At 41.9% G+C, this 40,885-nt stretch carries 37 protein-coding genes (1 of these 37 running past the window's edge); 15 read left to right on the top strand and 22 right to left on the bottom strand.

The features are described from left to right. A protein-coding gene (locus AC4IFO_RS14700; RefSeq protein ID WP_490735432.1) for an MFS transporter crosses the window boundary here: on the top strand, nt 1-1,141 show its 3' portion. 269 nt of this gene lie to the left of the window's left edge; the window shows 1,141 of its 1,410 coding nt (coding positions 270-1,410); the start codon falls outside the window, past its left edge; the stop codon is at nt 1,139-1,141. Between the two features lie 27 nt (nt 1,142-1,168). On the opposite strand, the gene AC4IFO_RS14705 is transcribed toward AC4IFO_RS14700, so the two are convergent. Beyond that, nucleotides 1,169-2,668 (bottom strand): MFS transporter, encoded by a 1,500-nt coding sequence (locus tag AC4IFO_RS14705; RefSeq protein ID WP_490735434.1) that lies wholly within the window; start codon nt 2,666-2,668, stop codon nt 1,169-1,171. A 94-nt stretch (nt 2,669-2,762) separates the two neighbouring features. Between AC4IFO_RS14705 and AC4IFO_RS14710 the strand changes: the two genes are divergently transcribed. The 6 genes from AC4IFO_RS14710 (at nt 2,763) to AC4IFO_RS14735 (ending at nt 9,510) form a co-directional block, all read left to right on the top strand. Then, a complete protein-coding gene (locus tag AC4IFO_RS14710; protein ID WP_490735436.1) occupies nt 2,763-3,305 on the top strand; it encodes a TetR/AcrR family transcriptional regulator in 543 nt (180 codons plus the stop codon). Between the two features lie 75 nt (nt 3,306-3,380). After that, entirely contained in the window at nt 3,381-4,283 is a 903-nt protein-coding gene (locus AC4IFO_RS14715; protein WP_490735438.1) for a hypothetical protein, read from the top strand. 129 nt (nt 4,284-4,412) lie between these two features. Further along, nucleotides 4,413-5,255 carry a helix-turn-helix domain-containing protein gene (locus AC4IFO_RS14720; RefSeq protein WP_490735440.1) on the top strand — a complete coding sequence of 281 codons (843 nt, stop codon included), beginning with the start codon at nt 4,413-4,415 and terminating at the stop codon, nt 5,253-5,255. Nucleotides 5,256-5,390: 135 nt separating this feature from the next. Beyond that, nucleotides 5,391-7,535 (top strand): TonB-dependent siderophore receptor, encoded by a 2,145-nt coding sequence (locus AC4IFO_RS14725; protein WP_490735442.1) that lies wholly within the window; start codon nt 5,391-5,393, stop codon nt 7,533-7,535. A gap of 5 nt (nt 7,536-7,540) precedes the next feature. Next, on the top strand, nt 7,541-8,410 hold the full coding sequence (locus AC4IFO_RS14730; protein WP_490735444.1) for a PepSY domain-containing protein: 870 nt from the start codon (nt 7,541-7,543) through the stop codon (nt 8,408-8,410). Next, the gene (locus AC4IFO_RS14735) at nt 8,407-9,510 is read left to right on the top strand and encodes an ABC transporter substrate-binding protein (RefSeq protein ID WP_490735446.1); all 1,104 of its coding nucleotides are present in this window, start codon (nt 8,407-8,409) and stop codon (nt 9,508-9,510) included. Before AC4IFO_RS14730 ends, AC4IFO_RS14735 begins: the two co-directional genes overlap by 4 nt. 64 nt (nt 9,511-9,574) lie before the next feature. Here AC4IFO_RS14735 and AC4IFO_RS14740 read toward each other — a convergent pair whose 3' ends face one another. Continuing rightward, nucleotides 9,575-10,741, bottom strand: coding sequence for a hypothetical protein (locus tag AC4IFO_RS14740; protein ID WP_490735448.1), 1,167 nt, complete (start codon nt 10,739-10,741; stop codon nt 9,575-9,577). Nucleotides 10,742-10,904: 163 nt separating this feature from the next. Beyond that, nucleotides 10,905-12,203, bottom strand: a complete 1,299-nt coding sequence (locus tag AC4IFO_RS14745; protein ID WP_490735450.1) for an SLC13 family permease — start codon at nt 12,201-12,203, stop codon at nt 10,905-10,907. 199 nt (nt 12,204-12,402) lie between these two features. Here AC4IFO_RS14745 and AC4IFO_RS14750 point away from each other — a divergent pair, with 199 nt between their 5' ends. Beyond that, nucleotides 12,403-13,083, top strand: coding sequence for a hypothetical protein (locus AC4IFO_RS14750; protein WP_490735452.1), 681 nt, complete (start codon nt 12,403-12,405; stop codon nt 13,081-13,083). A gap of 89 nt (nt 13,084-13,172) precedes the next feature. On the opposite strand, the gene glmS is transcribed toward AC4IFO_RS14750, so the two are convergent. From glmS to asnC, 15 genes are all read right to left on the bottom strand, one after another. Next, nucleotides 13,173-15,005 (bottom strand): glutamine--fructose-6-phosphate transaminase (isomerizing), encoded by a 1,833-nt coding sequence (gene glmS, locus AC4IFO_RS14755; protein WP_490735454.1) that lies wholly within the window; start codon nt 15,003-15,005, stop codon nt 13,173-13,175. 195 nt (nt 15,006-15,200) lie between these two features. Continuing rightward, the gene (gene glmU / locus AC4IFO_RS14760) at nt 15,201-16,571 is read right to left on the bottom strand and encodes a bifunctional UDP-N-acetylglucosamine diphosphorylase/glucosamine-1-phosphate N-acetyltransferase GlmU (RefSeq protein ID WP_219245197.1); all 1,371 of its coding nucleotides are present in this window, start codon (nt 16,569-16,571) and stop codon (nt 15,201-15,203) included. Between the two features lie 126 nt (nt 16,572-16,697). Further along, a complete protein-coding gene (locus AC4IFO_RS14765) occupies nt 16,698-17,123 on the bottom strand; it encodes a F0F1 ATP synthase subunit epsilon (RefSeq protein ID WP_042846797.1) in 426 nt (141 codons plus the stop codon). A 21-nt stretch (nt 17,124-17,144) separates the two neighbouring features. Continuing rightward, nucleotides 17,145-18,527, bottom strand: a complete 1,383-nt coding sequence (atpD, locus tag AC4IFO_RS14770; protein ID WP_273804117.1) for a F0F1 ATP synthase subunit beta — start codon at nt 18,525-18,527, stop codon at nt 17,145-17,147. Nucleotides 18,528-18,561: 34 nt separating this feature from the next. After that, complete coding sequence (gene atpG, locus AC4IFO_RS14775) at nt 18,562-19,425, bottom strand: F0F1 ATP synthase subunit gamma (RefSeq protein ID WP_273804118.1); 864 nt, start codon at nt 19,423-19,425, stop codon at nt 18,562-18,564. 52 nt (nt 19,426-19,477) lie between these two features. Further along, entirely contained in the window at nt 19,478-21,019 is a 1,542-nt protein-coding gene (gene atpA / locus AC4IFO_RS14780; protein ID WP_206085531.1) for a F0F1 ATP synthase subunit alpha, read from the bottom strand. A 14-nt stretch (nt 21,020-21,033) separates the two neighbouring features. After that, entirely contained in the window at nt 21,034-21,567 is a 534-nt protein-coding gene (gene atpH, locus AC4IFO_RS14785) for a F0F1 ATP synthase subunit delta (RefSeq protein WP_206085529.1), read from the bottom strand. A 12-nt stretch (nt 21,568-21,579) separates the two neighbouring features. Further along, a complete protein-coding gene (gene atpF / locus AC4IFO_RS14790) occupies nt 21,580-22,050 on the bottom strand; it encodes a F0F1 ATP synthase subunit B (protein WP_004906301.1) in 471 nt (156 codons plus the stop codon). A gap of 58 nt (nt 22,051-22,108) precedes the next feature. Next, entirely contained in the window at nt 22,109-22,348 is a 240-nt protein-coding gene (gene atpE, locus AC4IFO_RS14795; RefSeq protein ID WP_004093904.1) for a F0F1 ATP synthase subunit C, read from the bottom strand. Between the two features lie 47 nt (nt 22,349-22,395). Further along, nucleotides 22,396-23,214 (bottom strand): F0F1 ATP synthase subunit A, encoded by an 819-nt coding sequence (gene atpB, locus AC4IFO_RS14800; RefSeq protein WP_042846803.1) that lies wholly within the window; start codon nt 23,212-23,214, stop codon nt 22,396-22,398. 33 nt (nt 23,215-23,247) lie between these two features. Further along, entirely contained in the window at nt 23,248-23,625 is a 378-nt protein-coding gene (gene atpI / locus AC4IFO_RS14805) for a F0F1 ATP synthase subunit I (RefSeq protein ID WP_490735457.1), read from the bottom strand. Between the two features lie 601 nt (nt 23,626-24,226). Continuing rightward, nucleotides 24,227-24,847, bottom strand: coding sequence for a 16S rRNA (guanine(527)-N(7))-methyltransferase RsmG (gene rsmG / locus AC4IFO_RS14810; RefSeq protein ID WP_490735459.1), 621 nt, complete (start codon nt 24,845-24,847; stop codon nt 24,227-24,229). 1 nt (nt 24,848) lies between these two features. After that, on the bottom strand, nt 24,849-26,738 hold the full coding sequence (mnmG, locus tag AC4IFO_RS14815) for a tRNA uridine-5-carboxymethylaminomethyl(34) synthesis enzyme MnmG (protein ID WP_490735461.1): 1,890 nt from the start codon (nt 26,736-26,738) through the stop codon (nt 24,849-24,851). 376 nt (nt 26,739-27,114) lie between these two features. Further along, on the bottom strand, nt 27,115-27,555 hold the full coding sequence (mioC, locus tag AC4IFO_RS14820; RefSeq protein WP_490735463.1) for an FMN-binding protein MioC: 441 nt from the start codon (nt 27,553-27,555) through the stop codon (nt 27,115-27,117). A gap of 92 nt (nt 27,556-27,647) precedes the next feature. Continuing rightward, nucleotides 27,648-28,109 (bottom strand): transcriptional regulator AsnC, encoded by a 462-nt coding sequence (asnC, locus tag AC4IFO_RS14825; protein WP_219245205.1) that lies wholly within the window; start codon nt 28,107-28,109, stop codon nt 27,648-27,650. Between the two features lie 162 nt (nt 28,110-28,271). On the opposite strand from asnC, the gene asnA reads away from it, so the two are divergent. Next, nucleotides 28,272-29,264, top strand: coding sequence for an aspartate--ammonia ligase (gene asnA / locus AC4IFO_RS14830; protein WP_490735466.1), 993 nt, complete (start codon nt 28,272-28,274; stop codon nt 29,262-29,264). Here the strand turns inward: asnA and viaA are convergent, their stop codons facing one another. Further along, entirely contained in the window at nt 29,265-30,722 is a 1,458-nt protein-coding gene (gene viaA, locus AC4IFO_RS14835; protein ID WP_490735468.1) for an ATPase RavA stimulator ViaA, read from the bottom strand. It abuts the gene before it with no gap. Nucleotides 30,723-30,724: 2 nt separating this feature from the next. Then, a complete protein-coding gene (ravA, locus tag AC4IFO_RS14840; protein ID WP_490735470.1) occupies nt 30,725-32,242 on the bottom strand; it encodes an ATPase RavA in 1,518 nt (505 codons plus the stop codon). Nucleotides 32,243-32,523: 281 nt separating this feature from the next. Between ravA and rbsD the strand changes: the two genes are divergently transcribed. The 6 genes from rbsD (at nt 32,524) to rbsR (ending at nt 38,355) form a co-directional block, all read left to right on the top strand. Next, complete coding sequence (gene rbsD / locus AC4IFO_RS14845) at nt 32,524-32,943, top strand: D-ribose pyranase (protein WP_490735472.1); 420 nt, start codon at nt 32,524-32,526, stop codon at nt 32,941-32,943. Nucleotides 32,944-32,950: 7 nt separating this feature from the next. Further along, complete coding sequence (gene rbsA / locus AC4IFO_RS14850; protein ID WP_490735474.1) at nt 32,951-34,465, top strand: ribose ABC transporter ATP-binding protein RbsA; 1,515 nt, start codon at nt 32,951-32,953, stop codon at nt 34,463-34,465. Then, nucleotides 34,462-35,424, top strand: a complete 963-nt coding sequence (rbsC, locus tag AC4IFO_RS14855; RefSeq protein WP_047756542.1) for a ribose ABC transporter permease — start codon at nt 34,462-34,464, stop codon at nt 35,422-35,424. The genes rbsA and rbsC overlap by 4 nt, the downstream gene beginning before the upstream one ends. A gap of 18 nt (nt 35,425-35,442) precedes the next feature. Continuing rightward, nucleotides 35,443-36,333, top strand: a complete 891-nt coding sequence (rbsB, locus tag AC4IFO_RS14860) for a ribose ABC transporter substrate-binding protein RbsB (RefSeq protein WP_490735476.1) — start codon at nt 35,443-35,445, stop codon at nt 36,331-36,333. Nucleotides 36,334-36,414: 81 nt separating this feature from the next. Further along, complete coding sequence (gene rbsK, locus AC4IFO_RS14865; protein ID WP_490735478.1) at nt 36,415-37,338, top strand: ribokinase; 924 nt, start codon at nt 36,415-36,417, stop codon at nt 37,336-37,338. Nucleotides 37,339-37,347: 9 nt separating this feature from the next. Then, on the top strand, nt 37,348-38,355 hold the full coding sequence (gene rbsR / locus AC4IFO_RS14870) for a ribose operon transcriptional repressor RbsR (RefSeq protein ID WP_490735480.1): 1,008 nt from the start codon (nt 37,348-37,350) through the stop codon (nt 38,353-38,355). Here rbsR and mdtD read toward each other — a convergent pair. Then, nucleotides 38,336-39,748, bottom strand: coding sequence for a multidrug transporter subunit MdtD (mdtD, locus tag AC4IFO_RS14875; RefSeq protein WP_490735482.1), 1,413 nt, complete (start codon nt 39,746-39,748; stop codon nt 38,336-38,338). The genes rbsR and mdtD overlap by 20 nt on opposite strands. Before the next feature lie 51 nt (nt 39,749-39,799). Further along, nucleotides 39,800-40,492, bottom strand: coding sequence for a FadR/GntR family transcriptional regulator (locus AC4IFO_RS14880; RefSeq protein ID WP_490735484.1), 693 nt, complete (start codon nt 40,490-40,492; stop codon nt 39,800-39,802). Between the last annotated feature and the right edge of the window lie 393 nt (nt 40,493-40,885).

The raw sequence follows: 40,885 nt of genomic DNA on the forward strand, positions 1-40,885 counted from the left end.
TTTAATCGCCCTCACCCTCTTTTCACTAGGCTCCATTTGGTGTGCAACCTCCCCCTCAATGTTGGTGTTATTGGGAGGACGTGCATTGCAAGGGCTCGGCGGGGGGATTTTATTTGCGCTCAGTTATGCCTTAATCCGTATCGTCTTTACCGAAAATTTATGGTCTCGAGCCATGGGCGTTGTGTCTGGAATGTGGGGAATAGCCACATTATGCGGCCCAGCCATTGGGGGAATTTTCGCACAAGGCGGTCACTGGCGCTGGGCATTTTGGGCGTTACTTCCTGTTGCGGTATTTCTTTCCGTTATTGTGATTAACCAATTACCTAAAAAACAATCTCAAACACCACAAAATAACAAGATACCGTTCTTGGCAATTTCATTATTGGTCATTTCAGTGCTCGCCATTTCCATTGGTAGCCTGTCCGATAAGCTGTTGATAAATATTATCGGTTTAATTATTGGTATTGCCTTGCTAGTTACGATGGCACGTTTAGATGGTAAAAATGGAAAACGGCTTTTACCCACAGGCAGTTATTCGCTGAAAAGTCCACTTGGCGTCATTTTCTTAACCATGTGTTTGCTTGTTGGCGGCATGACAACTGAAATCTATGTGCCTTATTTCTTACAAACAATCCATCACTTCTCACCACTGTCTGCTGGATATTTAACCGCAATCATGGCGGCAGGCTGGACTATTGGTGCACTATTTAGCGCCAATAAAACAGGGGCAATTGTTCTGAAGATAATCCGAACCGGTCCGGTCATCATATTTGTCTCTCTGATTGTGTTAGCCGTTTTAACCCATAATCAGCAGCTTATCGAGTCATTACCGCTATTTATTGTGTATTTAGTCGCAATGATGGGGGTCGGCCTTGGGATAGGCGTTTGCTGGCCTCACCTTGTTCTACGTGTTTTTAATGCAGCTCCAGAAGGTGAAGAAAACTTAGCCTCTTCATCCATTATTACAATCCAACTGTATGCGACTGCCCTTTCTGCTGCTTTGGTTGGCGTGGTCGTGAACAATAGCGGGTTAATGAATCCAGGAGGAATTGTAGGCGCACAACAAGCCTCAATTTGGCTGTTTGCGTTATTCGCTCTTAGCCCATTATTAGCTATCTTTTTGATCCGTAAAGTGAAGTAAAAAAAGGGAGCTAATTGCTCCCTCTTACTAATAAACTGATGACGTCTTTTTTGACCGCAAGAAAGCAGGCAAAACGATAATGCTGATTAACAAAACAAATATCGTTGCGACCATGACCGCTAAAAATGCATGGTCAAAAGCAATATTTGCCTGATTAACTAATAAATTAGCTTTATCTTGTGGTAATTTTTCCGCGACTAATAATGCCTCATCAATGCTGTCATAGGCTTTATCGCTAACCGTTATACCTTCTGGTAGAGAGAGCTTTAACGTATAAATCGCGCTCATCAACCCACCCATAAAAGTGACGCCAAGTACGCTGCCAATTTCATAGGCAATTTCTTCGATTGAGGCTGCCATCCCCGCTTTTTCATCTGGCGCGTTTAACATCACCGTCGTGGAAGCCGTTGTAAAAATGGCGCCCAAACCAAAACCAATCAAAAAGAGGAATGAAAGTAACAATATTCCTGTCGAGGTTTGATAGACCATCGTTAAACCGGCAACACCAACTAACGTACAAATAAAACCAAAAAGGGTTAGTTTTACCTCACCAAATTTATGCAAATACATACCCGCCAATGGTGCTGCTATCACAGAAGCCAATGGAATAGGGATGATATACAACGCCGCGACAAATGGGCTATAACCTAAAACAAGCTGCAAACGTTGGCTAAGCAATAACTCAACACCAACAATGACCACGATAGATAAAATCGCCATCATAATGCCCGCACTAAATTTCGGTTGTTTTAACAAGGCAAAATCAATCATTGGTGATTCAGACGCTATCTGCCGGCGTTTAAATGCCACCAAAAAGAAAACCCCAATCGCCCCTGAAATCACTACATGCATCCAATCGATATAAGGTTTACCGAGCTCTTTTAATGCGTAAATTGAACCAATTAAGCCAACTAGCACTAAAACTGAACCTAAAATATCGATTTTTTTATGACTTTTCCCACCACATTGTGGGATCAGGAAATACGCAAAAGGGATAACCAATAATACGACAGGGACATTTATCAGAAAAACTGACCCCCACCAAAAGTGGTTAAGTAAAATTCCGCCAACTAAAGGGCCAATTGCCGCGCCGCCTGATGCGACAGCAGACCATATCCCAATTGCCAGCGCCCTTTCTTTTGGGTCTAAAAAAACGTGCCTAACAATGGCAAGTGTCGCAGGCATACTCACCGCCGCACCAACGGCAAGGAAACCTCGTGATAAAATTAAGCTGGTTGCTGTGGGTGAAAATGCCGCACACAAAGAAGCGATACCAAATAATGGCAGCCCCAATAGAAACATCCGCTTATGGCCAACTTTGTCACTCAACATCCCAGCCGCGGGTAATAGGCCAGCCACCACCAGCGGGTACGCATTCATAATCCACAGTTTTTCGGATGATGTCGCCCCTAAATCGTGCGTTAATTTAGGTAATGCGGTATAAAGCACCGTGACATCAATAACGATAAGAAACAACACACTTGAAACTAACAGAAGCACTATCCAGCGCTTATAATCGGTCAACATAACATTCTCTCAATGAGTCTATTTGATCATCATTTATTGGTGATCGTGCTATAATATAAATCCATACGTACGTATTGAAAAGAGGTTTTCCTAAATGGGACGTCAACGAACTATCGACAGAGAAAAGCTGCTTGATGCTGCTGAAGATATTGTTATTCATCAAGGTGCTGCGGCTCTGACGATTGATGCCGTTGCAAAAGCAATGGGTATCTCAAAAGGGGGCGTCCAATACTGTTTTGGCAACAAAGATGCCTTAATTGATGCGATGTTTGAGCGATGGGGCCAGTCCTACGATACGATTTTTAATCAAGCCGTTGAACAAGATAACTCCCCAGAAGGGCAAGTTTTGGCGCATATGCAAGCCACCCACCAGCACGATAAAATCGCCATGGCAAAAGGCGCTTCATTGATGGCTTCGCTATTGCAAACCCCTGAATACCTCGAAAGCACGCGTATTTGGTATCGGGAACGCATCGCAAACCTCGACACATCAACAGAAAGAGGAAAATTAGCCCGCATGGTATTTTTAGCAACTGAAGGGGCTTTTATGTTGCGCTATATGGGGTTAATGGAAATCGATGATAGTGAATGGCAATCTATATTTAGTGATATGGAAAATTTATTGAAAAATCACTAATAATAATGTCCTTTTTTTAAATTAATAATCTCCTAATTCAATATTATTAAGTAACATATTAAAAAGGAGATTATTATGAGACCAATCATTACCCCTGTTACCACAAACCTTCGTTATGATTACCAACCACAAAAGACTAATAAAAATTTTATTTTTGATCATATAAAAAGCATAAATTCAAATAATGATAACGTGAAAATTAAAGATTATAGCTGTAAAAAACAGTATAAATTCAATGTAAATATTCCTTACCTTCCATCAAAAGAAAGTAAAATCACCAAAAAAATTGAAAAACAAAAACCAATTACCTCCATAAATAGAACCAAACTAGAAGATATTAAAACTATCGACTCTTTCGTTAGAAGAATAAAAGAAGAAAATATTCAATATATAACAAAAGATAATAGAGGCTATATCCATCAAGGTTTCCTGAATACGGTAACTAAAGGAAAACCCTCAACGTTATACCTTGATAGCACCAATTGTCTAGGTCATGGTTTTTATGGAACAGCCTATCGAGTTGGAAATTTTGTGATTAAAGTTCCTTTTTATGATATCTATGAAATAAATCCGCAAAGTGATGTAAATCGTTGCTCCTCTTTACTCAATAAATTAAATAAAAATATGAATTTTTCAAGAGCCATAACTTTTGATAATGGAAAAGATGTTTTAATTTCAAAGTATGTTTCTGGAAAAAACATTATTGATGATGATGCTTATAACTTTGTTAAACAAAAAGGTCATATCATTTTTGATTATGGTTCCAATGGCAATGTCAAAGTGGATGATAATGGGAAAAAATATGTGATTGATGCCGACCTTATAACGCAGCCTACTGAGTTAAAACGTTATCCCTCATTAGGGACACTAAACATACGCAAAGTCTATAAAAATATATTTATTGAAAAGCCACTTGGTGCTAACGAAAAAAAACCGCTCTATTATTCTGAAATAGAAGACCTGTTACCGAGTAAATAAGATTGTTTTACAGGTATTCTCGATGAGAATACCTGTGAAATACCACGATAAAATTGAAAATAATGAACAGGTGAAATAATATCCTCAAGTAAAAGCTCTGACACAGTGAAATCAACAAGGTGATAAGGCATGGATAATAACCAGATAACGGCACTATTACCTGATACAGGGTCATTTTTCTTACGGGGAAAAATGACCCCAGAAGCAGGAAAATGGGTCAGAGAGCCTTTATGGAAAGGCGTAAAACTCGTCTTAATGATGAATGGTGAACTTGAATGCCAGCCTGATAATAAAAAAACGGTTTCGTTGTCGGGCGCATCATTATGCGTGATTGCAAACCAACACGAGCAAGAAAGCCAGCAACGCTTTTTACAAGCGGATGACGTGCGTTATGTCTCCGTGTGCTTATCTGAACACTTACTCGATTCCTTTCAAATTAAACAACCTGAGTTGCTACTCGCTGCAAAACATCAAGGGCCCCAATTACTTTCTAAACACGCAGGTAATGTCCTCACTGCATTAGGAAATCAAATACTGAACTGCCCTCTCAGTGGCGCACTTGGAAACATGTATTTAACAGGTAAAGTACTCGAACTTTGTGCTCATTCATTTGAACATATCCAACAAAGCCACCAATCTATTCATCATCCAAAACTTAGCAGCCATGACATTAGTAAACTCAATGAAGCCAAAGCGTTGATTTTAGCTGATTTAGCGCAACCGCCAAGTTTATATCAACTTAGCCGACTATCCGGGCTCAACATTCGTAAACTCAATTTTGGATTTAAACAGCTGTTTGGTTCTTCCATTGCGCCATTTATTCAAGAACAACGCCTCCAGTTAGCTTACCGCCTATTATCAACCGGTGCAGAACAAGTTTCGACAATTGCATGGAAAGTCGGTTATTCACCAGCACACCTTTCAACAGCCTTTCGTAAACGATTTGGCTTTTCACCCAAAACATTGTGTTGATTATTTATCAATCCAATCAATAGGATATTTATATTCACAAATAAATAGTCTGAATACCCAAAGCGACGTGAATACCGAAAAAGTGTAAATGAGATACATTCTCGTTTTATCTTTCTTGCTAGGGTTCGCATCTCAATGAAAAATTATCCGTATTCACCTATTTACCTTACTGTTATTTCATTAATTTTTTCGTCTGCTGCCTATTCAAAAGAAAACAATCAAGCCAAACACGAAAAAATTATTGTCACCGCCTCCCCTATACAATCCCCAACAGGAAAAGTAGAGGGATATGTGGCAACTCGCAGTACTAGCGCAACAAAAACCAATACCGCGTTAATTGAAACGCCACAAGCCATCAGTGTTGTCACACGCGACGAAATGAGCACTCACAATGCACAGTCTGTCGGTGAAGCGCTGCGCTATACCTCTGGTGTGCTACAAACCAACGGGGCGGCATCATCGCGCTTTGATAGCTTAAATATCCGTGGTTTTAATGCATCCAGCACGGGAATGTTAAGAGATGGCTTACGCAGCACCACCGCGCAAGCATGGCCTAAAGTAGAACCTTATGGCTTAGAGCGCGTTGATGTCATTCGTGGTCCTTCTTCCGTTTTATACGGACAAAACTCACCAGGTGGGATCGTTAACCAAATCACTAAGCGGCCTTTGTATCAGCCTCTTCATGAAATTGAAGTACAAGGTGGTAACTTTGACCGCCGCCAACTACAAGGGGACTTTAGTGGCCCAATTGATGGCAGCGAAAAATACTTTTATCGTCTAACGGGGCTAGTACGTAAAAGTGATACGCAAATCAAACACATCAAAGACGATAAAGTCTATATCGCCCCAGCCTTTACTTGGTTACCGAATGACAATACGACATTCACGGTATTAGCTGATTACAGCCATGATAAGTTTGGTGCCCCGCGCCCTTTCTTACCGTTGAATGGCACGCTGCTTCCTAATCCTAATGGCAAGGTGAATCCTAATGTTTTCCTCGATGAGCCCGGGTTAAAAAATGATAGGACACAAGCATCTCTGGGTTATCAATTAGATACTGATTTTAACGAGACCTTTTCGGCTCACTCAGGCGCGCGTTTTAGCCATACCGATTTAAATACGAATATTGCGCAGGGAATGTACCTTTCTCCCGATATGAAAACCTTAAACCGTGTGGCTTACCATTTTCGCATTAAAGGCGATGTGCTGAGTTTAGACAACAACTTACAGGCTAACTGGTGGGTAGATAACGTCGAAATGACCTCACTTGCAGGTGTGGATTATCGTCATACTCGCGAAGACTATATTTTGATGACCGGAAAGGCGAGCTCAATCGATATTTATAACCCGAGCTACGGCGGTGATTACGGCCCTGTCAATAATATGATGTCAAACACGCTACAAACTAGCGACCAAGTGGGCGTTTATGCACAGCAGCAAGCGAAATTTGATAACGGCGTGATCTTGGTTTTAAGCGGGAGAGAAGATTGGTCGAATAGCAAAACACGCAATCGAAAGAGTGAAACATCTACCGAACAGCGGGACAGTAAATTTACCTACCGCACCGCCGCTATGTATGTCACTGACTTTGGATTAGCTCCCTATGTAAGCTATTCCACGTCATTTAACCCGCAACTCGGGGTAAACTTTTATGGCAATAACTATAAGCCGATTACTGCCAAACAAATGGAAGCTGGGCTGAAATATCAACCAGAAGGCAGCAACACCAATCTCACTTTAGCGGTGTTTGAATTGAAGCAACAAAACATGCTCACCGCCGATCCTAAAAATAATTTAAATAGCTTACAAACAGGGGAAGTTCGCTCAAGAGGCGTTGAATTACAAGGTGTTTACTCGCCATTTGATGGCCTAGATTTAACCGCTGCGTATACCTATAACCAATTGGAAAACACCAAAACTAACAATGCCTCAGAAAAAGGTAAACGCCCTACAGGGTTACCTGAGCACACCGCGTCAGCATGGGCAGATTACACCTTGCAAAGCGGGCAATTACAAGGCTTAGGGCTTGGTGCAGGTGTTCGTTATACAGGTTCATCCCCTGTGAATAATGATGACACTATTTCGAACCCATCAAATACCCTGTTTGATGCTGCTGCACATTATGATTTAGGTGGGATCAATGCCAACTTGAATAACTGGCGAGTGGGTGTAAACGTCAACAATATTACCAATAAACAATACTATACCAGTTGTTCAATGGGTGGATGTTCTGTTGGCTTTGATAGAACCGTGATTGCCTCATTACGGTACCGCTGGTGATCGTGATGGCTAAGCATTCTTCACGTCAATATTGGCTAAAAATCCATTTATGGCTCGGTTTAGTGATCGGTTTTTTCATTGCTATTTTAGGCATTTCTGGGTCGCTGCTATTACTGAAGAAACCCATTTTAGAATGGGAAATTGGCCAACAGGTGTTGTATGCCACGCCGCATACACAAGGGACATTGCTGTCGTCAGACATTTGGCGACAGCAAGCGACAAATAGCTATCCACAGCTCAATAAAGTAATGGGAGTTGCACCACCGAACAGTGGCTTTATTCCTGCAACGAATGCGATGGTGTTTGGCTCTGTTACCCCATCGAATAAACTGGGCATCGCCTTTATTGACCCAATCAATGCCGATGCAAAAGGGTTTGTTATTTTTGATGATTTACTCTTTGCCAAAGTGGTTTCATTACATCGTTTGCTGCTATTACCTCCTGACATAGGAAGCTGGTTGGTATTGACTTGTGGCGTGGTGTTGATCGTATCAATAGTGAGTGGTGCCCTATTATGGTGGCCAAGGAAAAATGTGTTTTCCATGTTAGTGCATTGGAAAAAAGGCCTAAAAAATGGGGCAAAATGGCGCCAATGGCACTATTTCTTTGCTATCTATTTTACTCTCCCACTTTTTATTATTGCCTTCAGCGGTGTGCTGCTAGCTCGCCCCAATTTATTCACTTCATTAATTTCAGCCCAAGAAATCAAAGGTTTGGTTTCAACTCTCCATAGCGAAATTGGACTGGGTTTCTTTGGGCTGCTTATTGTGTTTTTTTCCGGCTTTTTATTACCCTTCTTGTACATCAGTGGCGTGGTGATTTGGTGGAAAAAACGGCGCTCTTTTGCGCTATCTGATAACAGGATAAAACAATGAAATTATTACGTTCTTTACTCTCATTCGGTCTCTTTTCATTTTCCATCTACAGCCAAGCAGTTACCGTGACCGATATTACCGGCCGACAAGTGCAAGTCCCTGACCACGTTCAACGCATTTTGCTGGGGGAAGGACGGATGATTTACCCACTTTCCATCTTAGAAAAAGAGGCGCCATTTCAACGCATCGTTGGGTGGCAAGGGGATTTTCGTGATTTAGATGTGCAAGGTTATGCCGCTTACAAGGCGGTGTTTAAACACATTGATGATATTCCAACTGTTGGCGGTGGCTCAGAAGATACATTCAGTATCGAAAAAGCCTTAGCCCTGCAACCTGATCTCGTCATTTTACCCTTAACAGGTGGCCATGGCCCCGGCGCTGGCAGTGAAGCGGCTCTTTTACTCGAATCAGCTGGAATTGCGGTAATTCACGTGGATTTTAGTCAGCACCCAATCAAACACACTCAATTAAGTATGAAGATACTTGGTCAAGCTATTGGTAAAGAGGCTAAAGCCAACGAATTTAATGCCTATTACCAGCAAAAGATGGATGAAATTATTGCGCGTATTCCAACCAATATAGAAACTAAAAATAAGCCAACGATTTTTGTGGATTATCTTCCCGGCTTGCAAGAATGTTGCGGGTCACCGGGGAAAGGCAGCATGACGGATATGATAAACCTTGCTGATGGCATCGCAATTGGTGAAAAAATTATTCCCGGGGCAATTGGCAAGCTTAACCCAGAATTTATTTTGGCAAGTCAGCCCGATGTATATGTGGCTACAGGGGTTTTCCCTGAAGGTAAAGCAGGGGTCACTGTTGGCTATTCCGCCACAGAACAAGCTGCACAATCGAGTTTAAAAGCCATTTCGATGCGCAAGCCGATAGGTCAATTGCGCGCGGTCGAACAAAGGCGAGTGCATGGTTTGTGGCATATTTTCTATGATTCACCTGAAAATATTATCGCCTTTCAATCGTTAGCAAAATGGCTACACCCAGAGTTGTTTAACGATATTGACCCTGAAGCTACCCGCAAAGAAATGTACCAGCGATTTATGCCAATCCCTGCGACAGGGATATTTTCATTGACGTTGAAATAACGTTTTATCTTGGTGGGTCAGTTATGGAAACCAATAGCCGACTCACCATTTCAAAATAAACGATTTACCGCGTCAAGAAAACACCTCTTTCATCCTCAATTATTATTTGTTTTAACGGCTTATGAATTCCGCCATCATCCGTATGCAGAATAAACACAAATAAAACCTGACAAATGACTGATTGAGGATAATCACGAGGCCGATATTTTGAATATATCTGCCATCCATTTGCAGAGTACCTTTCATGCATTCTTTTCATTGCATCAACAACAGAATTCGCGGCTTGCCCCTTATTGATTTTAGTCGATTTTTTTTGGTGATAGATAAAGGCATCCGCAACCGTCTTAGCGATAATATGAAAAACTTGCCCAACAGATAAACTCTCTAATAAATTAGCAATGTTTTTTGTCGTTTTTTCACCAATTTGAAAAGAAGTAAAGCCATATTCAGACATTTCATTATTAAGATAAAAAAAGCACTCAAATAAATTATTCTTTTTACATAATATGATGAGTTCTTCTTTGTTTTCGTTTAAAAACTGCATATTTGATAACTTATCTTCTAACAAATCAATAATAACTGATAAGTTATCTGTTTCTGCAATAACAACCTCCCAGCACATCAAAATTGTATTGAAATTAATATATTCATCATTCATATACAATCGATCTAAATTAGTCACTGAGCTAATAACCAGTACACCTGCTGTATAGAGTTGTTCGATAATAAATCTGTCAAATTCATCACTCGGCGTCAGTTTTTTACACTTCTGACTTTCAAGGTTTTCTAAATACATTAGGTCTTCATCGGCACTATGGCGTATCAGTGCAAGTAAAAAAACACTATTTTCAAAGGAAAGGTCATTGATACTTATAGCGGTTTCTTTTTTATAAAGCCTCATCATATCAATGTATTCTACCTTCTCTAACCGCTCTTTTTCATTTTCAATACGAATACAATCAATACATATATGTTCTAAATTATCTAAATGACTAAAATGACTTCTATCTTTTAATGGTTCTATTTCACCACAGGAAACGCATTTTAGCTTTAAACAATAAGCTTTACAGCTTTGAGCAACGATTGCTTTTATTTCTTTAGTTTTTAACTGTGTTTTTTCTTCTAATTTAAGCATTGAATATGAAAAACGACTATTTTCCTCAACCTGCCAATATAATTGACACAAAGATTCATACTCTTTATTAATTACATCAATAAATATAATTTCCATATTTTATTTCCTTGTTTTTTTCATTTTATATTAAAAAAAACAAAAAATAGAAACTATATTTTTTAGATAATAAAAAAGGCCCATTACGATAAAATAATGAGCCGTTGGTTAACGCAAAATGGTAAGAAAACCGTTGAAAACAAAATCGCCTCTTTTGATGAAACTAAGAGGGGATCACGCCCAGCAATCTAAACCAAAAATAATCCAGAGGAACTAACAAAAGGAAAGTCAGTATAAATAATATAATACATAACCTAACGCCATCCATTAATGGCACTTTGCCCATCCCCATAGCCACAACAATGGGGGATGCCTGATAAGGCAACAATGGCGTTGAATAACCAATAACCTGTATCATCAATACGGCAATCATGGGTAACCCAGTTGCACTGGAGAGCGATTCTGCCAACGGTGTATATAATGCAGGGACACCATTAGCCGTTACGACAAAGTTTAGCCCGCTGGTCAACCCAACTAAGCTACCAAAATCCACAAATGGGCTATTAGGGTCCAATGGCAATAATTTTTGAAGGTAAGTACCTACTACCATTCCGACATTGGAATAACTCACTAATGTTGCTAGGCTTAAGATCCCCGCTACATAAATACAGGTACGGATATTTACCGCTTGAACAAATTCATCATTGGTCACAAACCCCACTTTCGGTAGCAAACATAAACATGCCGCCACTAAACCAACCCATGCAGGGGAAATACCATGGGTGGTATCCGTAATCCAAAAAAGTAAGGTTATCGCCAAAAGAAGACCCAGTTTTTTCTCATTACGGCTCATCGGTGGTAATTTTTTTTGTTCAGCTATCGGCTGTAATTTGGCAGGAAATAGGAAATAAATACACAGAACAACTAAAAGACCTTTGATTAGCCCCAGAATAGGCATATGGAGAAATAGGTAGTTTAGATAAGATAGCTTTATCCCGTAGGTGGTTTCTATTGCACCAGCCATCACTAAATTCGGTACGTTGGCAGGTAATATCGTGGCTGAAAGTTGGAATGTACCAAACCCGACGGCTAACGCTAACCCTATACGCCCTCGGCTGCCACTTTCTAATCCGACTTTATCCGCAATCGCCATCACAATAGGCATCAATAGTGCAATCCGCCCCATGTTCGATGGCATGATAAAAGCCAACCCATAAGCGAGGATCACCACTCCGATAATTAATTTCAACCATGAATTGGTAAATCGCCCTGAGATATGTTGAGCAATACGCTCCGCCAGCCCAACTTTATTAATCGCAAAACCAAGGATAAAGCCGCTTAACACAAGCCAAAAAGCTTCTGAAGTGAATCCTGAAAAAATTACATTAGTCGGCGCTAAATGCAAACATGCTGCCGCGGCTAGAAACAGTAACGCCACCAAATATTCAGGGAGTTTCCCTGTCGCCCAAAAACCGATTGTGATTGCAATGACTATCGCACTAACCCATTCTATCTCTGCCATCTAGCTCGCCTTATATTGGTTTTTATTATTTTCTATTATCGTTTCAAAGCCACATCAAGAAAATTAAGTATACACAAAATTAATACCCTACGAATGCACATATAACCAGCTAAATACCACCGCTTTGTTATAGTTCAAAACGGTGATTTTATATACATTCAACCTTATTTTTAACACTATAATGAATAAGGTAAACAGTATGGTTATAGCGATTACTTACTCAAAATATGTAGGTCACCCGATCACTCAAAATAAAGTCATCAGTGATGAATTAACTAAATCACAATGCCATATATTGTCAGTCAACAATACGCCATCTCAATTACTACAGAATAAGCCAATTGAAATGATTGATAGATTTTCAGCTCAAATTAGACGCGGTAATATTTCAATTAAAAATTTAAGAAAAATTGGAGAGGGTAGCTATGGAATTGCATATCGTTTTGAAAATTACGTTGTAAAAGTTCCCAAAAAACCAGATCAGTCAGTGCCTGAGTATGCAACTTGCAAAAGAACGTCCCGTATATTAAATGAAATCAATGGCGATGATTTTTCCAGAGAATCTAGCTTACCCGATACTGGCCAACGTGTATTAATTACTAAGTTTGTCAATGGAGCGGATGCTTCACCGCTAGAAGCCTTTGATTTTATAAAATCTCACCAGCGTATTCTTCATGATTTCTATGTGCTGGGTAATGTGAAGAAAGATAAGAATGATAAATTATATTTAATCGATGCCGATCAAGTCACTTTATCTTATCAAGACCGACGAAATTCAATAGCAAGTGAGAAATTTTATGAAGATTTTTCGTGCTTTCGTGGCGAGGAGTTGGTGGTGCCTAAAAAAATGAAAACACCTGAAAATTACAGTTTAGATTAAGATTTTTATTGAGAGTAAAGCCGATATAACGCAATGAAATACCTTCATTGACGTTATACCAGCCGCAATTCTAAATTAATGGATACTGATTACTCAACCGTCACGGACTTCGCTAAGTTACGTGGTTGGTCAACGTCCGTTCCTTTGATTAATGCAACATGGTAAGACAACAGTTGCAGGGGAACAGTGTAGAAAATTGGTGCAATCAACTCTTCAACATGTGGCAGAGAAACTATTTTCATGTTTTCGCTTGCAACAAATCCCGCATCTTGATCAGCAAATACATAGAGTAAGCCACCACGTGCGCGCACTTCTTCAATATTGGACTTCAGTTTTTCCAATAATTCATTGTTAGGTGCGATGATGATAACAGGCATATCAGCATCGATTAACGCTAATGGGCCATGTTTTAATTCGCCCGCGGCATAAGCCTCAGCGTGAATGTACGAAATCTCTTTTAATTTCAATGCCCCTTCAACAGCAATAGGGAATTGGTCGCCACGACCTAAGAATAAGGCATGGTGTTTGTCAGAGAAATCTTCGGCTAACGCTTCGATGACTTTATCTTGCGACAGCATGCTTTCAATGCGTGCAGGAAGTGCATGTAACGCATGAGAAATACGTTCTTCTAACTCAGGGTTTGCGCCTTTTAAGCGGCCCATATACGCCACTAACATCAGTAAAACAGTTAATTGGGTCGTAAAGGCTTTGGTAGATGCCACACCAATCTCAGCACCCGCTTTTGTCATCAATGCAAATTCAGATTCACGCACCAATGAGGAGCCTGCAACGTTACAAACCGCTAATGAGGTCAGATAGCCTAACTCTTTTGATAAACGCAGCGCAGCCAGTGTATCCGCCGTTTCCCCTGATTGAGAAAGGGTGATCATCAAGCTATTTTTGCGATGCGCAGGGTTACGGTAACGATACTCAGAGGCAATTTCCACATCGCATGGAATACCCGCTAAAGATTCAAACCAGTAACGTGCAACCATCCCTGCGTTGTAAGAAGTTCCGCAAGCAACGATTTGGATATGCTCAACTTGAGACAAAATTTCGTTCGCTTTCGGGCCTAACTCGCTTAAATCGATACCGTTATCTTTATCAAAACGCCCTTCAAGGGTGTTTTTAATGGCCATCGGCTGTTCATAAATTTCTTTTTGCATGTAATGGCGATACACGCCTTTATCACCTGCATCATATTGAACATTCGATTCAATTTGTTCGCGCTCAACTAGGGCACCGCTGTTATCAAAGATACGAACAGTACGGCGAGTAACTTCAGCAACATCCCCTTCCTCAAGGTAAATGAAACGACGAGTCACAGGTAACAATGCCAGTTGGTCAGACGCTAAGAAGTTTTCGCCCACACCTAGGCCGATAACCAATGGGCTACCAGAGCGTGCAGCGACTAATAACTCAGGAATACGGCTATCCATAACCACAGTGCCGTAAGCGCCGCGTAATTGTGGAATAACACGTTGAACCACTTCCACCAGCGAGCCGCCTTTTTGTTGTTCATGATGAACAAGGTGCGCAATCACTTCAGTGTCAGTTTCTGAACTAAAGACATAACCAAGCTTTTTCAGTTCGTCTTTGAGTTCTAAATAGTTTTCAATAATACCGTTGTGAACAACCGCAATATAACCCGATGTATGTGGGTGAGCATTACGTTCACTTGGCACGCCATGCGTCGCCCAACGAGTATGTGCAATCCCCGTTCCGCCTGATACTGGGTTTTTCTCTGCCTCTTCCGCCAGCATTTGCACTTTGCCCACTTCACGTAAGCGTTGCAAATGACCTTCGTGATCAACCACAGCCATACCCGCTGAGTCATAACCACGATATTCAAGACGACGAAGACCTTCTAACAGAATTTCTGCGATATCACGTTGTGCAACAGCACCTACAATTCCACACATATTTTATTGATTCCTAGACAAAAGGTTTCTTTCTTTAGAAACCTTCATTTGTCGTAACCTAATTGTTTTTCAGCTTTCGCTGTTCCCCAGCCTTGTAGAAAATGGGGAGATATTTTTATGCCACCTTGGGTAGCTATTTTATAATTTACTGCTTTTTATATTCAAAGGGGCAATCGGCCCCTTATCAAAATTCACTTATTTTTTCTTGACCGGGCGCTGCCAGTTTTTAATGTGCATTTGCTTAACGCGGCTGACGACTAATTCGTCTTCGTTAACATCACGAGTCACCGTCGTGCCAGCACCAATAGTGGCGCCTTTCGCGACCGAAACAGGGGCGACTAATTGAGTATCTGAACCCACAAAAACATCATCACCGATAATGGTTTTATGCTTATTCGCACCATCATAGTTACAAGTGATGGTCCCTGCGCCGATATTCACGTTATCGCCAATTTGCGCATCACCAAGGTAACTTAAATGCCCCGCTTTTGAACCTAAACCTAAAGAGGCATTTTTCATTTCAACGAAATTACCCACATGCGCTTTAGCCGCTAATTTAGCACCCGGACGCAAACGAGCAAAAGGACCAACCGTACATTCTGATGATAATTCAGAGTTTTCTATGACTGAATATGGGCTAATAATTGAGTTATCGCCAATCACGCAATCCCTTAAGATACAGCCAGATTGAATTTGTACGTTGTTACCCAGCGTCACATTCCCTTCAATAATGACGTTGGTATCGATAATAATGTCACGTCCATGGGTTAAGGTACCGCGAATATCAAAACGCTCTGGGTCGATTAGCATCACACCCGCCAGCAATAGTTTTTCTGCTTGTTCTTTCTGGTAAACACGCTCAAGTGCAGCCAGTTGCAAACGGTTGTTAACCCCTTCCATCTCACTTAAACGGCTTGGGTGAACAGTTGCTACCTTGTTACCTTCTTTATGTGCAAGGGCAATAATATCCGTGATGTAGTATTCACCTTGCGCATTATCGTTGTTCAGCTGAGCCAACCAACGTTTGAAATCTTTACCGCTTGCAACCATGATCCCCGTGTTAATCTCTTGGATTTTACGTTGCTCTTCAGTCGCATCTTTTTGCTCAATAATACCGACAACTTCATTATTTTCGCGAATGATACGACCATAACCTGTTGGGTTATCTAAAATCACGGTCAGTAAGCCAATCCCGCCTTGGGGTTTGACTTCAATCAGGCGGTCTAACGTATCTTTAGCAATTAGAGGTACATCACCGTACAACATGACAATATCTTCATCGTCTTGGAAGCTTGGTGCTGCCTGTTGCATTGCATGACCTGTACCGAGTTGCTCTGCTTGCAGAACCCAATTTAAATTCTGCTCACCCAGTTTTTCTTTCAGTAAATCACCGCCATGCCCGTATACCAGATGGATATCTGATGCACCGATTGATTTTGCAGTATCAATTACGTGCTGAACCATTGGTTTGCCCGCAAGTAAATGCAAAACTTTAGGCAAATCTGAATACATCCGTGTGCCTTTACCGGCAGCTAAAATTACGACACTTTTTCTTTGCACAGTCATTTTTCCTGAAACTCCAACTTTGGGATGAAAGTAAACCTATTTCCTATCTAAAATACTACATATTTCGCTCAAATAAAAAAGCCAGTTAGGATTAACCAACTGGCTTTTTTTACTATACCGCTATCATTACATTAGCTTTTTAGTTAACTCGATGACTCGAAGTTTCGCTATTGCTTTTGCAAGTTCTGCCGATGCCTGAGCATAATCAACATCGCCGTGTGCTTTACGGACGTGTTCTTCCGCTTTGCGTTTAGATTCCACTGCACGAGCTTCGTCTAAATCTTTACCACGGATCGCTGTATCAGCGAGTACGATAACACCGTTTGGTTGCACTTCTAAAATACCGCCAGAGAGGTAAATTAGTTCTTCTTCACCAAACTGCTTGGTAATACGTACCATGCCCGGTTTTATGGCAGTCAGCAGCGGGGTATGCTGTGGATAAATCCCCAGCTCACCTTCACTACCTGTCACCTGAATTTTCTGTACTAGGCCTTCAAACATTTGTTTTTCAGCACTCACTACAGTCAGGTGGTATGTCATTGCAGCTACCATATCAACCTCCTGTCAGCTGGATTAAAGCTTTTTCGCTTTTTCCACAGCTTCTTCAATGGTACCAACCATATAGAACGCTTGTTCTGGCAGGTGGTCGTAATCACCGTTCAGGATACCGCCGAAGCCACGGATAGTGTCTTTCAGGGAAACGAACTTACCTGGTGAACCGGTAAATACTTCAGCAACGAAGAATGGTTGAGACAGGAAGCGCTGGATCTTACGAGCACGAGCAACAACCAGTTTGTCTTCTTCAGACAGTTCATCCATACCCAGAATTGCAATGATATCTTTCAGTTCTTGGTAACGTTGCAGAATAGACTGAACGCCACGTGCAACATCATAGTGCTCTTGACCAACGACGAGTGGGTCTAACTGACGGCTAGTAGAGTCCAGAGGGTCAACCGCTGGGTATATACCCAGAGATGCGATTTGACGGCTCAGAACTACCGTTGCGTCTAAGTGAGCAAAGGTTGTTGCTGGTGATGGGTCAGTTAAGTCATCCGCAGGAACGTAAACCGCTTGTACGGAAGTGATAGAGCCCGTTTGAGTTGAGGTAATACGTTCTTGCAGAACACCCATCTCTTCCGCCAGCGTTGGCTGATAACCTACCGCTGATGGCATACGACCTAACAGTGCTGATACTTCAGTACCTGCTAAGGTGTAACGATAAATGTTGTCAACGAACAGCAGTACGTCACGACCTTCGTCACGGAATTTCTCAGCCATAGTCAGACCAGTCAACGCAACGCGCAGACGGTTTCCTGGTGGCTCATTCATCTGGCCATAAACCAGTGATACTTTATCCAGAACGTTTGAGTCGGTCATTTCATGATAGAAGTCGTTCCCTTCACGAGTACGCTCACCAACACCCGCGAACACTGAGTAACCTGAGTGCTCAATCGCGATGTTACGGATCAGTTCCATCATGTTTACTGTTTTACCAACACCCGCACCACCGAACAGACCAACTTTACCACCTTTCGCGAATGGACAGATTAAGTCCATTACTTTGATACCGGTTTCCAGCAGTTCTGTTGAGTTAGCTAACTCTTCGTAGCTTGGTGCTGCACGGTGAATTGACCAGCGCTCTTCTTCGCCGATATCACCTTTCATATCAATAGGTTCACCCAGAACGTTCATGATACGTCCTAAAGTTGCTTTACCTACTGGTACTTCGATTGGGTGCTCTAAGTTTACTACTTGTAAACCACGGCTCAGGCCATCAGATGTACCCATTGCGATACAACGGACAACACCACCGCCTAACTGTTGTTGAACTTCCAACACCAGTTTTTCTTTACCGTTAACAACCTCAAGAGCGTCGTACACTTTTGGTACGTCATCTTGAGGGAACTCGACGTCCACAACGGCGCCGATTACCTGGATAATCTTTCCAGTAGCCATCTTGAATCCTCTACGTAATTCGTAAACCTAGCTGTTAAACCGCGGAAGCACCCGAAACGATTTCGGTAAGCTCCTGAGTAATGCTGGCCTGACGAGCTTTGTTGTAAACCAACTGCAACTCTTTGATCAGGTTTCCACCATTATCAGTAGCGGCTTTCATCGCTACCATTCGTGCGGCCTGCTCACTAGCCAGGTTTTCAACGACGCCCTGATAAACCTGCGACTCGATATAACGACGTAGCAGGGTATCCAGCAACGCCTTAGGATCGGGTTCGTATATATAATCCCAAGACTTCTTCTTCAATGTTTCGTCATTGCTTGCAGGCAATGGCAGCAATTGAAGAATAGTTGGCTCCTGAGACATTGTATTGATGAACTTATTCGTCACCACATACAGTTTATCCAAACGCCCTTCATCATAGGCTTGTAGCATAGTTTTAACTGGACCAATCAAGTCCGAAAGCGTTGGGTTATCCCCCATTCCGGTAACTTGTGTTACGACGTTACCGCCCACAGAACCGAAGAATGAAACCGCTTTAGAACCGATTAAAGCCAAATCAACCTGAACGTTTTTCTCAGACCATGACTTCATGTCCGCGAGAAGTTTTTTGAACAAGTTAATGTTCAAACCACCACACAGACCACGGTCTGTTGAAACAACCAGATACCCGACACGCTTAACTTCACGCTCTTCGAGATATGGGTGTTTATATTCCAGATTACCTAACGCTAGGTGACCAATCACACTGCGCATGGTTTCTGCATAAGGACGGCTGGCCGCCATGCGTTCCTGCGTTTTACGCATTTTGGACGCAGCGACCATTTCCATCGCTTTAGTGATCTTTTGTGTATTTTGTACACTTCCGATCTTGGAACGTATCTCTTTTGCGCCGGCCATTTCTGCTTCTCCTTATTAACCAGACGGCCCTAAAAATTCGGGCCGAATAGTATTACCAGGACTGAGTTGCTTTAAATGATTCGAGCAGTTTTTTCAACTTGCCTTCGATATCATCGTTATAGCTACCAGCCGGGCCAATTTCGTTCATAAGGTCAGCATGCTCGCGCTGTGCAAAAGAAACTAAAGCAGCTTCAAACGCACCAATTTTCGCTAACTCAACATCATCCAAGAATCCACGTTCTGCCGCGAACAGAGACAGTGCCTGCTCTGCTACTGACATCGGTGCATACTGTTTCTGTTTCAGCAGTTCAGTTACTTTTTGACCATGACTTAACTGTTTACGAGTCGCGTCATCGAGGTCGGAAGCAAACTGAGCAAACGCTGCAAGTTCACGATACTGAGCAAGTGCAGTACGGATACCACCAGACAGTTTCTTAATGATTTTAGTCTGAGCAGCACCACCAACACGAGATACTGAAATACCTGGGTTAACCGCTGGACGAATACCAGAGTTAAACAAGTTAGATTCCAGGAAGATCTGACCATCTGTAATCGAAATTACGTTTGTCGGTACGAATGCAGAAACGTCACCAGCTTGGGTTTCAATGATAGGCAGAGCTGTCAGTGAACCAGTTTGGCCTTTAACTTCACCTTTAGTAAAGTTTTCTACGTATTCAGCGTTAACGCGAGCAGCACGCTCAAGCAGACGTGAGTGCAGATAGAAAACGTCACCTGGGTAAGCTTCACGTCCTGGTGGACGACGCAGCAACAGTGAAATTTGACGGTATGCAACAGCCTGTTTAGACAGGTCATCGTATACGATCAGTGCATCTTCACCGCGGTCACGGAAATATTCACCCATCGCGCAACCAGCATATGGTGCTAAGTATTGCAGAGCAGCTGATTCAGATGCTGTAGCAACAACAACGATAGTGTTTTGCAGTGCGCCGTGCTCTTCCAGTTTACGAACTACGTTAGAAACGGTAGACGCTTTCTGGCCGATTGCCACGTACACACATTTGATGCCTGAGTCGCGTTGGTTGATGATTGCATCGATTGCCAAAGCAGTTTTACCTGTTTGACGGTCACCGATAACAAGCTCACGCTGTCCACGACCAATTGGAATCATTGCATCGACTGATTTATAACCAGTCTGTACAGGTTGATCAACTGATTGACGATCGATAACGCCCGGTGCGATAACTTCTACAGGTGAGAAACCATCGTTATCAACAGGACCTTTACCATCAATTGGCTGACCCAGTGTATTCACGACACGTCCTAACAGGCCACGGCCTACTGGAACTTCAAGAATACGACCAGTACATTTAACTTTCATGCCTTCTGCCAAGTCGGCATAAGGACCCATGACAACCGCACCAACGGAGTCACGCTCTAAGTTCAATGCGATAGCGTAACGGTTGCCAGGCAGTGCGATCATCTCACCCTGCATGACTTCGGCTAAACCGTGAATACGAATGATACCGTCATTAACGGATACAATCGTACCTTCATTGTGAGCTTCACTCACAACATCGAACTGAGCAATACGCTGTTTGATCAGTTCGCTGATTTCGGTGGAATTCAGTTGCATATGCTCCAGTCCCCTTAAGACTGCAAGACGTCAGTTAAACGCTCTAAGCGACCGCGGATACTCCCGTCAATAACGAGGTCTCCAGCACGAATGATCACTCCAGCAATAACAGACTTATCAATTTTGCAATTCAGCTTAACTTTGCGTGACAGACGTTTTTCCATCGCTGCAGAAATTTTAGCTGACTGCTGTTCACTCAGTTCGTTAGCAGAGATGACATCAACCTCGATGGTTGATTCCAGAGCATCGCGCAATTGAATAAATTGAGCTAATACTTCTGGCAGCGTCGTTAAACGCCCGTTGTCTGCCATAACACGAATCAGATTCTGAACATGCTCGTCAATTTCATCTCCACAAACAGAGATAAACGTTTTAGCTAATGTTTCTGGTGCAATAGAACCAGAAAGCAGCTCACCAACCTGTTCGTTGCGCGTCACCAATGAGGTGAAGGCCAGCATATTCTGCCATTTTTCGACAGCTTGGTTTTCCACAGCAAAGTCAAAAGCTGCTTTGGCGTAGGGGCGAGCTACAGTAGCGATTTCAGACATGCCCCTCCCTCCTTACAGTTCAGCGACTAGTTTATCAACGATGTCGCTGTTAGCAGCTTCATCCACGGAACGTTCGATGATCTTCTCGGCACCTGCGATAGCAAGCATCGCAACCTGTTTACGTAACTCTTCACGTGCACGTTTACGCTCAGCATCAATTTCAGCTTGCGCTTGCGCGACGATTTTTGCACGTTCTGCTTCCGCTTCTGCTTTTGCTTCATCAATCATTTGAACGCGTTGTTTATTCGCTTGTTCAATGATGACTTGTGCTTCAGCTTTCGCTTTTTTCAGTCGGTCGGTTGCGTCGGTTTGCGCCAGTTCCAGGTTCTTTTTAGCACGTTCTGCAGAAGATAAACCGTCAGCAATTTCTTTTTGACGTTTTTCAATGGCCGCCATAATCGGTGGCCATACATACTTCATACAGAACCAAACAAACAGGACAAACGCGATAGCCTGGCCGAGGATTGTTGCATTTAGATTCACAGACAATACCTCTTATTCATTAGTGAATTAATGTTCTTACAGTGTTCCGTAACGTTAATTAGGCAACAGCGAACATTACATACAGGCCCAGACCAACAGCAATCATCGGAATAGCATCGACCAGACCCATTACGATAAAGAACTGTGTACGCAGCAGAGGAATTAAATCTGGCTGACGAGCAGCACCTTCTAAAAATTTACCACCTAGGATGCCGATACCGATCGCAGCACCGATCGCCGCTAAGCCCATCATCACAGCGGCAGCCATGTACAGCAGATCCATACTCAGGTTTTCCATGACAGTCTCCAGTTTGTTTCAGTTAATACAATTATTGATTAATTAAATTAGTGCTCTTCAGATGCCATCGAGAGATAGACAACAGTCAGAACCATAAAAATAAAGGCTTGTAGCGTAATAATCAGTATGTGGAAGATAGCCCAAGGTAGGCTTAACAACCACTGTGACCACCACGGAAGCAGAGCCGCGATAAGAATAAAGATCAATTCACCTGCATACATGTTACCAAACAGTCGCAGACCGAGTGATACAGGTTTTGACAGCAGGCTTACCCCTTCAAGAATCAAGTTGACTGGAATGAAGACAGGATGGTTAAAAGGCTGCATTGTGAGCTCTTTTGTAAATCCGCCAATTCCTTTCATCTTGATGCTGTAAAAGAGGATTAGGATAAACACACCAATCGCCATCGATAGAGTGACACTAACATCTGCGGTTGGTACTGCACGTAATGCAGGTAACCCGAGATAATGCTCAGCAATATACGGAAGGAAATCAATTGGGAGTAAATCCATCAGGTTCATTAAGAATACCCAGACGAACACCGTTAATGCTAAAGGAGCAATAACTTTGCTCTTACCGTGATACATATCACGGACTGAGTTATCAACGAAACCAATGATCAGTTCTATTGCAGTCTGTAACTTACCGGGTACGCCACTAGTCGCATTGGCTGCAACTCTTCTAAATAGCCACAGGAACAGAGCCCCGAGAACTACTGAGAAAAAAAGCGAGTCAATGTTCAACGTCCAAAATGTTGGACTAGCGTGGGGATCGACCAACTTAAAGGTACTCAGGTCCAACTGAAGATTTCTCAGATGGTGGCCTATGTAATCCTCTGTAGTCATCACTTCTCCTGATGCAGACATGATGCCTCTTACCCTTTTGTAGTTTAAAAATACTTACCGTTTAAAAACGGCTGGTGCAACAATCTGAACAATTAGCACCGCTAAATAGGTCAAACCCAGTGGTGTTAATGACGCTTTGAACACACCGAAAGCAACAACTAAAACAACGATAGTTGTAACAACCTTTAGCCCTGCTCCTAATGCTAAGAACCAGGCAATGCGGACAGGTTCATCCTCTTCCTTTGCTTTCTGAAATTGTGCTAGCAGCATAAATACGATATTTGGTAACCAGCATGCTAACCCACCAGCAAGAGCAGAGGCCCCCCATTCTATACTATTTGCACAGAAAGCCCCACTGAGGATCATTAAAGTTATAAACTGAACAGACAACTGCTTTGCAGCATGCTTGTTGTCATAAAGGGATACAGACATAACTTTTCGTATACTCCCAGCTCTTCTCAGCCTCAGAAACGCTAAGTGTTGTATAAAACTGCCTTTGCGTAAATGTGTCAAGAGACAAAAACGAGCAAATTATACGGGCAGGCGAAATGAATTCAATCAGTAAGTAGCGAAAAGGTGAATAAATATTTAATTTTTTCGAGATAGCGCAGAATTATCGATGTAATAATTAATAAATAGTTAATGAATTGCTACATATGTTCACTTAAATGTGACATTAATCACATTTAGCTTTGTTCGCTTTATTTATTCCTTCAACTTTCTTCATAAGAAAAATTAGATTTAATCTGTAAATCAAATAATTAAGAAAGACAATTTTTAAGCTAAATAATGAATCTATAAATCAAATATTTCACTGTTAACTATTTTATTAGCTAAATCGATTAAGTCAAAATAGCCAATTACATTCACTTTTTCCCTTCAACTTATTATTTTTGAAACTTATTCGTTATTGCTGTGTAAATAACACGTAAAATTCGAGTTTTTGTTATTCGGCCAAAAACAAAAATAGCCGTCTGTTTTTCAACATTCGGCTATCGCTCTAAAAGATAAAATTATTTGATAGAAAGCAACTTTATTTCAGCGAAATTTTAACTAAATGGCGTTGCTCATCAAGTTCTGGTACTTGAAGCTCAGTGATAGACTCAATCACAAACCCTTCTGGTAGAGCCATTTCATCATCACGAATGACACCTTTTAGAGCGTAAAAACGCCCTTCAGGTGAAGGTAAGTGATGACACCAACTCAACATATCATTTAACGATGCAAACGCACGGCTAATAACGCCATCAAAACCATTTTCAACGGGATATTCTTCAACTCGTGACTGAACAGGTTCTATGTTAGTTAGCCCTAACTCATGTTGAACCTGTTTTAAAAAGCGTACACGCTTCCCTAAGCTGTCCAATAGAACAAAATGGGAATCAGGTCGAACAATGGCTAAAGGAACGCCTGGTAACCCAGGGCCCGTTCCAACATCGATAAACCGTTGTCCGTTGAGTTGACCGTTCACCACTATGCTATCCATAATATGGCGGATTAACATCTGTTGCGGGTCACGTACGGACGTCAAGTTATAGGCTTTGTTCCATTTAACTAGTAACCCTACATAACCAACTAACTGCTGTTTTTGCTTTTCCGTTAAATCGATGTCGGTTTTGGCAAGTAATTGATTAAGTTTTGATAATAAATCCATGTTAAGCGCTCCGGCGTAGCATGCCTTGCTTTTTCAACCAAACAAGTAAAATAGAAATCGCGGCAGGAGTGATCCCTGAAATACGTGAAGCTTGGCCGATAGACGTTGGCTTGTGATCATTCAGCTTTGCCATTACCTCGTTGGATAATCCTTTCACTTGTTTATAATCAAGATCTACAGGTAACAAGGTGTTTTCATTACGTAATTGTCTTTCGATCTCTTCTTTCTGACGTGCAATGTAACCTTCGTATTTAACTTGAATCTCAACTTGATCAGCGGCTTGTTGATCTTCAATTGCAGGTGCAAACAAATTTAACGAGGTCAGCATTTGATAAGTCATTTCAGGACGACGTAATAAATCTTCACCATTCGCTTCTTTGGATAACGGAACGGTTAATATTCCATCAATCTCAGTATGGTTATCAGATTTAGGGTGAACCCAGATATCTTTTAAGCGCTGACGCTCTTTTTCAATCAGTTCCACTTTTTTGTTGAAGTGTGCCCAACGCACATCATCAACGAGACCAAGTTCACGGCCTTTTTCTGTTAAACGTAGATCAGCGTTATCTTCACGTAGCATCAAGCGGTATTCTGCACGTGAGGTAAACATACGGTACGGTTCTTTGGTACCAAGTGTGCAAAGGTCGTCAACGAGAACACCGATGTAAGCTTCGTCACGACGAGGGAACCAACCTTCTAAGCCAAAGGCATGTTGTGCAGCATTCAAGCCAGCAAGTAAGCCTTGAGCACCCGCTTCTTCATAACCCGTTGTGCCGTTGATTTGACCAGCAAAAAACAAACCATTAATAAACTTGCTTTCTAGTGTTTGTTTGAGATCGCGCGGGTCAAAGAAATCATACTCAATCGCATAACCAGGACGAATGATCCTTGCGTTTTCCATCCCTTTCATTGAGTGCACAATTTGCATTTGCACATCAAATGGCAGGCTGGTGGAAATCCCGTTAGGGTAGATTTCATTGCTCGTTAAGCCTTCTGGCTCTAAGAAAATTTGATGTGAGTCTTTATCAGCAAAGCGCATCACTTTGTCTTCGATCGACGGACAATAACGAGGGCCGATCCCTTCGATGATCCCTGCATACATAGGGCTACGATCAAGGTTATTTCTGATCACATCATGGGTTTTTTCATTGGTGTAGGTGATATGGCAAGGCATCTGTTGTGGATGTTGATCTTGCGAACCTAAGAATGAAAATACAGGCATTGGGTCGTCACCTAGCTGTTGAGCTAACTGACTGAAATCAATTGTTCTTGCATCAATACGTGGGGGAGTTCCCGTTTTTAAACGGTTAACACGTAGTGGTAATTCTCTTAGACGTTGAGAAAGGGAGATTGATGGTGGATCACCTGCACGACCCCCACTGTAATTTTCTAACCCAATATGAATTTTTCCATCAAGGAAAGTCCCAACGGTTAATACCACAGCTTTGGCTTTAAATTTTAAGCCCATGCGGGTAATAGCCCCTGTGACTTGATTGTTTTCAACAATCAGATCTTCAACAGGTTGCTGAAAAATCATTAAGTTAGGCTGATTTTCTAAAGCTGTTCTAACTGCTTGGCGATAAAGAACGCGGTCTGCTTGTGCACGAGTTGCACGAACAGCTGGGCCTTTGCTGGCATTTAATGTTCTAAATTGAATACCCGCCTTGTCTGTTGCAGTGGCCATTAAACCACCGAGGGCATCAATTTCTCTGACCAGATGCCCCTTACCGATCCCACCGATGGCTGGGTTGCAAGACATCTGGCCCAATGTATCAATATTGTGAGTCAGTAATAGGGTTTGACGCCCCATACGTGCAGCTGCCATTGCTGCTTCAGTACCGGCATGACCACCACCAATTACGATGACGTCAAATTGCTCTGGATAAAACATGTGTGAACCTTAAACGTTAGAAAATGCGGACTGTGCATTTGAGGAGAGAATTCTACTCAAGTTTGAAAGAGAGACAACCCCTAGGCTTCTCCCCTTATAATATATAAGATCTTTTTATTTAAAGATCTCTTTATTAGATCTTTTATTAGGATCACCTGTTTCTGTGGATAAGTGGATTTTCACTTTAAAGATCATAAAAGTGTAAAGGATCATATACTGTGAATGATCCGTGATCCGATTGCGTATAAGCTGGGATCAAAATGGGTACTTATGCACAGGCCTTGGTGGCCCTAAAACTTATACTCTGGATAACTACCGGTTAATACCGGGATCTTCCCTGAGTTATCCACAGTTGATTGCTTCTATTTTAACCAAATTAGAGTTCATTTGCCCAATTTTTAACCCATTCTCCTGCAGGATCTTCAGGGATTTCGTGTTTTTGGATGTCTATTTCAAAACATTCGCCGATCCGTTTAGCCCCTTTTTCACTTAATAGGGCATCTAATTTGTGGATCGCACCGCAGAAAGTGTCATATTCTGAGCTACCGATCCCAACGGCACCAAATTTCACCTGGCTGAGATCGGGGGAGCTTTCTTCTATAGCATCAAAGAACGGCTGAATACTTTCAGGTAGATCACCTGCTCCGTGAGTCGAACTCACCACCAGCCAAATGCCCTCAAGTGTTAAATCATCAAGCTCTGGACCATGTTGAACGTCTGTTTCATAGCCGAGTTCTTCTAAAATCTCCGCCATGTGCTCTGCAACATATTCCGCACTGCCCATTGTACTGCCACTTATTAAGGTTACTTTTGTCATGGTGATTCTCTTTCACAATAATAGGGCGCTATTGTACGCTGTGAATGAGCTGGGATCTACCTGTGGATAATATGGTTATATCATTTTTTTTTCTAAGGGTTGATTGTACGTAAGATCGGGTTCTGTAAGGAGATCAAGGTTTCTGTAGATTGAATCTCATCAATCGTTTGAATTTTGTTGATAAGTACGTCTTGTAGGGCATCAATTGATTTGCACATGACCTTAATGAAAATGCTGTATTGACCCGTCGTATAATAAACTTCGACTACTTCTTCTAAGGCATCCAATTTCTTTAATGCTGTCGGGTAATCTTTTGCACTTTTTAAAATAATGCCAATAAAGCAGCAGACATCAAAGCCTAACTGTTTTGGATTGATATCAATACGTGTGCCTTTAATGATCCCCGCTTGCTTCATTTTTTCAACGCGAACGTGAATTGTTCCTGGGCTTACTGCAAATTTTTTGGCTAATTCTGCGTAAGGCGTACGCGCATTTCCCATTAATTCGTGAAGTATGTCACGATCGAGATTATCGATTTGATAATTTTCTGGCATTATTTTGCCTCCATTTTAACGATTATTCATTTTTATACCCATTTTTTTAATCAAAATAAACAGTAAAGGCTTTTTTTAATGATGGATATTGAATTTATACCTCATTTTGTTGCTTAATCTATACATCGGCTAATACAGCAAACAAATTATGGGTAATAAATTATGGACAAGTCATTCATCGAACATCAGCAACAAATTAGTTTTGTAAAATCCTATTTCTCACGTTTACTTGAAAAAGAACTCGGTCTAATTGAAGTTCAAGGGCCAATCCTTAGCCGTCTTGGTGATGGTACGCAAGATAACTTATCAGGCAGCGAAAAAGCCGTTCAAGTGAAAGTGAAATCAATCCCAGGTGCGACCTTTGAAGTGGTGCACTCATTGGCTAAATGGAAACGTAAAACGTTAGGTCGTTTTGGTTTCAGCGAAGGCCAAGGACTCTATACGCACATGAAAGCGTTGCGTCCGGACGAAGATCGCTTAACCCCAATCCACTCCGTCTATGTCGATCAGTGGGATTGGGAAAAAGTGATGGCAGATGAGGAACGTACACTTCCTTATCTGAAACAGACAGTGGGTAAAATCTACAAGGCAATAAAAGAAACAGAAGCTGCCGTAAGTAAAGAGTTTGGACTGGCACCGTTCCTGCCAGACCAAATTCACTTTATCCACAGTGAAGAGCTGTTACAGCGCTACCCAGACCTTGATGCAAAAGGCCGTGAGCGCGCAATCGCGAAAGAACTTGGCGCCGTTTTCCTTATTGGTATCGGTGGTAAGTTATCCAGCGGTGAATCACACGATGTCCGTGCACCAGACTACGACGATTGGACAACAGAAAACGAAGACGGTTTTTGTGGTTTAAACGGTGACATCCTTGTGTGGAACCCTGTATTACAAGATGCATTTGAGCTGTCTTCCATGGGGATCCGTGTTAGCCCTGAATGCTTAACACGTCAATTAAGCTTGACGCAAGATGAAAAACGCATGGAATTAGAATGGCACCAAGCGCTAGTTAAAGGTGAAATGCCACAAACTATCGGCGGTGGTATCGGCCAATCCCGTTTAGTGATGTTACTTCTGCAACGCCAACACATTGGCCAAGTCCAATGCGGTGTATGGGCGCCAGAAACGCAAGAATCTGTTGAAGGTATGCTGTAATTAGCGACTAAAGCGGCGTAATAGCCTGCTTTTTAACCCGGTGTCAAAGCGCCAAATATGGTCGAAGATTTTCATGATGCCGGGTTTCCCATAATTTGACACTGATACCGCATGGAAGCGGTATTTTCCTTTCTTTTGCATGGTTTTGATTTTTTGAATGAGTTCATCGGGTAAACGCTGAGCCACAAAATCAGAAATAACCACTGCATCTGCATCCATCCATTGTTTTGATTCTAATTTGACGGTTGTTTCTTGCAAGCAAGCAGCAAGGTCTGTTCCGCCTTTAAATGTTTGATGTAAAAACCGAACGCACTGCTCCAACCCATCCGCAGATAATAAATCGTAATGCACAATATCGGTGGAAAACAGCATCACATGGCATGCGCGGTTATCGGCTAACGCAATTTTCATTAGCGCAAGGCAAAATGCCTTTGCACAGCGCTCATTTAATCCCCCCATTGATCCCGAAGTATCAATACATACTACAAATGGCCCTCGAGGCTGTTCTTCATCATGGTGATGTGTAATGGGGCGCAGCACTTTTCTTTCTTGCCAGCTATCCCCTTGCAATCGATAAGTTAATAGCTGTTTTTCCAGTAATTTTCGATAAAACTCAAATTCAATTTCTTCGATACCCAGCATAGCGAGCTCAGCGGGTAATAAACGCAAAATATCATCACTTTGGTTTAAGCCATTAACTTGTTCAGGTACTGTTTCTGGCACTTTCTCCATGATAGTCATTGCTTCTAAAACCACGCTATCATCGGGAATAGCTTGCGCTGTTTGGCTGCGCCCTAATAGTTGGGCTATTTTTTCAAGCTCAGGCTGTTGGCGTAAAAATTCACTGTAGCGATTTAATAGCTGGTCATTATAAACAGAGGTCATATTCACCCCTTTGCTTAAATCCCACAAACGACCAGCCGCTCGTTCATTTTCACCCAGAATATCTTCTAAATTTCCACTCAAGGCTAACCTGCGTTGTAATTCCGCCAGCAATTGCTCTTTCTCTTGCTCTAACAGCTCTTTATGCAGGGTTGTGACTTGCAAAATTAAGCTGACTCGCCACTTTTGGACAAACAAAGCTTGCCTTGCACTGCGGTTGTCAATTTTACCGCTTTGTAGCTGGTTTGCTTCTCGGTAAAACGGCGAGTCGATTTGGTTAAGCCTTTCTATTACAGAAGGAAGTCGCGTAAAAAAAGCGTCTGTTGATATCCCAAGGGATTGCCTATACAGCTCAAACTCTTCAGAAAGTTGCGCGGGAACTAACGCATCTTGCAGGCGCTGTTTTAGGTCTTTTTTCCAGCTAGATAAGTCTTTTAATAATGCCTTTTTTAAACGGGGATGTTTTTCAAAAAATACCGCCAATTGCGGCGTAGCAAGGAGAGAGATAATAATCTCTTCTATTAACTGGCTTTCATTAACCGAAAGCAACATCTCCAGAGTGGCTAAACTCATCATAATTATTCAGCCACTTTTCCTGTGATTTGGTTGCGTAATTGCGTTAATTTCTCTGCAAGTTGTAGAAAACTTTGCTCAATATCCGCCAGCCAATGGGCTTCAATAAAAAGGTTGGGTTGTTGTTTTTCAAATTGATAACGAGCAGTTTGGATATCTGATTGAATTTTATCCAGCTTATCTAACCATTCTTGATTATTTGATGTGGGGGTTTGTGTGGCTGTTTTATCTTGGATATATAAGGTTGATGATTGATGGCTGATATCCAATAACTGTATCTGATTTAAATTATTTACCTCAGCGGCAATTTCTTGTGCAAAACCAATACCATTTAAATGAGCGGATAATGTCGTGCCTTTATTTAAAAATAAAGTGAGTGCTTTTTTGTCTGTGGTAACAAACGTCACTTTCATATTATGCAATTGTAATGGACGATGTAAAAACAGCGTGATCCGACCTTCATGAAGATGCTCAGGTAACACATACGAGGCCTTACGAGCAAACATCGCATTGTTTTTATTTACTTTAAATGCATCTTGGCTATTTTGATCTTGCGTGGATGACATCCATTGCTGGTAAATTTGCTCAATTTCACGGGTAAATTTACGCTGCTGCCAACCTTCTTCTTGTAAAAGGGATTGAATTAATCGCGGTAATGCATTCATCGATTGCATATCGTGCCACAGGCAATCTTTCAAAAGTACAATATCAAGGGGAGAGACGCTGCTGCGACCATTAAAAAATGCACTCGCTTGTAATAAATACACCGCTTTTTTCCAACGTCTATCTGAGACATAAACCTGCTTATCCGCGGCATCTAATTGTTGGCGTAGTTGGTAGACTAGCTCAAAACAGTGATCGGGCAGCGTAATTTTTGGAATTTCTTGTTGCCACTGCAGGTACTCTTCATCACTGATTTTTAAATGCTCAGGGACTTGGGATCCTTCTAACGACGATTTTCCCGTCAATAATGCACGGAAGTTTTGTTTTTCCTGTACTTTATCAAGCCAAATACGCACCAACATACGGTCAAAAAGGGCTTCTAAACTATTATCAGCATCAGGTAATTCGTTTGAAGCCGTGACAAGCAAACGCATGGGAATGGCTTTTTCTTCATCGCCATTACGGAATTTGCGTTCATTAATAGCCGTTAATAGCGTATTGAGAATCGCGGGGCCTGCTTTCCAGATTTCATCTAAAAAAACCACTTCAGCATCAGGCAAATAACCTTTCGTTAAGCGTTCATAGCGCCCTTCATCTTTTAAGGCTTGAATGGATAAAGGGCCAAAAATTTCTTCAGGCGTCGAAAAGCGCGTCATTAAGTATTCAAATGCATGGGCATGACGAAAAGCATATTTCATTCTCCGCGCGATTAAGCTTTTCGCAATACCTGGAGGGCCTAATAGAAAGACACTTTCACCACTGAGTGTGGCTAATAAACACAAGCGTATTGCCTGTTGGCGTTCATACAAACCGCTTTCAAGGTAATTACTCAGTTGGGCGATACGCTCAGCAAGTTGCATAACAGTTCCTTTCTATTGGAGAGTTCTTGATAAAGGCTATCAATTCCTTTTATTACATACTGCGGCCATTTTTTCCATTTTTCTTTGATGTACCCCAAAAAACAAGAAAAAACGATTCAGCTATAAGTGATTCAATAAGTTATTGTTTTTAAGCTTATCCCACACTAACGAAACGTTTCGATGATGATCACAAATATCGACTATCAATATTGAGTTGTGACTTATCTAAACTATGATTGTATAAGCGAAACGTTTCGCTTATCAGAAATGGCGGTGAAAAAATGAAAAAAGGTGTTCTGCTTAATGCCAATATTACTTCAGTGATTGCAAAGTTAGGTCATACCGACCAAATCACACTGGCGGATGCAGGCTTACCCATTTCAGCGGGGCCTGAGCGGATTGATTTAGCGATAACGCAAGGGTTACCTGATTTCATGGCTGTTTTGCGAGTGGTTACGCAAGAAATGCAGGTCGAAAAAGCGATTATTGCAGAAGAAATTAGTGCAATGAATCCCACCATGGAAACGGCTATTTTAACGCATTTGAATAACCTACAAACTGAACAAGGCAATCAAATCGAAATCATCTATTGCAGTCATGAACGTTTTAAACAGCTAACTCATGACAGCAAAGCAGTCATTAGAACAGGGGAATGCTCGCCATTTGCGAATGTAATCCTATGTTCTGGTGTGACTTTCTGAGGTGACTATGCAACCTTTATTAGAACTTATCGGTATCGATAAATCATTTCCGGGCGTGAAAGCGCTCAGCGGTGCGACATTAAATGTCTACCCCGGAAAAGTCATGGCGCTGGTGGGGGAAAATGGGGCTGGCAAATCAACCATGATGAAAGTGCTCACCGGTATCTATCAAAAAGATGCAGGTAAAATTCGTTTTCTGGGTAAAGAAGTGGCGTTTAATGGGCCAAAAAGCTCCCAAGAAGCAGGTATTGGTATTATTCACCAAGAATTAAACTTGATCCCTGAGCTGACGATTGCAGAAAATATTTTCCTTGGGCGTGAGTTTGTTAGTGCGTTTGGCAAAATTGACTGGAAAAAAATGTTCAGTGAGTCAGACAAACTGCTCAAACGCCTCAACCTTGATTATGACAGCCATCAAACCATTGCTGAACTTTCGATTGGGGAACAGCAAATGGTGGAAATTGCTAAAGTCCTCAGCTTTCAATCCCAAGTGATCATCATGGACGAACCAACGGATGCGCTTACTGATACAGAAACGGAATCATTATTCCGCGTTATCGAAGACTTAAAAGCACAAGGCTGCGGTATTGTTTATATCTCTCACCGGTTAAAAGAAATCTTTGAGATTTGCGACGATGTCACCGTGTTTCGTGATGGCCAGTTTATTGGCGAAAAACCCGTTAGCGAATTAGAAGAAGAAAAACTGATTGAAATGATGGTGGGAAGAAAGCTTGAAGACCAATACCCACGCATTGATGTTCAAGCGGGTGATACCCGTTTACAGCTTGAAAATGTTTCAGGCCCCGGTGTAAGCAATGCCAGTTTCACGTTGAAAAGCGGTGAAATTTTAGGGGTTTCAGGGTTAATGGGCGCAGGTCGAACTGAATTGATGAAAATCATCTACGGCGCAGCGACCAAGAAATCAGGCACAATTAAGCTGGAAGGCAAATCTGTCAATCTGAAAACCCCGCAAGAAGGCCTAAATAGCGGCATTGTGTATATTTCAGAAGACCGTAAACGTGATGGATTAGTATTAGGCATGTCAGTTAAAGAAAACATGTCGTTGACGGCTTTGCGTTATTTCAGCCGTGCGGGTGGCTCACTTAAACACGGCGAAGAGCAACAAACGGTCAGCGACTTTATTCGCCTTTTCAATATCAAAACTCCATCGATGAACCAAATTATTGGTAACCTTTCTGGCGGAAATCAACAAAAAGTGGCTATCGCACGAGGGTTAATGACCAGACCCAAAGTGTTGATCCTTGATGAGCCAACGCGTGGTGTCGATGTTGGGGCAAAAAAAGAAATTTATCAGCTAATTAACCAGTTTAAGAAAGAAGGGCTGAGCATCATTTTAGTCTCTTCAGAAATGCCTGAAGTGATTGGAATGAGTGACCGCATTTTGGTGATGCACGAAGGTCATATCAGCGGCGAATTTACCGCCAAAGACGCGACTCAGGAAGCCTTAATGGCTGCCGCAGTGGGTAAAAATTACGGCTCAGTTCAGGAGTTATCAGTATGAGTTCAACAACTGCATCATCAAAACGCTGGTTCAGCAAAGCTTGGCTGATGGAGCAAAAATCATTAATTGCACTATTAGTCTTAATTGCCATCGTATCAACATTAAGCCCTAATTTTTTTACGGTGAATAACCTATTCAATATTTTGCAGCAAACGTCGGTAAACGCCATCATGGCGGTAGGTATGACGTTGGTTATCTTAACGTCAGGGATTGATCTGTCGGTAGGCTCATTACTTGCATTGACGGGCGCGGTTGCTGCATCGATGGTTGGGGCGGAAGTCAACGCCTTGGTTGCTGTTGCAGGGGCATTAGCACTGGGAGCCGCAATTGGCGCATGTACTGGGGTTATCGTCGCGAAAGGGAAAGTCCAAGCCTTTATCGCAACATTGGTGATGATGCTTTTATTGCGCGGGGTGACTCGTGTGTATACCGATGGTAGCCCGATAAACACGGGCTTTAGTGATAATGCTGATTTATTTGGCTGGTTTGGTATTGGTCGCCCATTAGGTATTCCTACCCCGGTTTGGTTAATGATCATTGTTTTTGCGGCGGCATGGTACATGTTGCACCACACTCGATTAGGCCGTTATATCTACGCGTTAGGGGGCAATGAAGCGGCAACTCGTTTATCAGGCATTAACGTCGATCGCATCAAAATTATTGTGTATGCCTTATGTGGTTTGCTGGCGGCACTGGCCAGTGTGATTGAAGTTGCACGTTTGTCATCGGCGCAACCTATGGCAGGTAATGGGTATGAGCTAGATGCTATCGCCGCTGTTGTACTGGGTGGCACAAGCCTTGCGGGCGGAAAAGGGCGCATTGTCGGTACGCTGATTGGTGCGCTTATCCTTGGTTTCTTAAACAACGGTTTAAACTTATTAGGTATTTCGTCGAACTATCAGATGATTGTTAAAGCAGTCGTCATCTTACTTGCGGTACTTGTTGATAATAAAAAATAACCCTACAGGAAAACGATTATGAAACTGAATAAATTAGCCACATTGTTATCAGCCGTTGCACTGAGTGCAACCGTTAGCGTCAATGCGATGGCAAAAGACAGCATTGCGTTAGTGATTTCAACATTGAACAACCCTTTCTTTGTGACGATGAAAGATAGCGCACAAAAAGAGGCAGACAGACTGGGCTATGAATTGATCGTTCTAGACTCACAAGATAACCCAGCAAAAGAATTGGCAAACGTGCAGGACTTAACGGTTCGTGGAACAAAACTGATGTTAATCAACCCAACAGACTCTGATGCGGTGGGTAACTCTATCCTAATGGCAAACAAAGCAAAAATTCCTGTTATTACCTTAGACAGAGCCGCTAATAAAGGTGAAGTCGTCAGCCACGTTGCTTCGGATAACCGTATGGGCGGTAAAATGGCGGCCGATTATATTGCACAAAAAACAGGTAATGAAGCCAAAGTTATCCAATTAGAAGGTATTTCAGGTACTTCAGCAGCACGTGAGCGTGGTGAGGGCTTTAATACAGGTGCGAAAGAGCACAAATTTAATTTACTGGCGAGCCAGCCTGCTGACTTTGATAGAACAAAAGGCCTTAACGTTATGCAAAACCTGCTAACTGCGCACCCAGCGGTTCAAGCGGTCTTCGCACAAAATGACGAAATGGCGCTAGGTGCATTAAGAGCACTACAAACAGCCGGTCGTACTGATGTTTTAGTGGTCGGTTTCGATGGCACTAATGATGGCATTAAAGCGGTAGAGGGCGGGAAATTAGGTGCAACAATCGCACAGCGCCCTGATCAAATTGGTATTGTTGGTGTACAAATTGCCGATAAAGTCTTAAAAGGTGAAAAAGTTGATGCTACCGTTCCTGTTGAATTGGAATTAGTGGTAAAACAATAAGATAAAATAACCGCCGCAGCAGCTTTGCGGCGGTTTATGGGTTTGTGGTTAAGCAGTCACAATAAAAAGGATATAAATGTTATGGGTACAGCAAAGCTGGTGGTACTGGGTAGTATTAATGCTGATCATATTTTGAATGTTAAGCAATTTCCACAACCGGGTGAAACCGTTCGTGGTGACAGCTATCAAGTTGCCTTTGGTGGAAAAGGTGCAAACCAAGCTGTGGCGGCAGGCCGTAGTGGCGCTGACATAACATTTATAGCTTGTGTAGGTGATGATGATATTGGTGCAAGTATTAAAAAACAGCTTCATCTCGATAATATCAAAACAGAATGTATTGATGCGATTAAAGATGAAACGACGGGTGTGGCACTGATTTATGTGAATCAACAAGGCGAAAACATTATTGGTATCAATGCGGGTGCCAATGCGCAACTAACAACGCAGAGACTCACTCAATATCAGCAAAAAATTATTGAAGCGGATGCCGTCTTAATGCAGCTTGAATCACCGATTGAAACTGTTCAGATGGCCGCTGAAATTGCGAAGAAAAACAATACTCAAGTCATTTTAAATCCAGCTCCAGCACAATCATTACCAGACTCATTATTAACGCTGGTGGATATTATCACGCCGAATGAAACCGAAGCGGAGCATCTAACGGGTATTGCCGTTAATGATGACCAAGGCGCCCAAGCGGCGGCAGAAGCATTACATCAAAAAGGGATCAGCAAAGTGATGATTACCTTGGGTGCTCGTGGGGTTTGGTACAGTGAAAAAGGTGCACAAGGTAAAATAATTGCTGGGTTTCGCGTAAAAGCAGTGGATACTATTGCGGCAGGTGATACATTCAATGGGGCGTACGTTACCGCTTTACTGGAAGGTAAGTCTGACGAAGACGCGATTATTTTTGCCCATGCAGCGGCGGCGATAGCGGTTACTCGCCCAGGTGCTCAACCTTCGGTTCCATGGCGTAAAGAAATTGACCAATTTTTAGCTCAATAGGATTAACTTGTGGCAACAATGAAAGATGTGGCTCGCCTTGCGGGTGTGTCGACATCCACCGTCTCTCACGTTATTAATCAAAATCGCTACGTCAGCGAGAGTATTACTCTGCGTGTTAAAAATGCTATTGAAGAGCTAAATTACGCCCCTTCGGCATTGGCGAGAAGCTTAAAAATGAATCGCACGAATACCATTGGAATGTTACTGACAACCAGTAACAACCCATTTTATGCGGAAGTGGTGCGAGGCGTAGAACGGAGTTGCTACGAGCGCGGTTATAGTTTGATTTTGTGCAACACTGAGGGCGATCTTCAACGGATGAATCATAGCTTAGAAACCTTGTTACAAAAGCGGGTTGATGGGCTATTGATCATGTGTACTGAAGTCCAAGGGCCTTCAAAAGAAGTATTGGCTCGCTATCCGGCGGTACCGACGGTGATGATGGACTGGTCGCCATTTGAATCTGGCGGCGATGTTATTCAAGATAACTCATTTTTAGGCGGCGAAATTGCGACTCGCTATTTAATTGATGCTGGGTTCACTCGCATTGCTTGCATTGCTGGGCCGCAAGATAAATCACCTGCAAGAGCCCGTCATCAAGGATTTATTCAAGCCATGAATGATGCGGGTATTAAAATTAATGAAGAGTATTTGATTTTCAGTGATTTTGAATTTGCTGGTGGTTTTGAGTCAATGAATGCATTGCTTGAGTTACCCGTCCCGCCTCAAGCCATTTTCGCGGGTAATGATGCGATGGCAGTTGGGGCTTATCAGGCAATATTCCAAAAAGGGATGAAAGTTCCCGATGATATTTCGATTGTCGGTTACGATGATATCGATCTTTCTTCTTATATGATCCCACCCTTAACAACCATTCATCAACCAAAAGATGAGTTAGGGCAGCAAGCAGTTAGCCAACTGATTTATCGAATGGATAACCCAGAGGCAGAGACTGGCGTGTTAGTGCTTACCCCTGAGCTTATAGAGCGCCAGTCTGTTAAGAAGGTGAGTTCTTAGTTTTTTTTGTTTTTCCTTTTATTAAGTTATCACCATCTGTTTTACTTAATAATAAGAAGACAAAAGCAGAAACTAGTGTAATCACACCAATAGTAATAAAGGTATAGTGGAAATTATCCACGGTATTACTATTGGGCTGCCCATCATAGAAACTTAATATCGCTGCACTTACGGCAATACCAAAGCTAATCGATAGCTGTTGGGTTACGGCTAACATGCTATTTCCGGCACTGGCATTATTGTCGGTTAAATCTGCCAAGCAAATCGTATTCATCGCAGTAAATTGTACTGACATCACCATTCCTAAAATGAATAGCGGTACAACCAACAGATAAATCGACATATTCGGGGATTGTAATGAGAATTGGGCAATCATTAACCCAATAATTACCGTGATCACAAATAACGTATTACGGTAGCCATACTTAGTGAGGATTTTTGTTACACCTGATTTTGCTGTTATTGAGCCAATCGCCAATGGCGCCATCATCATCCCCGCGACAACCGCTTCATAGCCAAATCCAACTTGCAGCATTAATGGCATTAAAAATGGAATACTGCCCGTCCCTAAACGTGTTGCAATATTGCCACTGATGCCAATTGAAAACGTACGAGTTTTAAATAAATTTAATGGGATGATGGCATGCTTAATACGTCTTGCATGAAATACGTACAATAATAAGAAAAGAAAACCGCCAACAACAATTGCAGCAGGAATAGATGTTGGTAATGCTTTATCGCCAAACAAATCTAAGCTAACGGAAAGCATGACTAAACCAAAACCAAATAGTAAAAAGCCGAGCGTATCAAATTTACGTTTTGGCATCTTAAAATCAGGCATATGCTTTAACGCATAAAAAATACCCAAAATACCAATAGGAATATTAATAATAAATATCCAATGCCATGTGGCATAAGTAACCAATATACCACCTAACAGAGGGCCTAATATTGGCCCGACTAATCCAGGGATGGTCACAAAGTTTAATATTGGCAATAACTCACTACGTGGATAAGCTCTGATTAATGCTAATCGAGCAACAGGCATCATCATTGCCCCACCAATCCCTTGAATAACCCGAGATGTCACTAAAAAATTCAGTGATGGGGAAAGGGCGCAAAGCAAAGAACCGAAAGAAAATAATGAAACGGCTAAAATAAAGATACGGCGAGTACCAAACCGATCAGCAAACCATCCACTTATTGGGATCAATAGTGCAACCGTCAAAGTATAACTAACAACGGCTGATTGCATTGCAAGGGGAGAATGATGCAGGCTTTTTGCAATATCAGGTAAAGCCGTATTCAAAATAGTGGCATCGAGCGCCTGCATGAAAAAGGCCATTGCCGCAATCCATGGAAGGCCTGACATATTTTTGGCTGTCTTGAACATCGGTTACCTATCTAAAAAGTTAAAGCGCCAAGGGGAAGTTATCTTGTTAGGTTATTTTTCGTTTACTGTTAATAGTTTATAGCAAAAATCGAGAGCTTTGGTACTGTGACCTTGGATAATGGCATCCGCTAATTGCTGGTGGATATCAACTTCTATAACTTCATTGTCAGTAATAACATCAAAGTAGCGCTGGTAAATAGAACGAAATAAATTAGCGAAAGAAATTAAAAACGGGTTTGCACAGGCTTTATAAATGGTTAAATGAAAATAGTAATCCACCTTTACCCAACGTTCTCTATCAAACTCTTTTGCGAGTAACAGCATTTCATTCGTTAAAATCTGTAAAGATTGTTTTTGTTCGGGTGTTGCATGTATGGCTGCAAGATAACAAGCTTGCGGCTCAATGGCGAGGCGAACAATTTTGAAATGTTTAATCACAACGGATTGTTCTTCACTATTGGCCCACCACGTTAATAAATCTTGATCTAAAAAATTCCAATTTGATGAGGGCATAACACGAGTGCCTATTTTAGGGCGTGCTAATACCATGCCTTTAGCGGCTAATATTTTAATGGCTTCTCTTATTGCCGTTCGGCTGGCTTGGAACTTTTCTGATAACTCTAATTCACTGGGTAAAATGGAATCAGGCAAATAGGCGCTTGTTAAAATCTGTTGGCCCAGATTTTCTGCAATAATATAAGAACGATTTTTTTGCGAAGCCGTTTGTTGCTTACTTAATTCCATAATTCATCTCAAATCTTATTTCTTGGATGCCTATATTACGTGAGTAAAGGGCAAATTGCTGCTGAAATAGTCAATTACTGGGTGCGATTTAGCTTAGAACTCCATTTTTGGCTAAAAAAAACGCGAACAAAATAAAAATGCAAAAAAACACTTGCGAGATTTTTTTGTCTCCCTATAATGCGCATCCGTTGTCACGGCAAACCGCTTCGGTGGTGAGGTTAGAAAAAGAAAGCCTTAAGCCAAACTTGAAAAAGTAAGTGATAACACGGTGTGAAGAAAGAAAAAGTTGAAAATAAACACTTGACTTTCTAAAAGAAAAACGTATTATACGTCACCTCGCAGCAACGACCCAGAAGGTCAAATTTCAATACGAAATGCTGCAACGCTCTTTAA

The organism is Providencia sp. UF-224, assembly GCF_058245955.1.

Bases quoted from the DNA above. Each gene is read 5' to 3' on its own strand.
- mioC (WP_490735463.1), bottom strand. From the start codon at position 27,555: ATGACAAAAGTAACCTTAATAAGTGGCAGTACAATGGGCAGTGCGGAA.
- glmU (WP_219245197.1), bottom strand. From the start codon at position 16,571: ATGACTGTGCAAAGAAAAAGTGTCGTAATTTTAGCTGCCGGTAAAGGC.
- asnC (WP_219245205.1), bottom strand. From the start codon at position 28,109: ATGCCAGAAAATTATCAAATCGATAATCTCGATCGTGACATACTTCAC.
- glmS (WP_490735454.1), bottom strand. From the start codon at position 15,005: ATGTGTGGAATTGTAGGTGCTGTTGCACAACGTGATATCGCAGAAATT.
- AC4IFO_RS14735 (WP_490735446.1), top strand. From the start codon at position 8,407: ATGAAATTATTACGTTCTTTACTCTCATTCGGTCTCTTTTCATTTTCC.
- AC4IFO_RS14750 (WP_490735452.1), top strand. From the start codon at position 12,403: ATGGTTATAGCGATTACTTACTCAAAATATGTAGGTCACCCGATCACT.
- rbsB (WP_490735476.1), top strand. From the start codon at position 35,443: ATGAAACTGAATAAATTAGCCACATTGTTATCAGCCGTTGCACTGAGT.
- AC4IFO_RS14745 (WP_490735450.1), bottom strand. From the start codon at position 12,203: ATGGCAGAGATAGAATGGGTTAGTGCGATAGTCATTGCAATCACAATC.
- atpA (WP_206085531.1), bottom strand. From the start codon at position 21,019: ATGCAACTGAATTCCACCGAAATCAGCGAACTGATCAAACAGCGTATT.
- rsmG (WP_490735459.1), bottom strand. From the start codon at position 24,847: ATGGATTTATTATCAAAACTTAATCAATTACTTGCCAAAACCGACATC.
- AC4IFO_RS14880 (WP_490735484.1), bottom strand. From the start codon at position 40,492: ATGGAATTAAGTAAGCAACAAACGGCTTCGCAAAAAAATCGTTCTTAT.
- AC4IFO_RS14765 (WP_042846797.1), bottom strand. From the start codon at position 17,123: ATGGTAGCTGCAATGACATACCACCTGACTGTAGTGAGTGCTGAAAAA.
- atpH (WP_206085529.1), bottom strand. From the start codon at position 21,567: ATGTCTGAAATCGCTACTGTAGCTCGCCCCTACGCCAAAGCAGCTTTT.
- atpB (WP_042846803.1), bottom strand. From the start codon at position 23,214: ATGTCTGCATCAGGAGAAGTGATGACTACAGAGGATTACATAGGCCAC.
- rbsC (WP_047756542.1), top strand. From the start codon at position 34,462: ATGAGTTCAACAACTGCATCATCAAAACGCTGGTTCAGCAAAGCTTGG.
- rbsA (WP_490735474.1), top strand. From the start codon at position 32,951: ATGCAACCTTTATTAGAACTTATCGGTATCGATAAATCATTTCCGGGC.
- AC4IFO_RS14725 (WP_490735442.1), top strand. From the start codon at position 5,391: ATGAAAAATTATCCGTATTCACCTATTTACCTTACTGTTATTTCATTA.
- mnmG (WP_490735461.1), bottom strand. From the start codon at position 26,738: ATGTTTTATCCAGAGCAATTTGACGTCATCGTAATTGGTGGTGGTCAT.
- rbsD (WP_490735472.1), top strand. From the start codon at position 32,524: ATGAAAAAAGGTGTTCTGCTTAATGCCAATATTACTTCAGTGATTGCA.
- AC4IFO_RS14705 (WP_490735434.1), bottom strand. From the start codon at position 2,668: ATGTTGACCGATTATAAGCGCTGGATAGTGCTTCTGTTAGTTTCAAGT.
- AC4IFO_RS14710 (WP_490735436.1), top strand. From the start codon at position 2,763: ATGGGACGTCAACGAACTATCGACAGAGAAAAGCTGCTTGATGCTGCT.
- mdtD (WP_490735482.1), bottom strand. From the start codon at position 39,748: ATGTTCAAGACAGCCAAAAATATGTCAGGCCTTCCATGGATTGCGGCA.
- asnA (WP_490735466.1), top strand. From the start codon at position 28,272: ATGGACAAGTCATTCATCGAACATCAGCAACAAATTAGTTTTGTAAAA.
- AC4IFO_RS14730 (WP_490735444.1), top strand. From the start codon at position 7,541: ATGGCTAAGCATTCTTCACGTCAATATTGGCTAAAAATCCATTTATGG.
- atpG (WP_273804118.1), bottom strand. From the start codon at position 19,425: ATGGCCGGCGCAAAAGAGATACGTTCCAAGATCGGAAGTGTACAAAAT.
- viaA (WP_490735468.1), bottom strand. From the start codon at position 30,722: ATGATGAGTTTAGCCACTCTGGAGATGTTGCTTTCGGTTAATGAAAGC.
- AC4IFO_RS14720 (WP_490735440.1), top strand. From the start codon at position 4,413: ATGGATAATAACCAGATAACGGCACTATTACCTGATACAGGGTCATTT.
- rbsK (WP_490735478.1), top strand. From the start codon at position 36,415: ATGGGTACAGCAAAGCTGGTGGTACTGGGTAGTATTAATGCTGATCAT.
- ravA (WP_490735470.1), bottom strand. From the start codon at position 32,242: ATGCAACTTGCTGAGCGTATCGCCCAACTGAGTAATTACCTTGAAAGC.
- atpD (WP_273804117.1), bottom strand. From the start codon at position 18,527: ATGGCTACTGGAAAGATTATCCAGGTAATCGGCGCCGTTGTGGACGTC.
- AC4IFO_RS14740 (WP_490735448.1), bottom strand. From the start codon at position 10,741: ATGGAAATTATATTTATTGATGTAATTAATAAAGAGTATGAATCTTTG.
- atpE (WP_004093904.1), bottom strand. From the start codon at position 22,348: ATGGAAAACCTGAGTATGGATCTGCTGTACATGGCTGCCGCTGTGATG.
- atpI (WP_490735457.1), bottom strand. From the start codon at position 23,625: ATGTCTGTATCCCTTTATGACAACAAGCATGCTGCAAAGCAGTTGTCT.
- AC4IFO_RS14715 (WP_490735438.1), top strand. From the start codon at position 3,381: ATGAGACCAATCATTACCCCTGTTACCACAAACCTTCGTTATGATTAC.